The sequence below is a fragment of the Marinobacter flavimaris genome (assembly GCF_002933295.1).
In the GTDB taxonomy this organism is placed as follows: Bacteria; Pseudomonadota; Gammaproteobacteria; order Pseudomonadales; family Oleiphilaceae; genus Marinobacter; species Marinobacter flavimaris.
In genome coordinates, this window is sequence record NZ_PSSW01000011.1 from 111,754 (window position 1) to 164,477 (window position 52,724).

General features: G+C 56.9%; 50 protein-coding genes and 1 rRNA gene (1 of these 51 running past the window's edge). 39 read left to right on the forward strand and 12 right to left on the reverse strand.

The window, feature by feature from the left end:
* Positions 1–261 precede the first annotated feature (261 nt).
* The gene (locus MDHKLMBL_RS17710) at positions 262–630 is read left to right on the forward strand and encodes a PilZ domain-containing protein (protein WP_104271688.1); all 369 of its coding nucleotides are present in this window, start codon (positions 262–264) and stop codon (positions 628–630) included.
* Between the two features lie 46 nt (positions 631–676).
* Here the strand turns inward: MDHKLMBL_RS17710 and radA are convergent, their stop codons facing one another.
* Both radA and ettA read right to left on the reverse strand, forming a co-directional pair.
* On the reverse strand, positions 677–2,053 hold the full coding sequence (gene radA / locus MDHKLMBL_RS17715) for a DNA repair protein RadA (RefSeq protein WP_104271691.1): 1,377 nt from the start codon (positions 2,051–2,053) through the stop codon (positions 677–679).
* Positions 2,053–3,714, reverse strand: a complete 1,662-nt coding sequence (ettA, locus tag MDHKLMBL_RS17720) for an energy-dependent translational throttle protein EttA (protein WP_104271694.1) — start codon at positions 3,712–3,714, stop codon at positions 2,053–2,055. The genes radA and ettA overlap by 1 nt, the downstream gene beginning before the upstream one ends.
* Before the next feature lie 268 nt (positions 3,715–3,982).
* Between ettA and glyA the strand changes: the two genes are divergently transcribed.
* From glyA to MDHKLMBL_RS17760, 8 genes are all read left to right on the forward strand, one after another.
* Positions 3,983–5,236 carry a serine hydroxymethyltransferase gene (glyA, locus tag MDHKLMBL_RS17725; protein WP_104271697.1) on the forward strand — a complete coding sequence of 418 codons (1,254 nt, stop codon included), beginning with the start codon at positions 3,983–3,985 and terminating at the stop codon, positions 5,234–5,236.
* Positions 5,237–5,313: 77 nt separating this feature from the next.
* Positions 5,314–5,832: a transcriptional regulator NrdR gene (gene nrdR / locus MDHKLMBL_RS17730; RefSeq protein WP_008170769.1), complete on the forward strand. Its 519-nt coding sequence runs from the start codon at positions 5,314–5,316 to the stop codon at positions 5,830–5,832.
* On the forward strand, positions 5,829–6,944 hold the full coding sequence (gene ribD, locus MDHKLMBL_RS17735; protein WP_014576043.1) for a bifunctional diaminohydroxyphosphoribosylaminopyrimidine deaminase/5-amino-6-(5-phosphoribosylamino)uracil reductase RibD: 1,116 nt from the start codon (positions 5,829–5,831) through the stop codon (positions 6,942–6,944). The genes nrdR and ribD overlap by 4 nt, the downstream gene beginning before the upstream one ends.
* Before the next feature lie 64 nt (positions 6,945–7,008).
* Positions 7,009–8,124 (forward strand): bifunctional 3,4-dihydroxy-2-butanone-4-phosphate synthase/GTP cyclohydrolase II, encoded by a 1,116-nt coding sequence (gene ribBA / locus MDHKLMBL_RS17740; protein ID WP_104271700.1) that lies wholly within the window; start codon positions 7,009–7,011, stop codon positions 8,122–8,124.
* 47 nt (positions 8,125–8,171) lie between these two features.
* Complete coding sequence (ribH, locus tag MDHKLMBL_RS17745) at positions 8,172–8,648, forward strand: 6,7-dimethyl-8-ribityllumazine synthase (RefSeq protein WP_008170762.1); 477 nt, start codon at positions 8,172–8,174, stop codon at positions 8,646–8,648.
* Positions 8,648–9,124: a transcription antitermination factor NusB gene (gene nusB, locus MDHKLMBL_RS17750; RefSeq protein WP_008170760.1), complete on the forward strand. Its 477-nt coding sequence runs from the start codon at positions 8,648–8,650 to the stop codon at positions 9,122–9,124. Before ribH ends, nusB begins: the two co-directional genes overlap by 1 nt.
* 3 nt (positions 9,125–9,127) lie before the next feature.
* Positions 9,128–10,084: a thiamine-phosphate kinase gene (gene thiL, locus MDHKLMBL_RS17755; protein WP_104271704.1), complete on the forward strand. Its 957-nt coding sequence runs from the start codon at positions 9,128–9,130 to the stop codon at positions 10,082–10,084.
* Complete coding sequence (locus tag MDHKLMBL_RS17760) at positions 10,081–10,608, forward strand: phosphatidylglycerophosphatase A family protein (protein WP_104271706.1); 528 nt, start codon at positions 10,081–10,083, stop codon at positions 10,606–10,608. The genes thiL and MDHKLMBL_RS17760 overlap by 4 nt, the downstream gene beginning before the upstream one ends.
* A 17-nt stretch (positions 10,609–10,625) precedes the next feature.
* Here the strand turns inward: MDHKLMBL_RS17760 and MDHKLMBL_RS17765 are convergent, their stop codons facing one another.
* Positions 10,626–10,829 (reverse strand): DUF6316 family protein, encoded by a 204-nt coding sequence (locus MDHKLMBL_RS17765; protein WP_008170755.1) that lies wholly within the window; start codon positions 10,827–10,829, stop codon positions 10,626–10,628.
* A gap of 179 nt (positions 10,830–11,008) precedes the next feature.
* Here MDHKLMBL_RS17765 and MDHKLMBL_RS17770 point away from each other — a divergent pair, with 179 nt between their 5' ends.
* Positions 11,009–11,338: a DUF2057 family protein gene (locus MDHKLMBL_RS17770; RefSeq protein ID WP_241956266.1), complete on the forward strand. Its 330-nt coding sequence runs from the start codon at positions 11,009–11,011 to the stop codon at positions 11,336–11,338.
* 33 nt (positions 11,339–11,371) lie between these two features.
* Here MDHKLMBL_RS17770 and MDHKLMBL_RS17775 read toward each other — a convergent pair whose 3' ends face one another.
* Complete coding sequence (locus tag MDHKLMBL_RS17775) at positions 11,372–12,901, reverse strand: WS/DGAT/MGAT family O-acyltransferase (protein WP_104271708.1); 1,530 nt, start codon at positions 12,899–12,901, stop codon at positions 11,372–11,374.
* 116 nt (positions 12,902–13,017) lie between these two features.
* Complete coding sequence (locus MDHKLMBL_RS17780; protein WP_104271710.1) at positions 13,018–13,929, reverse strand: LysR family transcriptional regulator; 912 nt, start codon at positions 13,927–13,929, stop codon at positions 13,018–13,020.
* 115 nt (positions 13,930–14,044) lie between these two features.
* Between MDHKLMBL_RS17780 and MDHKLMBL_RS17785 the strand changes: the two genes are divergently transcribed.
* On the forward strand, positions 14,045–15,031 hold the full coding sequence (locus MDHKLMBL_RS17785; RefSeq protein WP_104271713.1) for a glutathione S-transferase family protein: 987 nt from the start codon (positions 14,045–14,047) through the stop codon (positions 15,029–15,031).
* On the opposite strand, the gene ispB is transcribed toward MDHKLMBL_RS17785, so the two are convergent.
* Positions 15,024–15,992: an octaprenyl diphosphate synthase gene (gene ispB / locus MDHKLMBL_RS17790; protein ID WP_104271716.1), complete on the reverse strand. Its 969-nt coding sequence runs from the start codon at positions 15,990–15,992 to the stop codon at positions 15,024–15,026. The two genes, MDHKLMBL_RS17785 and ispB, sit on opposite strands and share 8 nt — an antisense overlap.
* Before the next feature lie 243 nt (positions 15,993–16,235).
* Here ispB and rplU point away from each other — a divergent pair, with 243 nt between their 5' ends.
* The 4 genes from rplU (at position 16,236) to proB (ending at position 19,343) form a co-directional block, all read left to right on the forward strand.
* Positions 16,236–16,547 carry a 50S ribosomal protein L21 gene (rplU, locus tag MDHKLMBL_RS17795; protein WP_008170744.1) on the forward strand — a complete coding sequence of 104 codons (312 nt, stop codon included), beginning with the start codon at positions 16,236–16,238 and terminating at the stop codon, positions 16,545–16,547.
* Between the two features lie 36 nt (positions 16,548–16,583).
* Entirely contained in the window at positions 16,584–16,844 is a 261-nt protein-coding gene (gene rpmA, locus MDHKLMBL_RS17800) for a 50S ribosomal protein L27 (RefSeq protein ID WP_008170742.1), read from the forward strand.
* Positions 16,845–16,988: 144 nt separating this feature from the next.
* Complete coding sequence (cgtA, locus tag MDHKLMBL_RS17805) at positions 16,989–18,182, forward strand: Obg family GTPase CgtA (protein WP_104271718.1); 1,194 nt, start codon at positions 16,989–16,991, stop codon at positions 18,180–18,182.
* Positions 18,183–18,218: 36 nt separating this feature from the next.
* On the forward strand, positions 18,219–19,343 hold the full coding sequence (gene proB, locus MDHKLMBL_RS17810; RefSeq protein WP_014576055.1) for a glutamate 5-kinase: 1,125 nt from the start codon (positions 18,219–18,221) through the stop codon (positions 19,341–19,343).
* Positions 19,344–19,405: 62 nt separating this feature from the next.
* Here proB and rpsT read toward each other — a convergent pair whose 3' ends face one another.
* The gene (gene rpsT, locus MDHKLMBL_RS17815) at positions 19,406–19,675 is read right to left on the reverse strand and encodes a 30S ribosomal protein S20 (RefSeq protein ID WP_008170735.1); all 270 of its coding nucleotides are present in this window, start codon (positions 19,673–19,675) and stop codon (positions 19,406–19,408) included.
* Positions 19,676–19,936: 261 nt separating this feature from the next.
* On the opposite strand from rpsT, the gene murJ reads away from it, so the two are divergent.
* The 13 genes from murJ (at position 19,937) to MDHKLMBL_RS17880 (ending at position 34,201) form a co-directional block, all read left to right on the forward strand.
* Entirely contained in the window at positions 19,937–21,517 is a 1,581-nt protein-coding gene (gene murJ / locus MDHKLMBL_RS17820) for a murein biosynthesis integral membrane protein MurJ (RefSeq protein WP_104271720.1), read from the forward strand.
* Positions 21,518–21,598: 81 nt separating this feature from the next.
* A complete protein-coding gene (ribF, locus tag MDHKLMBL_RS17825; RefSeq protein WP_104271722.1) occupies positions 21,599–22,570 on the forward strand; it encodes a bifunctional riboflavin kinase/FAD synthetase in 972 nt (323 codons plus the stop codon).
* A gap of 74 nt (positions 22,571–22,644) precedes the next feature.
* Positions 22,645–25,464 (forward strand): isoleucine--tRNA ligase, encoded by a 2,820-nt coding sequence (gene ileS, locus MDHKLMBL_RS17830; protein ID WP_104271724.1) that lies wholly within the window; start codon positions 22,645–22,647, stop codon positions 25,462–25,464.
* Positions 25,464–25,988, forward strand: a complete 525-nt coding sequence (gene lspA, locus MDHKLMBL_RS17835; protein ID WP_104271726.1) for a signal peptidase II — start codon at positions 25,464–25,466, stop codon at positions 25,986–25,988. Before ileS ends, lspA begins: the two co-directional genes overlap by 1 nt.
* 5 nt (positions 25,989–25,993) lie before the next feature.
* Positions 25,994–26,446, forward strand: a complete 453-nt coding sequence (gene fkpB / locus MDHKLMBL_RS17840) for an FKBP-type peptidyl-prolyl cis-trans isomerase (RefSeq protein WP_104271728.1) — start codon at positions 25,994–25,996, stop codon at positions 26,444–26,446.
* Positions 26,447–26,464: 18 nt separating this feature from the next.
* Positions 26,465–27,418, forward strand: coding sequence for a 4-hydroxy-3-methylbut-2-enyl diphosphate reductase (gene ispH, locus MDHKLMBL_RS17845; protein WP_104271730.1), 954 nt, complete (start codon positions 26,465–26,467; stop codon positions 27,416–27,418).
* Between the two features lie 234 nt (positions 27,419–27,652).
* Complete coding sequence (locus tag MDHKLMBL_RS17850) at positions 27,653–28,258, forward strand: GspH/FimT family pseudopilin (RefSeq protein WP_104271732.1); 606 nt, start codon at positions 27,653–27,655, stop codon at positions 28,256–28,258.
* A gap of 14 nt (positions 28,259–28,272) precedes the next feature.
* Positions 28,273–28,821, forward strand: coding sequence for a type IV pilus modification protein PilV (gene pilV, locus MDHKLMBL_RS17855; RefSeq protein WP_104271735.1), 549 nt, complete (start codon positions 28,273–28,275; stop codon positions 28,819–28,821).
* An 8-nt stretch (positions 28,822–28,829) separates the two neighbouring features.
* On the forward strand, positions 28,830–29,930 hold the full coding sequence (locus MDHKLMBL_RS17860; RefSeq protein ID WP_104271740.1) for a PilW family protein: 1,101 nt from the start codon (positions 28,830–28,832) through the stop codon (positions 29,928–29,930).
* A gap of 20 nt (positions 29,931–29,950) precedes the next feature.
* A complete protein-coding gene (locus MDHKLMBL_RS17865; protein WP_104271743.1) occupies positions 29,951–30,439 on the forward strand; it encodes a PilX N-terminal domain-containing pilus assembly protein in 489 nt (162 codons plus the stop codon).
* Between the two features lie 28 nt (positions 30,440–30,467).
* The gene (locus MDHKLMBL_RS17870; protein ID WP_104271745.1) at positions 30,468–30,848 is read left to right on the forward strand and encodes a hypothetical protein; all 381 of its coding nucleotides are present in this window, start codon (positions 30,468–30,470) and stop codon (positions 30,846–30,848) included.
* Positions 30,845–33,745: a PilC/PilY family type IV pilus protein gene (locus tag MDHKLMBL_RS17875; protein WP_104271748.1), complete on the forward strand. Its 2,901-nt coding sequence runs from the start codon at positions 30,845–30,847 to the stop codon at positions 33,743–33,745. Before MDHKLMBL_RS17870 ends, MDHKLMBL_RS17875 begins: the two co-directional genes overlap by 4 nt.
* 3 nt (positions 33,746–33,748) lie before the next feature.
* Positions 33,749–34,201 (forward strand): type IV pilin protein, encoded by a 453-nt coding sequence (locus MDHKLMBL_RS17880; RefSeq protein ID WP_104271750.1) that lies wholly within the window; start codon positions 33,749–33,751, stop codon positions 34,199–34,201.
* Positions 34,202–34,254: 53 nt separating this feature from the next.
* Here the strand turns inward: MDHKLMBL_RS17880 and MDHKLMBL_RS17885 are convergent, their stop codons facing one another.
* The 3 genes from MDHKLMBL_RS17885 to MDHKLMBL_RS17895 form a co-directional block, all read right to left on the reverse strand.
* Entirely contained in the window at positions 34,255–34,815 is a 561-nt protein-coding gene (locus MDHKLMBL_RS17885) for a GspH/FimT family pseudopilin (RefSeq protein ID WP_104271753.1), read from the reverse strand.
* Between the two features lie 115 nt (positions 34,816–34,930).
* Positions 34,931–36,316, reverse strand: coding sequence for a sigma-54-dependent transcriptional regulator (locus MDHKLMBL_RS17890; protein ID WP_104271758.1), 1,386 nt, complete (start codon positions 36,314–36,316; stop codon positions 34,931–34,933).
* A 56-nt stretch (positions 36,317–36,372) separates the two neighbouring features.
* Complete coding sequence (locus tag MDHKLMBL_RS17895) at positions 36,373–38,028, reverse strand: sensor histidine kinase (protein WP_104271763.1); 1,656 nt, start codon at positions 38,026–38,028, stop codon at positions 36,373–36,375.
* A gap of 93 nt (positions 38,029–38,121) precedes the next feature.
* On the opposite strand from MDHKLMBL_RS17895, the gene MDHKLMBL_RS17900 reads away from it, so the two are divergent.
* Positions 38,122–39,792, forward strand: a complete 1,671-nt coding sequence (locus MDHKLMBL_RS17900) for an NAD+ synthase (RefSeq protein ID WP_104271768.1) — start codon at positions 38,122–38,124, stop codon at positions 39,790–39,792.
* A 52-nt stretch (positions 39,793–39,844) separates the two neighbouring features.
* Here the strand turns inward: MDHKLMBL_RS17900 and MDHKLMBL_RS17905 are convergent, their stop codons facing one another.
* The gene (locus MDHKLMBL_RS17905) at positions 39,845–40,678 is read right to left on the reverse strand and encodes an outer membrane protein assembly factor BamD (protein ID WP_041644956.1); all 834 of its coding nucleotides are present in this window, start codon (positions 40,676–40,678) and stop codon (positions 39,845–39,847) included.
* 134 nt (positions 40,679–40,812) lie between these two features.
* Here MDHKLMBL_RS17905 and rluD point away from each other — a divergent pair, with 134 nt between their 5' ends.
* From rluD to clpB, 3 genes are all read left to right on the forward strand, one after another.
* A complete protein-coding gene (gene rluD, locus MDHKLMBL_RS17910; RefSeq protein ID WP_104271773.1) occupies positions 40,813–41,790 on the forward strand; it encodes a 23S rRNA pseudouridine(1911/1915/1917) synthase RluD in 978 nt (325 codons plus the stop codon).
* Entirely contained in the window at positions 41,780–42,538 is a 759-nt protein-coding gene (gene pgeF / locus MDHKLMBL_RS17915; protein ID WP_104271776.1) for a peptidoglycan editing factor PgeF, read from the forward strand. Before rluD ends, pgeF begins: the two co-directional genes overlap by 11 nt.
* A gap of 320 nt (positions 42,539–42,858) precedes the next feature.
* Positions 42,859–45,435: an ATP-dependent chaperone ClpB gene (gene clpB, locus MDHKLMBL_RS17920; RefSeq protein WP_104271779.1), complete on the forward strand. Its 2,577-nt coding sequence runs from the start codon at positions 42,859–42,861 to the stop codon at positions 45,433–45,435.
* A gap of 51 nt (positions 45,436–45,486) precedes the next feature.
* On the opposite strand, the gene MDHKLMBL_RS17925 is transcribed toward clpB, so the two are convergent.
* Positions 45,487–45,948, reverse strand: coding sequence for a DUF4124 domain-containing protein (locus MDHKLMBL_RS17925; RefSeq protein WP_104271781.1), 462 nt, complete (start codon positions 45,946–45,948; stop codon positions 45,487–45,489).
* Positions 45,949–46,468: 520 nt separating this feature from the next.
* On the opposite strand from MDHKLMBL_RS17925, the gene MDHKLMBL_RS17930 reads away from it, so the two are divergent.
* From MDHKLMBL_RS17930 to MDHKLMBL_RS17960, 7 genes are all read left to right on the forward strand, one after another.
* The gene (locus tag MDHKLMBL_RS17930) at positions 46,469–48,187 is read left to right on the forward strand and encodes an acetolactate synthase 3 large subunit (RefSeq protein ID WP_008170695.1); all 1,719 of its coding nucleotides are present in this window, start codon (positions 46,469–46,471) and stop codon (positions 48,185–48,187) included.
* 2 nt (positions 48,188–48,189) lie between these two features.
* Complete coding sequence (ilvN, locus tag MDHKLMBL_RS17935; protein ID WP_008170692.1) at positions 48,190–48,681, forward strand: acetolactate synthase small subunit; 492 nt, start codon at positions 48,190–48,192, stop codon at positions 48,679–48,681.
* 64 nt (positions 48,682–48,745) lie between these two features.
* Positions 48,746–49,762, forward strand: coding sequence for a ketol-acid reductoisomerase (gene ilvC / locus MDHKLMBL_RS17940; RefSeq protein ID WP_008170689.1), 1,017 nt, complete (start codon positions 48,746–48,748; stop codon positions 49,760–49,762).
* A gap of 89 nt (positions 49,763–49,851) precedes the next feature.
* Complete coding sequence (gene pssA / locus MDHKLMBL_RS17945; RefSeq protein WP_041644958.1) at positions 49,852–50,670, forward strand: CDP-diacylglycerol--serine O-phosphatidyltransferase; 819 nt, start codon at positions 49,852–49,854, stop codon at positions 50,668–50,670.
* A 95-nt stretch (positions 50,671–50,765) separates the two neighbouring features.
* Complete coding sequence (gene msrP, locus MDHKLMBL_RS17950) at positions 50,766–51,740, forward strand: protein-methionine-sulfoxide reductase catalytic subunit MsrP (protein WP_053114538.1); 975 nt, start codon at positions 50,766–50,768, stop codon at positions 51,738–51,740.
* Positions 51,740–52,363 (forward strand): protein-methionine-sulfoxide reductase heme-binding subunit MsrQ, encoded by a 624-nt coding sequence (gene msrQ, locus MDHKLMBL_RS17955; RefSeq protein ID WP_008170683.1) that lies wholly within the window; start codon positions 51,740–51,742, stop codon positions 52,361–52,363. The genes msrP and msrQ overlap by 1 nt, the downstream gene beginning before the upstream one ends.
* A gap of 281 nt (positions 52,364–52,644) precedes the next feature.
* Positions 52,645–52,724, forward strand: a 16S ribosomal RNA gene (locus MDHKLMBL_RS17960); it runs 1,537 nt beyond the window's last position.

Genomic DNA, 52,724 nt, shown 5'->3' on the forward strand with positions numbered 1-52,724 from the left:
CGCTACGAGCACATCCCTGTGCGCTTGTCCTCGGCCATCCTTGGCCTCCGACATTTTTGGAAGGGCCCGCTCGGCGGCCTTGATCTGACTCTGGGTTAGGTCGCTATATATGTGATGAATGGGTAAGTCCCGTAGGTCGGATTAGGCGCGCAACGCGCGCCGTAATCCGACATCCGAGGCCCCCTTAAAAACTCCTCTGGATGCAATCTCCTGTCCGGTCTATAGTCAGGTAAAACAAGACCGGTAAACAGGAGTAACCCGTTGCCCACCAAGACCCCCGAAAAACGCCGGTTCCACCGGATCGAATTCGATGCGCCTTGCGAGCTCCATTGCCAGGAGTCCGTATGGACGACGGAGGTGCTGGATATTTCGCTGAAAGGTGTTCTGGTAAAGCGGCCGGAGGGGTGGCAGGTGCCGTTAAAACAGCCCTGTGAGGTGATTGTCCACCTGAACGACCATGAGGCGGGAATCGTCATGGCCGTGGAGCTTCGGCACGTGGAGCCGCACCGGTTGGGTTTCAAATGCCAGTACATTGACCTTGATAGTGCCACGCATCTTAAACGTCTGGTCGAATTGAACCTTGGTGATCAGGCCCTTTTGGAAAGAGAGTTTGCCCACCTGATTGATTAGTCGGCCCCTCCTGCCAACCACTCCGTGAGCTCAAAACCACGAGGGCCTAGAGCTCTTCGAGGGCAGTGAGCGCATCACTCAGTTTGGTCACCGGAATCACCTTCATGCCGTCGATGGCCTTCCTCGGGGCATTGGATTTTGGCACCAAGGCCCGGGTAAAGCCGTGCTTGGCGGCTTCATAGATGCGTTCTTGGCCGCTGGGCACCGGGCGGATTTCGCCAGAGAGGCCCACTTCGCCGAAAATCACCAGGTCCTGGGGCAGGGCGCGGTCGCGGAAGGAGGAGACGATGGCGGCCAGCAGGGCCAGGTCGGCGCTGGTTTCGTTGACCTTTACGCCGCCAACCACGTTCACGAACACGTCCTGATCGGACACGTGCATGCCGCCGTGGCGGTGCAATACAGCAAGGAGCATGGCCAGCCGGTTCTGATCAAGGCCAACCGCGACCCGTCTCGGGTAGCCGCCCTGAGCCATATCGACCAGAGCCTGGATTTCTACCAACATGGGGCGGGTACCTTCCCAGACCACCATCACCACGCTTCCCGGGGCCGCGTCTTCGCCGCGGTTCAGGAAGATCGCGCTGGGGTTCTTCACTTCCTTCAGGCCCTGCTCCAGCATGGCGAACACGCCCAGCTCATTCACCGCACCGAACCGGTTCTTGATGCCACGGAGCGTTCGATAACGACTGTCGCTGGAACCTTCCAGCAGGATCGAGCAGTCAATCATGTGTTCCAGGACTTTCGGGCCGGCCAGGCTGCCGTCTTTGGTGACATGGCCGACCAGGAACAGGATGGTGCCCGTCTGCTTGGCGAAACGGGTGAGGTAGGCGGCGCTTTCGCGTACCTGAGAGACACTGCCGGGGGCGGACTCGATATCTGCCATGTGCATCACCTGAATACTGTCTACCACCAGAATCCGGGGTTTTTCTGCCTCGGCGACCTGCATGACTCGTTCGACACTGGTTTCAGACAGCATCTTCAGGTCTTTGGTCGGAAGGCCGAGCCGTTTGGCGCGCATGGCCACCTGCTGGAGGGATTCCTCACCGGTGACGTACAAAGCGGGGACGCTGGCAGCCAGATGGCAGACGGCCTGGAGTAGAAGGGTGCTCTTGCCCGCGCCCGGGTGGCCGCCCATCAGAACAGCCGAGCCCTCGACGAGGCCTCCGCCCAGAACCCGATCAAACTCCTGCATGCCGGAGCTGATACGGGGCTGCTCTGCCAGGCTGACATCATCCAGGCTCTGGACCTCGGACAGGCTGCCGGCAAAGCCCGCAAAGCGGCCACCGCGGGCGCCTTTGCTGTTGCTGCTGACGCCGCGGACTTCGCTGATGGTGTTCCAGGCCTGGCAGGCCGTGCACTGGCCCTGCCATTTGGAATAGTCTGCACCGCATTCGGTGCAGACGTAGGCGGTTCTGGTTTTCGCCATCAGGCCAGCTTCTTGTACTTCATGCGCTGCGGCTGCATCGCAGAATCACCCTTGCGCTTCTTGAAGTCCTCGTCGTACTCGGTGAAGTTGCCTTCGAAGTACACCACTTCGCCATCATCTTCGAACGCCAGAATATGGCTCGCTACGCGGTCGAGGAACCAGCGATCGTGTGAGATCACCAGGGCAGAGCCCGGGAAGTTCAGCAGGGCTTCTTCCAGGGCCCGGAGGGTTTCCACGTCCAGATCGTTGGTCGGCTCATCCAGCAGCAGCACGTTGCCGCCCTGTTTCAGCAGCTTGGCCAGGTGCAGGCGGTTGCGCTCACCGCCGGACAGGTCGCCAACCCGCTTTTGCTGGTCGCTGCCCTTGAAGTTGAAGCGGCCAACGTAGGCCCGCGATGGCGTCTCGTAGTTGCCAACCTTGATGATGTCATTGCCGTCGGAGAGTTCCTCCCAGACGGTTTTGCTGCCGTCGAGGTCCCGCATCTGGTCCACGTAGGCCAGTTCCACGGTTTCGCCGACGGTAATGTCACCGGAGTCCGGCTTGTCGAAACCGGCAATCATCTTGAACAGGGTGGATTTACCGGCGCCGTTACCACCGATAATGCCCACGATGGCACCCGGCGGTACGCTGAAGGACACGCCTTCATACAGCAGGCGGTCACCGAAGGACTTGCTGATGCCGTCCACCTCGATCACCTTGTTGCCCAGCCGTGGTCCGGGCGGAATGTAGAGTTCGTTGGTTTCATTTCGCTTCTGGAATTCCTGGGAGCTCATCTCCTCAAAGCGGGCCAGACGGGCCTTGCTCTTGGACTGACGGCCCTTGGCGTTGCTGCGTACCCACTCCAGTTCCTGCTTGATGGCTTTCTGGTGAGAAGCCTCCTGCTTGGACTCCATCTCCAGGCGCTTTTCCTTGTTCTCCAGCCACTGGCTGTAGTTGCCTTCAAACGGAATGCCGTGGCCACGGTCCAGTTCCAGGATCCAGCCGGCGACGTTGTCGAGGAAGTAGCGGTCGTGGGTGATGGCGACCACGGTGCCTTCGTAGTCGTGCAGGAAGCGCTCGAGCCAGGCCACGGATTCGGCATCCAGGTGGTTGGTGGGCTCGTCCAGCAGCAGCATGTCCGGGCCGGACAGCAGCAGGCGGCAGAGGGCTACCCGGCGGCGCTCACCACCGGAAAGAACGCTGACTTTCTGATCCCAGGGCGGAAGACGCAGGGCGTCCGCGGCAACTTCCATCTTGCGCTCGATATCGTGGCCGTCAGTGGCCTGGATGTAGGCTTCCAGCTCGCCCTGCTTCTTGGCCAGGGCATCAAAATCCGCATCCGGTTCGGCGTAGGCGGCGTACACCTGGTCCAGTTCGGCCAGGGCGTCGTGGACGCTGGAAACCGCCTCGTCGACGATTTCCTTGACGGTTTTCTCTTCGTCCAGCTCCGGCTCCTGGGGCAGGTAGCCCACGTTGATGCCGGGCTGCGGGCGGGCTTCACCGATGTAATCCTGATCCACGCCCGCCATAATGCGGAGCAGGGTGGATTTACCGGCACCGTTGAGACCCAGAACGCCGATTTTGGCGCCAGGGAAGAAGCTCAGTGAAATGTCCTTCAGGATCTCGCGCTTGGGCGGGACCACCTTGCCCACGCGGTTCATGGTGTAAACGTATTGGGCCATGTTGGCGTACACCTCTTGATATAACAGGTTCGTGAATTCGGAAACTGACGGCTCGGGCTAATTGCTATTGATCCGGTAAGGTATCGAAACCTACCTTTGATAGCAATTGAGCAGAAACCGGAGTTGGCCGCATGCCGGTATCTGCGGACGGTATAAAGGATGATTTTTCACCCGTTTGTAAGATAGAATAGCGGCCCAATTTTTCAGGGAGCCTGCGGAGATCGCCAAAGCTCTCCGGGCCAGCCAAGCACACAGGGGCAGCGCATCCATGTTTAATCGTGAAATGAAAATCGCCGGCTTTGACGACGAACTCTGGAACGCCATGCAGGCGGAAGAGAAGCGTCAGGAAGCTCACATCGAGCTGATCGCGTCCGAGAACTACACCAGCCCCCGGGTGATGGAAGCCCAGGGCAGCGTGCTGACCAACAAGTACGCGGAAGGCTATCCGGGCAAGCGCTACTATGGCGGCTGCGAGTTCGTGGATATTGCCGAAGACCTGGCGATTGAGCGTGCCAAGGAGCTGTTTGGTGCTGCCTATGCCAACGTCCAGCCACATTCCGGCTCCCAGGCCAACTCCGCTGTCTTCATGGCCCTGCTCAAGCCCGGTGATACGGTTCTGGGCATGAGTCTCGCCCATGGTGGACACCTCACGCACGGCGCCAGTGTCAACTTCTCGGGCAAGATCTACAATGCCGTGCAGTACGGTATTAACACCGACACCGGCCTTCTCGACTACGATGAGATCGAATCGCTGGCTCTCGAGCATAAGCCAAAAATGATCATCGCCGGCTTCTCCGCTTACTCCCAGGAGCTGGATTTTGCCCGCTTCCGCGAGATTGCCGACAAGGTGGGTGCCTATCTGTTCGTTGATATGGCCCACGTAGCGGGTCTCGTAGCCGCCGGCGTTTACCCGGATCCAGTTCCCCATGCCCACGTTGTTGCAACCACGACTCACAAGACCCTTCGCGGTCCCCGTGGTGGTCTTATCCTGGCCTGCGATGACGCTGATCTGCAGAAGAAGCTGAACTCTGCGGTATTCCCGGGCGGCCAGGGTGGCCCGCTGATGCACGTGATTGCCGCGAAGGCGGTGTGCTTCAAGGAAGCCATGAGCGACGATTTCAAGACCTACCAGCAGCAGGTTGTGAAGAACGCCTCCGCCATGGCCCAGGTGTTTGTGGATCGTGGCTATGATGTAGTTTCCGGTGGCACCAGGAACCATCTGTTCCTGGTCAGCCTCATCAAACAGGACATTACCGGAAAAGATGCGGATGCGGCGCTGGGTCGTGCCCACATCACCGTTAACAAGAACGCGGTTCCCAATGATCCGCGGTCTCCGTTTGTCACCTCCGGTCTTCGCATTGGCACCCCGGCAATCACCACCCGTGGTTTCGGCGAGTCCGAGTGTCGCGACCTCGCTGGCTGGATCTGCGACATCCTCGATAACCTGGACGACGAGGCGGTCAACAGCCGGGTTCGTGAGCAGGTAAGTGCACTCTGCGCCCGTTTCCCTGTCTACGGCTAATCGTTTTATAGCTAGACTACAGGCATGACCTGCCGGGCCGACTTTTCGGCCCGGCTTCCTCTTCGGAGCTCCTGACTATGCATTGTCCCTTCTGTGGTGAAGCAGATACCAAGGTGATTGACTCCCGGCTGGTGGCCGAGGGTGATCAGGTGCGTCGCCGCAGGGAATGTCTGTCCTGTCGGGAGCGTTTTACCACCTTCGAATCTGCCGAGTTGGTGATGCCAAGGGTGGTCAAACAGGATGGTACCCGACAACCGTTTGATGAGGAAAAGCTGCGCGCCGGGCTGATGAAAGCGCTGGAAAAGCGCCCCGTGAGCATTGAACAGATTGATGCGGCTCTCAATCGGATCAAATACCGGTTGCGGGCGACCGGAGAGCGGGAAGTGAAGTCCATGCAGTTGGGTGAAGAGGTGATGACCGAATTGCGCCAGTTGGACAAGGTTGCCTATGTCCGCTTCGCCTCGGTATATCGCAGCTTTCAGGATATCAACGAATTCAAGGAAGAGATCGAGAGGTTGTCGGCCAGCAACGGTGAGGCAGCCGTGGATGTTGCCAAAGCGCTGGCGGATAACCACGCCCCGAAAGGCAAGGCATGATCGAGAACCGCGACAGGGCCATGATGGCGCGGGCTGTCCAGCTTGCGTGGCGCGGTCGGTACTCTACCCACCCTAATCCACGGGTTGGGTGTGTCATTGCCCGGGGAGATCTGGTTCTTGGTGAGGGGTGGCATGAGCGTGCCGGAGAAGCCCACGCCGAGACCCGTGCCCTGAGCCAGGCCGGTCCGGATGCCCGGGGTGCGACAGCGTATGTAACACTGGAGCCGTGCAGCCATTTTGGCCGGACGCCGCCCTGCGCCAGGGCGCTGATTGATGCTGGTGTTGCCCACGTCTACGCCGCAACCAAGGACCCGAACCCCTCGGTGTCTGGCCGTGGGCTGGACATGCTCAGGGAAGCTGGAATCCGGGTTACTGAAGGCCTGCTGGCGGAAGAAGCTGCCCGCCTGAATCCGGGCTTCATGAAACGCATGAACACCGGCCGACCCTGGGTGCGGCTCAAAATGGCGGCAAGTCTTGATGGCCGTACCGCCATGGCTTCCGGCGAGAGCCAGTGGATTACCGGTCCTGAGGCACGTCGGGATGTCCAGCGTCTTAGAGCGATCAGTGATGCCATTCTGACCGGTGTCGGAACCGTGCTCGCCGACGACCCCTCATTGACGGTCCGGCGCGAGGAACTGGGGGATATTGGTGACGCGACGGAGCCGTCCAGGCAGCCGCTTCGGGTGATTGCCGACCGCGATGCGCGCACACCGTCGTCTGCGAAGATCCTCCAGGGCGGTAACGTGCAGGTGTTCTGTGCGTCATCAACGCTGGCCACTGCGCCAGCCCAGGACCTCGCGGCCCTGGGCATCAGCCTTACCGGTGTCGCCTGGAAAGATAACGGGATCGACCTGGCCGAGCTGCTGGACTCGCTCGGCGAGCTCGGAATCAACGAGCTGCTGGTGGAGGCGGGACCCACTCTGGCCGGCACCTTTATTAACGAAAATCTGGTCGACGAACTCTGGCTCTATCAGGCGCCGGTTTTCCTCGGCAGCACGGGACGTCCGACCGCACATCTGCCGCTGGAGACCATGGCAGATAAAGTACAATGGAAGGTGCTGGACCGACGTCAGGTAGGTGAGGATCAGCGTCTGATCCTCACCCGCCGGTAATCCATAAACTCAGGTTGTTCCGGCAGCAATTATTTGCCGGAGCGCCGCAAGGGTGCAAAACCATATGGCACTGAACAGCATTGAAGACATCATTGAAGATATCCGTCAGGGCAAGATGGTCATACTGATGGATGACGAAGATCGCGAGAATGAGGGCGATCTCGTGATGGCTGCTGAGCATTGCACGGCCGAAGCCATCAATTTCATGGCTCGTTTTGGTCGTGGCCTGATCTGTATGCCGATGACCCGGGATCGCTGCGAGCAACTGGGTTTGCCGTTGATGGTCCAGCAGAACGCCTCCGGCTTCGGAACCAAGTTTACCCTCTCGATTGAGGCTGCCGTGGGTGTGACCACTGGCATCTCGGCGGCAGACCGTGCACGCACGGTGCAGGCAGCGGTAGCACGCAACGCAAAGGCCAGTGATCTGGTTCAGCCTGGCCATATTTTCCCGTTGATGTCTGATCCCGGCGGTGTTTTGAGCCGCGCGGGGCACACCGAAGCATCCTGTGACCTCGCCGCACTGGCAGGTTGCGAGCCGGCAGGCGTGATCTGCGAGATCATGAATGACGACGGCTCTATGGCCCGCCGCGAAGACCTGGAGCGATTCGCCGAAGAGCACGACCTGAAGATTGGCACCATTGCCGATCTGATCCACTACCGCACCATCAACGAGCGAACCGTTGAGTGTGTGGAAGAAAACGACCTCGACACCGAGTACGGCGTGTTCAAGCTTCGGACATACCGTGACAATATCCAGGGAGCCACCCATCTGGCGATGTTGATGGGAGACATTTCTCCCGATGAACCGGTCTATGTCCGGGTCCATATCACGGACACCCTTCGGGACCTCCTCGGTGCGCGCCGCAAGGATTCTCGCAGCTGGCCCCTGCATCACGCCCTTGAAAAGGTGGCAGAGGAAGGCCGGGGCGCGGTCGTCCTGCTGAACAGCGCCGAGGACAGCTATAACCTGGAAGACCGGATCCAGGAATTCTTTGATGAGGGTAAGGGCTCCTCCGGCAAGGGAAGCTCCGGCGTTTACTTCACGGTTGGTACCGGCTCCCAGATTCTCCGGGATATTGGTGTTGGAAAAATGCGCCTGCTGAGCCCGCCGATCAAATTTTCCGCCATTTCCGGTTTCGATCTGGAAGTGGTCGAATACGTTCCCTACACCCCCGAATGATAAACCCGGTCGTGGCCCCGATGCCGCGACACGTGAAGGAGCCATCGATGGCAGATATCAGAGTAATTGAAGGTGATTTTACCGAGTGCAGCGGGCGCTATGCGCTTGTAGTGGGCCGTTTTAACGGCTTTGTTGTGGAAAGCCTGGTCGAGGGCGCGCTGGATACCCTGCGCCGTCACGGTATTTCCGATGACGACGTCACCATCGTCCGCGTGCCGGGAGCCTATGAAATGCCCCTGGCCGTCAAGCGCGTTGCCGAAACCGGTGAGTACGATGCGATTATTGCCCTGGGTGCAGTTATCCGTGGCGGCACTCCGCATTTCGAGTATGTTGCCGGCGAGGCCTCCAGCGGCCTTGGCGCGGTCAGTCTTGATACCGACGTGCCGGTAACCTTCGGTGTGCTGACGGTGGATTCCATCGAACAGGCCATCGAGCGTTCCGGAACCAAGGCCGGTAACAAGGGTGCCGAAGCGGCAATCACCGCCCTTGAAATGGTCAGCCTGTTCAAGAAGCTGGGTGAGTAATGAGCGAAACTGAAGGTACATCACCGCAGCCGGCTCCGTCTGGCCAACCGAAAGCCGGTGATCGACGCCGTGCCAGGGCCCTCGCCATGCAGGGGCTCTATCAGCGCCATTTCAGCAAGACGGCGATTTCTGACATTGAAGCCGAGTTCATGGTCGACAACGACATGAGCAAGGTCGACCTGCTGTATTTCCGGGATCTGCTCCGTGGGGTACATCGCGAGCAGGGCGAACTGGACAAGCTGATTGAGCCGTTCCTGGATCGGCCTATAAAAGAGGTTGATCCCGTGGAACTGGCGATTGTCCGCCTGGGAGCCTATGAGCTCAAGCATCGGCTTGATGTGCCCTACAAGGTGGTCATTAACGAGGGCATTGAAATGGCCAAGCGCTTTGGTGGCACCGAGGGTCATAAATTTGTTAACAGCATTCTCGACAAGCTGAGCGGCCGACTCCGGCTTGCCGAGACCCGCGCTCGCTAGTCGATGGGCGAATTCGAGCTGATTCGCCGTTACTTTCTGCCGCTTGCCGGGCGGCAGGAATCCGGATCCCTGATCTTGGGCCCAGGTGACGATTGCGCGATTCAGCGTATTCCCGCAGGCCGGGACCTTGTCTTTTCTGTGGACGCCCTCGTGGAGGGTGTCCACTTTCCCCGAAACTACCGTCCCGATTATCTGGGCTGGCGGGCACTTGCCGCCGCTGCCAGCGATCTTGCTGCCATGGGTGCCGACCCGGAATGTTTCACGCTTGCACTGACGCTGCCAGCCGTGGATGAGCAGTGGCTTGAAGACTTCTCGATGGGATTGCGAAAGGCTAGCGAGGCGTTTGGTCTGGAGCTGGCCGGCGGGGATACCACCTCCGGGCCTCTCACCCTGAGCCTTCAGGTGCATGGCACTGTAGAGCAGGGAGCCGGGATTCGACGCTCCGGCGCCCGTCCCGGAGATCTGATTGCCGTGTCCGGAACCCTGGGGGATGCCGGCGCCGCTTTAGACTATCTTTCGGAGCCTGCCCCTTCCGCTGACATGCTTGCCGTGCTCGAACGCTATCACCATCCCTGGCCGAGACTGGATCTGGCAGGTGCTATACGCCAATATGCCACTGCGGCGGTTGATATCTCTGATGGCTTGCTGGCAGATCTCGGGCACATTCTTTCCGCATCAGGGGTCGGTGCCCAGATCGAGAGTGCCAGGATGCCTCTTTCGCCAGCGCTTGTTCGGCTAAAGGGTGAGAAGGCCCTGGACTGCGCACTGCGCTCCGGAGACGATTACGAACTGTGCGTGTGTTTCTCGCGAGAAAACTGGGAGCGTGCCCCGGAATCACTGAAGCGCCAACTCACCGTGATCGGCTTCGTTGACGCTGAGCCGGGCCTGTATCTCGACGGTGTCGATTGCGGTTTGGAAGCGGTGCCCGCCGGGTTTGACCATTTCAGGAGTGAACTATGAGTCAGGAAGGCGAGACCCCGGAACCGGAGGCGCCGGCAGTCATACTCCCGCCGGGATTCTTGCGTAACCCGGTGCATCTGCTCGCTTTTGGTTTTGGCAGCGGTGCAACGGCGAGGGCGCCCGGCACCTGGGGCAGCCTGGCCGCGATTCCGCTGTGGTATGTCTTCGCCTGGTTACCGCCCGTGGGCTACTGGCTGGTGGTACTGGCTGCTTTTATCGCAGGTATCTGGCTCTGCGGAAAGACCGCTGAAGACCTGAAGGTTCACGACCACGGCGGCATTGTCTGGGACGAATTCGTCGGGATGTGGATTGCCCTTGGCCTCTTCCCCGACACTATCTATGGGGTTCTGGGGGCGTTCGCTCTGTTCCGGCTTTTTGATATTGCAAAACCGTGGCCCATCAGTTGGCTGGACCAGCACCTGCCTGGCGGTTTGGGTATTATGGTTGACGATGTTATTGCCGGCGTCATGGCCCTGATCTGCCTGTGGGCAGTAGACGTGTGGCTTGTGCCCGTCATGGTTTAGACGGGCACGAAGGCCTGTCAGTGAAGCTGTTGTTCTTCCGGCAGCATACGGACCACGTGCAGAAAGCGCTTGAGGCCTGTTTCCGCCCGCTCCCGTGAAGCGAACGGGCCACTGTCAAACCCTTCCCGGGTGGTAAAGTACCATTTGCTCCCTACGCAGAAGAATCGACTACTGCGAAAGGGAACCGGCCCTTCTTCTCCGGTCCTGCGATGGGTGTCCATGGCGTCTCCTGTACTGCCCGCTTTTTGTTCTTGCTTCTCGGGCGCCGCGTTAATATCAGCCGATCTGTTTAAAATTAACCCAATTCGGGGCGAATTCAACATTTTTTTACAATTTTACGGGTTGGGTCTCAATCGGGATCTGCGTTGAAAAAGCCGGAGTGGGTCAGCGAAGCCCGCCGTTGTCTTGCACTCGTCAGAATGCTACCAAAGCGGCAGAAGCCGGTGAAACCTATCGTTTCGACTTTGATCAGCCGGAGTCTCGTCAGGAAGCCGAGCAGGAAATGCCGGAGTTCTCCGCTGCTATCGTTTCTTCTGCCGGAATGACCGTGGCAAGCTCAACCGTTTGGGATGGGAAAGAGCAAATGGCCGCTTCCCGCACGCCGATTCCGGCGTCTTCTTCCGACGGCACGCCGGTTAGCGGTGATAATGCGCTTGAACAGCTCAAAACCATCTGGGAAACAGCGAGTGATGAGGAGAAGAAGGCGTTTCTTCGTTGGGCGTTCGAATAACCTGGGACGTGCTTGAGCGTTTCCGGGGCCCGTTCAGGCCCGGAAACGTTTCAGGGCTTTCTTGAGAAGGCCCTCCATCGCGGTCATGGCATCATCTGCGAGGGTCTGTGTTGGGGAGGCTGCGGTGGGTTCTTTGGTTTCCTCTGTTCCGAGCCGTTCCATGGCCGCTTCAATGGCGTTGAGGCTTTCATCCACGTGAGCCTGCAATGACTCTCCGTGGGCCACCACATCGGGGCAGGTGGTGAAATTCAGTGTCAGCCTTCCCTCATAGCTCACCGCTACAATCACCAGTCCCATACTGTCGAACAGCGGCGCCGTATTGTATTGCTGAACCAGGCGTGCACCCTGCAGATACAGTGGAACCTGTGGTCCGGGAACGTTGGTGATTGGCAGATTGAATACCGGCTGGTAACGCTGGGCAATTTGCAATTCCGAATAAAGCCTCGCGGACAGCGCCAGCATGGTTGAAGGCAGCAGTTCCGTCAGCCGATCTGCAGCAATAGCCTCCCGGTAGGGCTCCGAAGCAACCGCGTTCCAGTGTATGCGCCGTATCCGCTGGGCGGGATTGGTTTCATCGGTCGCCAGATCCAGCAGCATGGCAGACATCTGGTTCCCGGTGGCTCGGCGCAGGCTGTTGGAACGAACCGAAATCGGTGTCATTGCCACCAGGGACTTGTCGGCATTGGCGCCCTCGCTGATCAGATAGCGCTTCAGGGCCTCGGCACAAAGGCCCAAAACCACATCGTTCAACGTTACGTCCCCGAGAAACGCCTTGATCGCCTTCAGGCGCGAAAGCTCCACGCTGGCGGCGACAATCTGCCGATTTGCCGTAATCTGCCGATTGAAAGGGCTGTTTGGGGCGGAAAACAGGGGCAGCGGGAGTGGCAGTTTGCGTAATTGCTTCTGGATCAGTCCCCGGGCTGTAGCCTCGGCTGCGTTGAACGCCAGAGAGGTGAACTGCAGTGGCGTGCGAATGATGTTCGCACCGGCCTGGAGCATGACCCGTTCTTCCGAGGGTTCTGGTCTGGGCTGCCAGGGTCGAGGTGGCGCAATCGGGCTGGGCTCGGGCGTATACTCCAGCAGTTTGCCAATAATCTCCTCACCACTGAATGCGTCGATGGCAGCGTGGTGCAATTTGACGATCAAGGCGAAGCCGTCACTGCCGGTGTCCTCCTCGTCCAGTTTGAAACCGTCTACGAAGGTGATGTGCCACAGCGGGCGGTCCCTTTTCAGAGGTTCTTCCAGAATCCGTGAGGCCAGCGTCATCAGGCTTGCCTTGCGGCCGTGTTCGCCCAGATTAACATAGGCAAGGTGGCGCTCGATGCTGAAATCGGGGTCATCAATCCAGTAGGGGCGGCCCAGGCGCAGGGGAATTTCTTTCAGGCGTTGCCGGAAAACCGGCACAACATGCAGGCGGCTTCGAAGGTAGGCGACAAAGGTGCTGAAGGCCAGCGGTTTCTCCCGTTCGGAAGCATCGAAGAGGTAGATGCCTCCGATGTGCATCGGTGTGGTTTCCGACTCGAGATACAGGAACGAGGCATCCAGTTCCGACAGTTGCCGCATCAGAGAGCTCCCTTCGGCGTTGGTTTCAGCTGCAGTATAAACGAAGTGCCCGCGCAAACGGTTGACTCATTTGCCTGGTATGACTTCGAGTTGGAGTCATACCATTTGCTTTATTTTCAGCCTGTTAGCCAGTCTGAAACGGCTCCCTCCGCGCTGAGTCGGTCCCAGAACCACATCAGGGCCTTGCCCTGGTCCTCGGCATGCCTGGCCAGGTGCAGTTTGATTGGCTGGCGAGATTCCTGAACTTCCTTGATGACCAGTTTGCCTTCCTTCAGTTCTGCGCTGATTCGTGCCCTTGGTAACCATCCCACGCCGAGGCCGGCTACCTGTATGGCGATCTTCTGGTCAATGTTGGCCACCGTCAGGGTTCGCTGGCGGTGGAATATGCCGGCGTGGCCCGGAGGCAGGGACCTTGATGTATCTGCAGCGACGGCTGCTGGATAACGTGAGATATCTTCCTCGGAAAGCGGGGCTTGGGCATCGGCCAGGGGGTGATCGGCGGCAACGGCGAATACGAATGTCATCTCGCCCAGGGATTGGGTTGTGTAGTTTCCCGCAGGCTTGCTGAAATTATCGGCGCCGATGATCAGATCCACGCGGCGGCTTTGCAGAGCATCCCAGGTTCCGGCAAAGACCTCTTCCACAATTTGTACATCTACCGGTACGCCGAGCTCATAGAATTCCTGGATTGCCGGAAACAGGCATTCCGCTGGCAGCAGTGAGTTGAACCCGATCCGCAACCGCGTTTCCCAGCCCTGGGCGACCTGGCGTGTGGTGTGCGCGAGGTTTTCTGCCGCCTCGAGCAGTGTGCGACCCTCTTCCAGAAGGTAGCGGCCGGCCGGTGTCAGTCGGGCGCGGTGACCGGTTCGGTCGTAAATGGCGACATTCAGGTCCTCTTCCAGCTTCTGCACGGTGTAACTGATGGCGGAGGGAACCCGGAACAGTTCGTTGGCGGCACCGGCGAAACTGCCTTTGCGGTCAATGGCATCAAGGACTTTGAGGGCGTCAATGGTGATGGCTGTATGCATGTTCGAATTATCTGAGGTTGTTGGCCAGAAATGCTTGTTTGAGAGCGTAGCAGGGTCCCCGGTATTCTGCCTGTATTGATTTCATCATGTTCAGGAATTTTAACGGGAGGGCTTTATGGGCCTGCTGATTGATGGCAAATGGCACGACAAGTGGTATGACACCGACAAGACCGGTGGCAAGTTTGAACGGGAAGCAGCGCGTTTCCGGAACTGGGTGACCGCCGATGGCTCGCCGGGGCCGGATGGCGAAGGCGGTTTCAAGGCGGAATCAGGGCGCTATCATCTCTATGTTTCAATGGCCTGCCCCTGGGCGCACCGGACGTTGATTTTCCGGAAGCTTAAAGGTCTGGAGAAGCACATTTCGGTGTCAGTGGTGCACCCTGACATGGTTGAAAACGGCTGGGAATTCCGGCCGGACAGCGAGCAGCACCGGGACCATCTCCATGGATTCCGCTTCATGCATCAGGTCTATACCAAGGCTGCCCCGGAATATTCTGGGCGGGTAACAGTGCCGACCTTGTGGGATAAAAAGAAAGAAACGATTGCGAGCAACGAGTCGGCCGAAATTATCCGGATGTTCAATTCGGCATTTGATGGCCTTGAGGGTGTTCGTACCGATCTGGATTTCTATCCCGGAGAGCTGCAAGAAGAGATTGATACTGTGAACGCCCGGGTTTACGACACGGTTAATAATGGCGTTTACAAAGCGGGCTTTGCCACTGCCCAGGATAAGTACGAGGAAGCCTACAATGCGCTGTTTGATTCTCTCTACTGGCTTGAGGAGCGGTTGTCTTCTCAACGGTATCTGGTCGGTGGCCGGCTGACCGAGGCTGACTGGCGGTTGTTCACCACGTTGATCCGGTTTGATGCAGTGTATTACAGCCACTTCAAGTGCAACCGCCAGCGGATCAGCGATTTCCCGGCGCTTTCAGCCTATGTTCGGGACCTCTACCAGGTGCCAGGCGTGGCGGAGACCGTGGATATTGGTCAGATCAAACGCCACTACTACGTAAGCCAGAGAACCATCAACCCGACTCAGATAGTACCGGTTGGTCCGGAGCTGGACTTTGACTCACCCCACGGGCGTGAGTCGCTTAGCTAACTCTTGCGACTGCGACCTCGGTCAGCAGTTCCATGGCTTCTTTATGGCCTGAGTCTGGCAGGGGTTGAAGGCAGGTCTGGGCCAGTTCCGCCTGCTCCCGCGCTTTTGCCATGGTGTATTCGATTGCGCCTGAGCGCTCAACAATATCGAGGATGCGGGGCAGATCGTCCAGGCCGCCCTTGCGGATGGCCTGACGGATCAACTGCCGTTCTTCCCCGGTGCCATGGCTCATGGCGTGGATCAGCGGCAGGGTGGTCTTGCCTTCAGCCAGATCGTCGCCCACGTTTTTGCCCATGGCTTCGGCGTCGCCGCGGTAATCCAGGACATCGTCCACCAGCTGGAAAGCCAGGCCCAGATGCTTGCCGTAGTCTTTCAGGCCCAGCTCCTGCTCTGCATTGGCGTTGGCAAGCAGTGCGCCGGTGTGGGAGGCGGCTTCGAACAGCATGGCAGTCTTGTTGTGGATGACCTTCATGTACTGCTCTTCGGTGAGGTCCGGGTTTTTCACGTTCATCAGTTGCATAACCTCGCCCTCGGCGATTACCGCCGTGGCGTGGGACAAAACGTCCATGATTCGCAGGCTTTTAAGCTCCACCATCATCTCGAAAGCACGGGCGTAGAGGAAATCACCTACCAGAACGCTGGGTGCGTTGCCCCAGCGGGCGTTGGCGGTGCTTCGGCCGCGGCGCATGTCCGAGGTGTCTACTACATCATCGTGCAGCAGGGTGGCGGTGTGCAGGAATTCGATCACGGCTGCGAGCTTGAGGTGGTCGTTTTCCTCGTAGCCGGCGGCCTGGCTGGAAAGCAGAACCAGTAGCGGTCTCAAGCGCTTGCCGCCGCTTTCAATGATGTACTGGGCGATTTTCTCCACCAGGGGAACATCTGAGGAAAGCCGCTGGATGATCAGATCATTAACGCGGCTGAAGTCGTCGGCCACGGTGTCGTAAATGCGCTGGGCTGTCATGCGGCTTGTGGATCCCTTGCTGGTGTTATCGTCGTTACGATCGTTGATATTAAAGGCAGGTCGCGGCAATGCTAGGTATTGCCGAAGGTAGTGTCAACTTGGCTTGTGTTGCGGTGCGTCTTTTCGTACAATCACGCGCCCAACTCATCCCAACCTGCGCTCCCTGCTATAGGGTCGCCAGAGCGCCTCCCTTAGAACCAGGTGGATAAGAGCAGGGATGGGTCAATCGTGGAGAACGAGTGAATGTACGCAGTTATTGTTAGCGGTGGCAAGCAGCACCGTGTAAAAGAAGGCGAAACCCTGAAGCTGGAAAAGCTGGAAGTTGAAACCGGTGGCAACGTTGAGTTTGATCGCGTTCTGCTGATCGCCGACGGCGACAAGGTTCAGGTAGGCGCGCCGGTAGTTGATGGTGCCAAAGTGACCGCAGAAGTGGTTAGCCACGGCCGTCACGACAAGGTTCAGATCATCAAGTTCCGTCGTCGTAAGCATCACATGAAGCGTCAGGGCCACCGTCAGTGGTTTACTGAAGTCAAGATCACGGGTATCAAGGGCTGAGGCTCTCGAATTACCCCTTAAATAAGGAGGCTGGTAATGGCTCATAAAAAGGCAGCAGGTAGTACCCGTAACGGTCGCGATTCCGAGTCGAAACGACTTGGTGTGAAGCGCTTTGGCGGCGAGACTGTATCTGCAGGCAGCATCATCATCCGTCAGCGTGGCACTCGTTTCCACGCTGGTAGCAATGTTGGCATTGGCAAGGACCACACCCTGTTTGCGAAAGCAGACGGCCAGGTGAAGTTCGAAACCAAAGGCCCGCAGAGCCGTAAGTTCGTGAGCATCGTTCCGGCTGCGTAAGCAGCGGCGATCCGGTTCTGTCGAACCTTGGGTGGCGCTGATATCCTGATATTATCAGGTGCTCAGAACCATCCGGAGCCCCGCAAAGCTTCCTAGAGGCTGCGGGGCTTTTTAGTTTATGCGCATGGCGCAAAGGGTTGATTCATGAAATTCGTAGACGAAGCCACCATCATTGTGGAAGCCGGCAAGGGCGGTCACGGCTGCCTGAGCTTCCGGCGAGAAAAATACGTTCCCAAGGGTGGCCCCGATGGCGGCGACGGGGGCGATGGTGGTTCCGTGTATCTGGAAGCCGAGGAGTCGCTGAACACGTTGATCGACTACCGGTTCCAGCGCAAACACAAGGCCCAGAATGGCGAGCCGGGCTCCGGCCGCAACTGTACCGGCAACAAAGGCGAGGACCTGGTTCTGCCGGTTCCGGTCGGCACCACGGTGGTCGATATGGATACCCACGAGGTCCTGGGGGATCTGACCCATGCCGGTCAGCGCCTGAAGGTTGCCCAGGCGGGTTTTCATGGTCTTGGTAATACCCGCTTCAAATCCTCGGTGAATCGCGCCCCGCGCCAGACTACCAAGGGTTCCGAGGGCGAGTTGCGTAACCTGAGGCTGGAGTTGAAGGTGCTGGCGGACGTGGGTTTGCTGGGCATGCCCAATGCCGGCAAGTCTACCTTTATCCGTTCGGTGTCGGCGGCTCGCCCGAAGGTTGCGGACTATCCGTTTACCACGCTGGTACCCAATCTTGGTGTTGTCAGTGTACAGGCGCACCAGAGTTTCGTGATTGCCGATATCCCGGGTCTGATTGAAGGTGCCGCCGAAGGTGCCGGCCTGGGTATCCGCTTCCTGAAGCATCTCGTGCGCACCCGTCTACTGCTGCACCTTGTGGATGTGGCACCGTACGATGGCTCATCGCCCGCCGATGCGGTTAGAGCAATCGAGCATGAGCTTGAGAAGTTCAGCGAAACTCTGGCCAACCGTCCGAGATGGCTCGTGCTGAACAAGGTCGACATGGTGGCCGAAGAAGATCGCGATGCTCATTGTCAGGCCATTGTCGATGAGCTCGGATGGGAAGGGCCGGTTTTCTGGATCTCTGCGCTCAGTGGCGAGGGCACCAAGACCCTGGCTCAGGCCGTTATGCGCTGGATCGAAGAGCAAGCTGAGGAAGAGGCCCAGAATCCGGAATTCGCGGAGCGGGAGGCCCAACGTCGCCGGCAGATGGACGACGAAGCTCGCGCCCGTATTGAAGCCGAGCGTCAGGCACGCCGCGCGGCCCGCGAAGAGGACGATGACGACGACTTTGACGATGATGATTACGATGTCGAAGTGGTCTACGCCCCGGAGTAAACCAAGGACTGATACCAGAGAGATCGCTCAAGCACCATGACTGAACGCCTACAGTTGCGCCAGGCCCGTCGCCTGGTTATCAAGATCGGAAGCGCTTTGCTGACCAACGATGGCCGTGGCCTGGATGTGGCGGCCCTGGGTTTGTGGGTGGATCAGATCGCCGAGCTTATTGAAGATGGCGTGGAGGTGGTTGTCGTTTCCTCTGGTTCCGTCGCCGAGGGAATGAGTCGTCTTGGCTGGACTGTCCGGCCAGAGCAGCTCCATGAGTTGCAGGCTGCTGCGGCGGTTGGTCAGATGGGTCTGGTGCAGACCTGGGAGGCCCAGTTCAAACGGCACGATATCCATACCGCCCAGATTCTGTTGACTCATGACGACCTCTCCGACCGCAAGCGCTATCTGAATGGCCGGGGAACCCTCAGGGCCCTGCTGAACCTGGGTGTCGTGCCCATTGTGAACGAAAACGACACTGTGGTTACCGACGAGATCCGGTTTGGCGATAACGACACCCTGGGCGCCCTGGTTGCCAATCTGATTGAGGCGGATGGCCTGATTATCCTCACTGACCAGCTGGGCCTCTTTGACAAGGATCCCAGGAAGCATTCGGATGCCTGTCTGGTGACCGAGCGCAGGGCCGGCGATCGCGAACTGGATGCCATGGCGGGTGGCGGCGCCGGTGTTCTCGGGCGCGGCGGCATGCAGACAAAGTTGCGTGCTGCGCGGCTTGCTGCCCGGTCCGGGGCTTTCACCGTCATTGTTGGTGGTCGCATTGAGGGCGTGATTGGTCGCCTGCGGCAGGGTGATGTAATCGGTACTCTGTTATTGCCGGAGCAAGGCCGGATTGCTGCCCGAAAGCAATGGCTCGCCAGCCACCTGCAGACCCGTGGCAGGCTGACTCTGGATGATGGTGCGGTGAAAGTGCTGTGCCTGGGTGGCCGCAGTCTTCTGCCGGTGGGTGTTAAAGGTGTGTCGGGGCAGTTTCGCCGTGGCGAGATGGTGTCCTGCTTCGACCAGAGTGGTCGTGAAATCGCCCGGGGGTTGGTTAATTACGACGCCGACGAAGCCAGGGCTATTGCCGGCCGCTCCAGTGACCGGATTACCGAGATCCTTGGCTATATGTCAGGCGAGGAGATGATCCACCGGGACAATCTGGTGATTGTGTGATAATCGCTCGTCCATAAAAAAACCGGCCAGATGGCCGGTTTTTTTTGCCTGAATCGAGCTGATTAGGCGCTCTTCAGGGCCTTGATCTTGGCGCTCAGGCGGCTCTTGCTACGAGCAACCTTGTTCTTCGCGAAGATGCCTTTGTTGACCATGCTGTCCAGAATCGGCTGAGCCTGCTGGAAAGCGGCCTGGGCTTCTTCGTAGTTGCCGGCTTCGATCTTGGATTGGATCTTTTTCACATAAGTACGAGCCATGGAACGCAGGCTTGCATTGTGCTTGCGGTTCTTCTCGTTCTGACGTGCGCGCTTCTTGGCTTGCGGGGAATTTGCCACCGTAAAACTCCTGAAAATCTCAAATTCGTTGCTGAATGATTCGTTACATCGCGGGCGCGCCAAAACCAGCGCGTCGAAATAAATGACGCGGAACTATGCCGCTCAAACCTTCAAATGTCAAGGCTAAAACCCATTTCATGCCCCGACACAGAAGGCCTGTGGTAAACTCGCGGCTCACTGAACGCGGGCTTGACCGGGAAGCAGGTAATTCCCGAAATACGAGCGCCAAAAGGATATCCAGAATGCCAAGCAAGGGCCTGCATGTCGTCGGAACCTGAATCAACGCCTGAACAGAAGCAATTACCCAAGCCGCCAGGACTGCTCAGATCGTCGGGGCTCGTCGGTATCATGACCATGCTGTCCCGGGTGCTGGGTCTGGTTCGGGATATGGTCATCGCTCGCTATTTCGGTGCCGGTGCCGGTGCCGATGCTTTTTTTGTGGCTTTCAAGATTCCGAATTTCCTGCGTCGGCTATTTGCAGAAGGCGCCTTCTCCCAGGCGTTCGTGCCGGTATTGTCCTCCTACCGGGAAAATCAGTCGCTCTCGGACGTTCAGCGGCTGGTCAATGCGGTGGCTGGCTCCCTCGGCTTGGTGCTGTTGGGCGTCACGCTGGTGGCCATTCTCGGGGCGCCGGTGCTGACGGCGGTCTTTGCCCCTGGTTTCCTGGATGATGAGGTGAAATTTGCGCTGACCAGCGATATGTTGCGCATCACCTTTCCGTACCTGTTGCTGATATCCCTGACGGCCTTCGCCGGCGGCATCCTCAACAGTTACGATCGCTTTGCGGTACCCGCGTTTACCCCGGTTCTTCTCAATCTGGCGATGATTGCGGCAGCCATCTGGTTGACGCCGCTGATGGATGAGCCGGTGATGGCTCTGGCCTGGGGTGTTTTCATTGCCGGGGCCCTGCAGTTGTTTTTCCAGTTGCCGTTTCTGATGCGATTGGGCTTGCTGCCACGGCCTCGTGTGGATTATCGCCACGAAGGTGTCAGCCGGATTCTCAAGCTGATGGCGCCTGCGCTGTTCGGGGTATCCGTCAGCCAGATCAATCTGCTGTTGGATACGGTTCTGGCGTCCTTTCTCCAGACCGGCAGCGTTTCCTGGTTGTATTACTCCGATCGACTCTCGGAATTGCCCCTCGGCGTGTTCGGGATAGCCATTGCGACGGTTATTCTCCCGAGCCTTTCCCGTAAACACGCAGCGGCGTCAGCGGACCAGTTCGCGGCCACTTTGGATTGGGCGGTTCGGGCGGTCCTGTTGATTGGTCTACCGGCTGCCCTGGCGCTTGCGCTGTTGGCCGAGCCGCTGATAGCCACCCTGTTCCACTATGGCGCCGTTACCGACCGGGATGTGGCCATGTCGGCCCAGAGCTTGCGAGCCTATTCCGCAGGGTTGCTGGCGTTCATGCTCATCAAGGTTCTGGCGCCGGGGTTTTTCGCAAGAGAAGACACCAAAACCCCGGTCAAGATCGGCATCATTGCCATGGTGGCAAACATGGTGTTCAACCTGATTCTCATTTTCTCGCTGGCCCACGCCGGTCTCGCGCTGGCTACCTCCATATCGGCCTGGTTGAATGGCTACCTTCTTTGGCGCGGACTGCGCAAGGAAGGGGCCTGGCAGAGCCAGCCCGGCTGGTCCCGTTTTCTGCTACAGCTGCTTTTTGCCAACGGTGCCCTGGCGGCTGTCATTGTCTGGCTCAACGCCCCGGTGTCGGTGTGGTTGGCAAACGGAGGCTATCAGCGTGCAGCGGACATGGCGATGCTGGTAGGGGCGGGCGTCGCCGTCTACTTTGTTGCACTGGCGCTGGCCGGGGTTCGGGTAAGACATTTCCGCCACAGGTAAGGTATAATCGCGCGTTTTCTCACCAGCGTTGCGGTAAAAGTGAGCGCTGAAAGCTAGCTGGCAATTGAAGGTTCGCATTGCATGCGTCTGATCCGGGGCCTGACCAACCTGAAAATGCTTTCCCGTCGGGAGGACTCACCGCTCGCCAACGGGTGTGTCGCCACCATCGGTAACTTCGACGGTGTGCACCTTGGGCACAAAACCATTATTGATCAGGTCAAAAGCAAGGCCAAGGCTCTGGGCGTGCCCTCGGTGGTGATGATTTTCGAGCCCCAACCCCGGGAGTTTTTTCAGGGCAGGGAGGCGCCGCCGAGGCTGATGGGGTTTCGTCAGAAGTTCGAGGCCCTGCTGGCGGAAGGCATCGATATTGTGCTGTGCCTGCGCTTCAACCAGGCGTTCCGTAGTTATTCGGCCATGGGCTTTATCGACGATGTTCTGATCCATGGATTGGCCGTTCGTCATCTGGTGGTCGGCGATGATTTCCGTTTTGGCTGTGATCGGGCGGGCGATTTCGCGCTTCTCGAGAAAGTTGGATACGACGCCGGATTTTCCGTCGAGAATACCCTGACAGTAACCGTCGACGGCGAGCGAGTAAGCAGCACACGTGTCAGGGATTTACTCACGGTGAATGGGCTCGAGAAAGCCGAATCGCTGCTGGGCCACCCCTACCGAATCCGGGGGAGGGTCGTGTATGGCCGCCAACTGGGGCGCCAGATTGGTGCGCCAACCGCGAATATTTTGTTACATCGGACACCCGCCCTGCGCGGTGTCTATGTGGTTGCCGCCACCCTGGACAATGGCGCCCGATTCGATGGTGTTGCCAATATTGGTGTACGTCCGACCGTTGACGGCAAGCGGCCCTCACTGGAAGTGCACCTGTTTGACTTTGCTGGCACGCTTTATGGCCAGCACCTCGAGGTTGTGTTCCGGCATGGCCTGCGGGACGAGGAAAAATTCGGTTCTGTGGATGAGCTGAAAGATCAGATTGCCCGGGATTTTGACCAGGCCCGAGCGTGCATTGCCGAAAACGGCTCTGTGAAAAGCGCGGATTGAAACGCCCGGCTGCGCCCCAATGAATAAATGACTGACTCAAACTGACCAAGACCAAAAGAGTACGCACACAAACCATGAGCGACTACAAGCACACCCTGAATCTGCCGGAAACCGCCTTCCCCATGCGCGGCAACCTGGCCAAGCGCGAGCCGGAAATGCTCAAGCGCTGGCAGGATCTCGACGTCTACGGCAACCTGCGCAAGCAGCGTGAAGGGCGGGAGAAGTTCATCCTTCATGATGGCCCTCCTTACGCCAACGGCAGCATTCACATTGGTCACGCGGTCAACAAGATTCTCAAGGACATGATCGTCAAGTCCCGCAGCTTTATGGGCTACGACGCGCCTTACGTGCCGGGCTGGGACTGTCATGGTCTGCCGATCGAGCACAAGGTGGAGCAGGAGATTGGCAAGGCCGGTGTGAAGGTGGATTACAAGACCTTCCGCCAGGCCTGTCGCGACTACGCCACCAAGCAGATCGCCGGTCAGAAGGCCGATTTTATCCGTTTGGGCGTCATGGGGGAGTGGGACAAGCCCTACCTGACCATGGATCCCAAGGTTGAGGCGGGTATTGTTCGCGCCCTGGGCAAGATCGTTGCCAAAGGGCATCTGGTGCGTGGTTACAAGCCGGTTTACTGGAGTGTGGTGGGTCAGTCCGCACTGGCAGAAGCCGAGGTTGAATACCAGGACAAGACCTCTACCCAGATCGATGTGCGTTTTACCGCGGTTGACCAGGAAAAAGCCCTGTCACTGTTCGGCACCGATAATGGCAATGGCGATGTGTCGGTGGTTATCTGGACCACCACGCCCTGGACCATTCCGGCTAACCAGGCCGTTTCCCTCAATGCCGATCTGGACTATGCATTGGTACAGACCGATGTTGGGCACGGCCCGGAGCGGATGATCCTGGCTGCCGACATGGTCGATGGCATCATGGCCCGCTGGCAAGTTGAGAGCTACGAAGTGCTGGCAACCTGTGCTGGCGCGGCTCTTGAGAATCTGGTTCTCCAGCACCCGATCTACGACAAGCAAGTCCCTGTTATCCTGGGCGACCATGTGTCCACGGACGCCGGTACCGGCGCTGTTCACACGGCTCCCGATCACGGCATGGAAGACTTTGAGGTAGGCAAGGCCTACAACATCGGCACCATCAACCTGGTTCAGGCGGATGGCACTTACACTTCGGCCGCCGGTGAGCTGGCCGGTATACACGTTTACAAGGCCGATGAGCCGGTTTGCAGCGCCCTCGAGCGCGAGGGCAAGCTGGTCCGCTCCGAGAAGTTCCGTCACAGCTATCCCCACTGCTGGCGTACCAAGACCCCGCTGATCTACCGGGCCACACCCCAGTGGTTTATCAGCATGGATAAGGAAAACCTGCGCGCTGATGCCCTTGAAGCGATCCAGGGTGTACGCTGGGTGCCATCCTGGGGTAAGAACCGTATCGAGGCCATGTTCAACCAGTCGCCGGACTGGTGCATCTCCCGTCAGAGGACCTGGGGCGTGCCCATCACCCTGTTTATCCACAAGGAAACCCAGGAGCTGCACCCGGACACCCAGAACCTGATTGAGCAGGTGGCCCAACAGATCGAAGAGGGTGGTATCGATGCCTGGTACGAACTGGACGCGTCGTCCCTGCTGGGTAGTGATGCCGAGCAGTACGAGAAGGTAACGGATACCCTGGATGTCTGGTTCGATTCCGGTGTGACCCACGAGTCAGTCCTGCGGGTTCGCGAGGAACTGGGGCAATTCCCGGCGGATATGTACCTCGAAGGCTCAGACCAGCACCGTGGCTGGTTCCAGTCGTCCCTGAAGACCTCCATCGCCATGAATGGCGTGGCGCCTTACAGGCAGGTTCTGACCCACGGCTTTACCGTCGATGGCAAGGGCCACAAGATGTCCAAATCCCTGGGCAACGTCATCGCGCCCCAGGAAGTCATGAACGAGCTGGGCGCCGACATCCTCCGCTTGTGGGTGGCCGCAACCGACTACAGCGGCGAAATGACCGTGTCCAAGGACATCCTGCGCCAGACCGCCGATGGTTACCGCCGGATCCGGAACACCTCCCGCTTCCTGCTGAGCAACCTGACCGGATTCGATCCGGAGCAGCACATGGTCGCGCCGGAAGACATGATCGCGCTGGATCGCTGGATGGTGGACCGTGCCCTGCAATTGCAGGAAGAGCTGCATGAGGACTATGGCAACTACGCCTTCCTTCGGATTTATCAGAAGGTGTACAACTTCTGTGAAGCCACCCTGGGCGGCTTCTATCTGGATATCATCAAGGATCGCCAGTACACCACCCAGGCCGACAGTCTGGCGCGTCGTTCCTGCCAGACGGCCCTGTACCATGTGGCCGAAGCGCTCGTTCGCTGGATTGCCCCAATTCTCAGCTTCACCGCTGATGAAATCTGGCAGCATCTGCCGGGTAAGCGCAGCGATACCGTATTCTATGAAACCTGGTACGAGGGCCTCACGCCACTGCCGGAAAACGCTGAGCTTGGCCGCGACTACTGGCGCGAGATGTACAGCGTGAAAGAGGCCGTCAACAAGTGCCTGGAGGAAGCCAGGGCACGGGGTGAAATCAAAGGCTCTTTGAGTGCCGAAGTCACCCTGTTCTGTGAAGGCGATCTGGCAGCTGATCTGAAGCATCTTGGTGAAGAGCTGCGCTTTGTTCTGATCACTTCAGAGGCCAGCGTTAGGCCAGTTTCAGAAGCCGGCGATGCGGAAATGACTTCCCACGAGGGGCTTCGGGTCAAGGTGGCACCGGCTGCCCATACCAAGTGTGAGCGTTGCTGGCACCACCGGGAAGACGTCGGCCGCAATGCCAAGTACGACGATCTTTGTGGTCGCTGTGTGACCAACGTGGAAGGGCCCGGCGAAGCCCGCGCCTACGCCTGATGGACGCGACCATGACGGAGCAGGTCACCGGGAGCAAACTGAAGTGGCTTTGGCTGGCGGTACTGGTGATCGTTCTGGATCTCGGCACCAAGGCCATGGCCACCGCTATGCTGACCTATGGCGACCCTGTGCCGGTCATGCCCATGTTCAACCTGACGCTGCTCCACAACACCGGCGCAGCGTTCAGCTTCCTGGCTGAAGCTGCCGGCTGGCAACGCTGGTTCTTTGTAACCCTGGCGCTGGTGGTCAGCGTGGTACTGATCTACTGGCTGAAAAACCTTCATCGCCATGAGACCTGGACCGCCATTGCCATCGTACTGATACTCGGCGGCGCCTTGGGCAACGTCTACGATCGGGTGGTGCACGGCTACGTGGTCGATTTCCTGCACTTTTACTGGCAGGACTGGCACTTTCCCGCCTTCAACCTGGCCGACACCGCGATCACCATCGGTGCCGCCATGATGATACTTGATATGTTCCGCAAACCCGCCGATTCGGACGGGGATGCGCAAAGGAGTGAGTAACTCTTATGAATGAACTGCCTGTCGACAAGGGTACCCGGGTAAAACTGCACTTCGCCCTGAAGTTCCCGGATGGCGAAGTGATTGACTCGACCTTTGACAAAGAGCCGGCTTCCCTGGAAATCGGCGATGACAATCTGCCGGAAAACTTTGAAGCCTATCTGATGGGCATGAAGGCGGGCGACAAGGACAGTTTCCAGGTGCCGCCGGAGAAGGCCTTTGGTCAGCACAACCCGAATAACGTGCAGACCTTCAAACGCCATGAATTCAGCCCCGACATGGTGCTGGAACCCGGCGTGATGATCTCCTTCGCCGATGCGCGCCAGAGCGAGTTACCCGGTGTTGTCAGCCGTGTAGAAGGTGACGAAGTGGAGGTGGATTTCAATCACCCCCTGGCAGGGCGTACACTGACGTTTGAAGTAGAAATCATTGATGTGGAGCCGGTCGGCCCGGCCCACTAACCAGAGCAGCAGGTTGATATGCAGATCCGACTCGCCAATCCCCGAGGTTTTTGTGCCGGCGTGGACCGCGCCATTGAAATTGTAAACCGGGCGCTGGACGTGTTCGGGGCGCCTATCTACGTTAGGCACGAGGTGGTCCACAATAAATTCGTGGTGGATAACCTGCGCAACCGTGGCGCCATTTTCGTGGACGAGCTGGACGAAGTTCCAGACGACAAGCTCGTTATCTTCAGCGCCCACGGCGTTTCCCAGGCGGTACAGAGCGAAGCCGCCCGCCGCGGCCTGAAAGTCTTCGACGCCACCTGTCCGCTGGTCACTAAAGTGCACCTGGAAGTCATGCGCTACAGTCGCGATGGCAGGGAATGCGTGCTGATCGGCCACCACGGCCATCCGGAAGTAGAAGGCACCATGGGGCAGTACGACCATAGCAATGGTGGCGAAATCTACCTCGTGGAAAACGAGGAAGACGTGGCGAAGCTGGAGGTTAAAGACCCCGGTAAGCTCTCCTACGTTACCCAGACCACCCTGTCCATGGACGATACCGCCCGGGTTATCGACGCCCTGCGCGCGAAATTCCCGGACATCCAGGGCCCTCGCAAGGACGATATCTGCTACGCCACCCAGAACCGCCAGGATGCCGTGAAGCAGTTAGCGGGCGATTGTGATTTGATGCTGGTTGTGGGTTCTCCGAACAGCTCCAACTCGAACCGCTTGCGTGAGCTTGCCGAGAGGATGGGCACGCCGGCCTATCTAATTGATGAGGCCTCACAGATCGATCCCGCCTGGCTGGAAGGAAAGACTTCGGTTGGGGTTACTGCAGGAGCTTCTGCCCCCGAGGTTCTGGTGAACGACGTTATTACCCGTTTGCGAGAGCTTGGCGGCAGCGTTCCGGAGGAAATTGCCGGGCGTGAGGAGAATATTGTGTTTTCTATGCCGCGGGAGTTGCGGATTGATGCGATTAATGTCGGGTGAGTGGTCTTGGTAAAGCTCATCGATTAACAGTAACCCCTAATCCTCGCAAGGCTCCCTTTAAAATTGAGCTCTGGCTCGGCCCTCCGTTTGAAAGCTACCTTCTTTGAGAAATGGATCACGCTGTAGTGATCCAGAATACCACTTATCAGGCAACTTTTGCCGTTTGTCGCGACGTGCTGGAGTGCCAGTCGCCATGTTCCTATTCTTTAGAATATCCAATGAAGGGGTTGAATTATGGCTGAGCTCCGACGCAACTCGGGCTTCACACTTCTTGAGCTCATCATCACGATAGTCATTCTTGCTATCGTGGCATCCTTTGCTGTCCCATCTTTTAGAGAGACTGTTCTCAACAATCGCCTTACGGCGCAGATCAACGAAATTTCCAGCCTTATCAGCTACGCACGAAGTGAAGCTTCTAAGCTTCAGGGTGGAGTTGTGACCGCCTGTGCCTCAACCGACAGTGCTTCCTGTAGCGGAAACGCCTCTTGGGAAACTGGCTGGATAATTTTCCGCGATATTGACGGGGACCGTTCCGTCGATGGCGGTGATGGTGATGAGGTGCTCAAAGTCGGCGGGGCGCTCTCTGGAGGTAACAGTTTCCGCATAGAAGGATTGACTAGCGATGGTGGAGGGTTTGTTCAATTTGCCAGCAACGGTTTTCCCATACCTTCCTCATCTGGCAGTAACGCGGGGACATTTATCGTTTGTGATGAGCGTGGTGCTTCAGAAGCCAGAGCAGTCGTTGTGAACGTCTCGGGCCAGACCCGTTTAGCTCGCGACACCGGAGGAACAGCTGGCGTTTTGAATGATCATAATGATTCGGATATTACTTGCCCGTGAGGATGGAAAGAAAAATGTCTAAACAACCGTCCAAACCAATGTTTTTAAGCTTGAGCTCTGGCGAGAGCAGGCAAAGTGGTTTCACTATGATTGAGATTCTAGTGACGCTTTTTATTCTAGCCATCGGATTGCTGGGACTTGCCGGTTTGCTCTTCGAAGGCATGCGAAACAATCAGGGTTCGTATTTGAGAACTCAAGCCAGCATCCTTGCTTACGATATGGCTGATCGTATGAGAGCCAACAGTGCTGAGGCTCAAGGTGGCAGTTATGGGGGCTTTTCCACCGCCACTATTCAGTCCACGACGCTCCCGGCTTGTACTGGGCAGACAGCAGGATGTACTCCCTCAGATCAGGTGACTGTTGATCAGGTTGAATGGACCCTTCAGGTTCAGGGCACGGGTGGTGACATGGCGATGCTTCCCGGTGGCGTGGGAACAATCGCACATGATGCAACTTCCGGAATCTACACTGTCACGATCCAGTGGGACGAGGCGAGCCGAGCTGGTGATGCAGGTGAAAGTATAGCGGGAGATAACTCTTACGCCGTGAGGTTTTCGTTGTGAGGTGCTCTATGAGAAAGACTAAAGGCGTCACAGGACTGTCGAAAAAACCGATGCGGCAGAAGGGGCTTTCTCTTGTAGAGCTGATCATCGCCCTGGCGCTCAGTGCAACACTGATACTGGGCGTATTTACGGTTTATATGGATTCGAACCAGACATCTCGTCTGGCAACTTCCCTGGCCAGAATTCAGGAGTCCGGCCGTATTGCGACGGATATTATGGCCCGGGATATGAGAATGGTCGGTTACCAGGGGTGTGCAGATCCCGATGATGTTGCCCTGAATGTAATCGCTGAGAATCCCCCGACCTCTGATTTCTTTTCCACTACATTGCGCGGATGGGAAGTTGACGACGCGAATTGGGCTAGTGGCACGGAGTTCGACGGCCATTCAATCGAGTCCAGGGCTTTGATTGGCAGTGATGTGCTCGCGGTGCAGCGGGGCGAGTCTGTTGAGGTTGAGATTACGGGCAACATGACTGCGGATAATGCCAATATCCAGGTTGGCGGCTCAGAAGTCGGTCTTTTCTCTCAGAATGATATCGTCCTGATTTCCGATTGCGAAGCGGCTGACCTCTTCCGCATATCCAGTCAACCGACCTCGAACACTTGGGCGCATGCGAATAACGTTAACACCGACAATCGTCTGAGCCAGGCTTACACCGAGTCAGCAAGGATTATGCGTTTTTCAGCCACAGTCTATTTTGTGGCAGACACCGGTCGCGATGATGCACAGGGCAACGATATCAGAGCGCTTTATCGGGGCACTAACAACCTACTTAATCAGGCAACGCCAGACTTCCAGGTGGACGAAATCGTTGAGGGTGTGGAAAGTCTCCAGATCGAGTATGGAGAGCTGCTCGCGACCAATAATATAAGGTACACGACTGCCGACAATGTCGGTGATATGGCGAACGTCGTGGCTATTCGTATTGGCTTGTTAATCAGCGACTCTGATGGCGCCCGGAACAGCGCAGACACGGCAACTTACGCTATGCCGGGGGAGCAGATTGTTGGAACGACGGGAGCGGGTGCTTCTGCTGTGACCCATCCTGAGGATCGGCGATTGCGACGTGCTTTTGTTTCAACCGTTATGTTACGCAACCGCGACTAAAACGAGCGAAGGGTAGTTTGATGACAAACAGAGCGAAGCAGTTCGAGAGTATCGACCGACAAGACGGCGCTGCTCTTATTGTGAGTCTCATTGTGTTGTTGGTGCTCACTCTGATTGGTGTGGCTGGAATGAATACTTCCGTCATGCAGGAGCGTATGGCTGTTAACTCGCAGAATGCGAATCGTGCCTTCCAGGCGGCTGAAAGTACTGTAAGTGCATTAACCAATCAACTTTACGCAAACGATTTAACCTTGCTGCGCGAGTCGATGCAGAACGCTAGCGAAGAGAGCAGCGTCGTTACGGTTACCACGCTGGACTCAGGGAACGGGATCACTGGTAGCTATCAGGCAAGGTTCCTCGGGGAAATCATTATAACGAGTGGCAGCTCAATGAATGCCGATGAAAGTTCAAACCAGCTGAAAGGCTATAGGTATGAGTTGATTGGCGAAGCAACGATGGCGAATACCGGCGCTGAGGCGCGTGTTTTCAAAGGCATTGAATATTACTGATTCCCGATTATTCGGGAGGGAGAGAGCGATGAAATCCTCGTTGGTGTCTTTGCTGCGGATTAGCGCAGCTCTATTTCTACTTGGCGTGGCCGCCGGGACGGCCAATGCCGAAACTGCTCGGTCGATGCTAGATGGTGATGTTTTCGCTGCAGAGGCAAATCACGTAGAGCTCGTTTCCAATGCATCGGGAGAAGTGGTTCAGGTGAGAGTCGAGGGCTGTGAGTCTTGTGTGAAGTCCAGCTACTTGCCAGCCAGGGATCTGGTGATTTCCCGGCAAGGAAAAGCGATTGATGTGCGTGGGGCCAGTGGCCTTGTTGGGAATTCCGCCACCTTGGTGATAGGAGTTGGCTCCGAATTGGTAGAGCAGGTGGACTTTTGGGTGCCGCGTGGCGATGGAGGTGATCAATGAAAAGTTTCAGTCGCGTTCTCACTACTGTACTTTCCGCAGCATATTTCTCCATGGCCGGTACAGCGGCATTGGGTGATGACACGGAGATCTTTTTCACCAATGCGCAACAGGTAGTCCAGCCAAACATCATGCTCATTCTGGATGCCTCGGGGAGTATGAGCACCCAGGATGTCGACGGGGACACACGCCTCAACGTAATGAAGCAGGCTGCCAAAGACCTCGTGAACAAGCTGAACGATGTGAACGTTGGGCTTATGATTTTCGGGGGCAACGAGGGCGCCTACTTCAAGGCTCCTGTGGCTGATATTGATACCCAGAGGTCTTCGTTGATCACCAAGATCGATGGTCTTTTCGCAGGCGGTAACACTCCGTTGTCCGAGAGCTTGTTTGAAACCATGCGTTACTATCAGGGCGAAGATGTTTTCATCCGAAGCACCGATGAAGATGGATCGCAACGAAGTGGTGTTGTCTCGTCAACAGATTCATCAATATTTGACAGCCCCGTTGAATACTCATGTCAGCCGAATTATGCACTGCTGTTGACAGACGGTGAGCCTACGTCCGACACAAACTGGCAGACTGACATTGAGGCCGAAGTAGGAAGCTGTACTGGTAACTGCCTTGATGAAATAGCGGAACACATGTGGACGGAAGACATGATCCCTGCCGCGAGCGATCCGAACGATAAATTTCCTGGGCAGCAGAAGGTGGCCACTTTTACAATCGGTTTTAAAACTGACCAGACGCTTCTCAGTGACGCAGCGACCAAAGGCGGAGGCCAATACCTGCTTGCCGACAACGCAAGCCAGTTGACGACCGCATTGCAGCAGGTGTTCGATGAAGTGAATGCGCGTTCGACGACCTATGTTGCTCCCGGCATCGCGGTAAATACATTTGACCGTCTGAACCATCTGAACATGCTGTATTACGCGCTTTTTCAATCCCAGAAAGGTGCTATCTGGAATGGGAATCTGAAGCGTTACAAGCTTGAGATCCGAAAGAACGCCTCGGGAGAGGCAGAAGCGGTCATCGTCGATGAAAATGGCAACCCGGCAATCGATCCGGCAACCGGATTTTTTAAAGATACGGCGCAAAGTTGGTGGAGCCCTACCGCCGATGGCCCCAATGTGAAGCTCGGAGGTGCGGCGTCTCAACTGCCGGATACGACCTCAAATCGCAATGTTTTCTCAAACCTTGACTCGAGAAAATCTCTTCTTTCCGACAACAGTAATGCTGTTGTATCGACCAATAGTAACCTGACGAAAGCGCTGTTTGGCGACGCTAATATGTCAGATGCTGAGTTCGCGAAGCTTGTTCAGTGGACGCGAGGTGTGGACGTCACGGATCAGGACGGCGATAACGACTTGACGGAAGCACGTAAATTGCTGGCAGATCCTCTCCACTCGGTGCCGCAACTGGTAATTTACGATGGAACCACTGCGACCAATCAGGACATCACGATCTATTATGGTGACAATCAAGGCTATATTCATGGTGTAGATGGAGAGACTGGCGAGAGCTATTTTTCTTTCATTCCCAAGGAGTTGTTGAAGAAGCAGCCGGCAATGATGAACAGCACCGAAAAATCCAGCAAGGAGTACGGTATGGATGGCACCGTAGTCAGCTGGGTACATGATGATAATTTTGATGGTGCAATCAAGGCGGCGGACAACGACTTTGCCTACATCTACTCGGGAATGCGTCGAGGTGGAAAGAGCTATTATGCACTGGATGTGACCAATCGTAACTCGCCGTCTTTGCTTTGGCAGATCACGGGAGGTGTTGCAAACACCAGCTTTGCGGAGATGGGGCAAACGTGGTCCAAGCCCGTCAAAACTAAGGTCAACATAAATAACAAGTTGTACGAGGTGCTGATCTTTGGTGGCGGATATGACGCAAACCAGGACTCTGTTACAACCCGGACGGCTGATAGTGTAGGGCGTGCGGTTTATATCGTTGACGCAGAGACTGGAACTCGACTCTGGTGGGCCGGGCCAACAGGGAGTGGTGCAGATCTGGAACTGCCCGAAATGAAATACAGTATACCGGCGTCGCCAAAGGTGTTAGACGTAAACGGCGATAAACTTGCTGACCAGATTTATGTTGGTGACATGGGAGGACAGATTTTCCGATTCGATCTGAGCAATACGGCAAAGCTAACAAGTTTTGCCACTGGTGGACGAATTGCTGATCTGGCAGATTCCACGGAAGCTGGCAATCGGCGTTTTTACCACAGTCCTGATTTGTTTGGGGTTAAAATCGGTGGTGCCCGCTATCTTGGGTTAATCATTGGTTCAGGCTATCAGGCACACCCTCTCGATACTGACATTAAAGACCGGATTTACATGTTGAAAATCCCGGCTGTGAGTTCTGCGCCTCTGGATCCGAATGATGCAACACAGACTCGTGTTCTCTATGAAACCGTCACTGAGTCGAACCTCTTCGATACGACGGATAATCTAATTCAACAGGGTACTGATACGCAGCGCACCACGGCTGCTCAGGATCTGGCGGCATCCAAGGGGTGGTATATCGATCTGAGCAGCAATCCTGGTGAAAAGGTATTGGCAGAGAGTGTAACCGCCAATAATGAGGTATTCATCACGACTTACGAACCTAAAGCGAGTTCCGATCCGTGTTTGCCGCCAACCGGGACATCAAGGCTTTATCACCTGTCCGTGCTTGATGGACGGGCCGTGCGTAACTATTACACGAGCGATGGCAAGCCCGCTGATGAGCTGACCCGCGAAGATAGGCCTGTGGAACTTGGGATTCCGCTCCCTTCAAGCCCTCAAAGGATGCGGGTTGATGATACCGACGTAATCTGTGTTGGTACGGATTGCCAGACCATCGATACAGTTCAGGGTGTTGTGGAAACTTATTGGTATGAGGATTGACGATTGAAACTCTATGATATTCGGCAACGAGGCTTCACGTTGATAGAGTTGCTTATAGTTGTCGTCATTGTAGGCGTCATCGCGGCCTTTGCTTACCCCAGTTACGTCGAGTACGGGGAGCGTACTCGACGCGCTGACGCTCAGGGAGCCTTGATGGAATTTGCAGCGGCGATGGAGCGCCATTATGCATCTCAAAACACTTATGAGGGAGCGGCAACCGGTGGCAGTGATACGGGAAGTCCTGGTATCTTTCCAGACGAAGCGCCACTCGAGAGCGGTAATAAGTTTTATGACTTAACTATCAGCGCCGCGACTGGCAGCTCTTATACACTGCGAGCCACTCCAAAGAGTGTCCAGGCTGGCAATGGTATTCTGGAACTGGATTCTACCGGAGCCAGACGCTGGGATGAGAGTGGTGATGGCAGTTTCGGCGCTGGAGAAAATGATTGGCAATGATTGGGATGGGAGGCCGCTATGGGGAATGTTACGACCTCCCAGTTTGTCGAGATCTAGCAATTAAGCTTTGATCCCCAAGCTAGCCGTATTATACCATCGCCATCTTCGTCGTGCTCGACTCGAAATCGCCCGGCTATGTTTACGGGCATATAGCTCATCATTCCATTCTTGGGGTCCTGGGGACAAAGTAACAGGCTTCCCATGGCACCATGCGTCATGCCCTTGCTGTTGAATTGAAAGTATCCGCGTCCAGCGGTACGTGATCTCATCCTGTAACTTCCCAGATCTACGGTGAGTTGTTTCAGTATCTGGCCGCCGTCAGGGGTTTTGTCATTGTCTGAATCCAAAAAAACCGATACAGGCAGTTGCCAATCGTCTAGGCACCGACCCTTTTCAGAAAGAGGGCATACGGTCACCAGTTTTTCACGGCTAGCGGCGGTCCATCGGGCGAAGGCGAAGAGGGTGTAATAGTTCTCGAGGATTACCCGGTGTCTGGTCTTGCTGATCCACCATCCCCATGCCTGGCTCGTAAAGCCGGCAGCGATGGCGAGAATGACAATGGTTATAACAAGTTCAAGCAGGCTAAAGCCTGCCTGATATTTCAGTTTGGGCATGCGAACGTTCCCTGTCCGTTAAGTTGCGAAATTCTCTGGCATCCTGCCGGAGTCAAAATCCTACTATAACCGAATCTGTCCCGCACTATATGCGAACCGTGCCAAAAAGAAGGTATTACTCCATACCCAATTTCTTTAACCGATACCGCAGCGCCCTAAAACTGATTCCCAATCGTTTCGCCGCCGCCGTCTTGTTCCACCGCGTTGCCTCAAGCGCCTTTTCTATGGCCTGGCGCTCAATGCTTTCAAGATAGCCTTCCAGGTCGATTTCACCATCAGGTACAGATATGCCTTCTTCGCCGGCCTCGCCTTCGGCAATGATCTGCGAGGCGGAGGCTGCATGTTGAACTCCATTCCCAAGGTGAAGATCCTCCGCGTCAATCTGATCGGCATCACATAGGGTAAAAGCCCGTTCCAAGACGTTTTCCAGTTCTCGGACATTGCCCGGAAAATCATAGCCTCGCAGTCTGTCCACGGCCGCTGGCGTCAACGAGGCAGGGTCACACTCATACTCTTTCGCAATCCGTTCAAGAATATGGTTCGAGAGCAGGGGAATATCATCTGGCCGGTCTCGCAAAGGCGGTACGGCCAGTTCGATCACGTTGATACGGTAGAATAGATCCTGGCGGAAACTGCCCTCCTGGACCAGGTCCGGTAGGTTCTTGTGGGTGGCGCTCAGTACCCGAATGTCGACGGGTACTTCCTTGGTATCCCCGACAGGCCGAACGGCTTTTTCCTGAATAGCCCGGAGCAGTTTTACCTGCATGGCGAGGGGCAGGTCAGCCACTTCATCGAGAAAGAGCGTGCCACCGTTTGCCGAACGGAAAAGGCCGTCTTTGTTCTCCACGGCACCGGTAAAGCTGCCTTTCTTGTGGCCGAAGAATTCGCTTTCCATTAACTCCGAGGGAATCGCACCGCAGTTAACCGCGATGAAGGGGCCTTCGCAACGGGGCCCCTGGAGGTGGATCATTCGGGCCACCAGCTCTTTACCACTGCCAGACTCGCCACTGATAAACACGGGTGCCTGGCTTCGGGCCAGTTTTCGGGTCTGGTTCCGGAGTTTTCGAATCTCTGGTGATTTGCCGAGTAGCAGGCCTGGCTCATCAGCGGCTTCCTCTTCCTCCGGCTTGGGTTCCGAGAGCTTGAGGGCACTATTGACCAGTTCCCTTAGTCGCGGGAGCTCGACTGGCTTGGACACAAAATCAAAAGCGCCGGCTTTGAGCGATTCAATCGCAGTATCCATATTGCCGTAGGCCGTAATTACAGCGACGGGCGTGGCCGGAGAGTGCTTTTGGATCCATTGGACCAGCTCGATGCCATTTCCGTCTGGCAGGTTCATGTCGGTCAGGCAGAGGTGTGGCGAGTGCTCCTCCAGCATTCGTTTGGCGCTAGTGACGTCGGGCGCCGTGAAGGTTTTTATCCCCATCCGGGTCAGGGTTATTTCAAGCAGTTCCCGGATGTCAGGTTCGTCATCAACGATCAGCGCTGTGTGTGTGGTCATCTTGTGTTGTCGGTTCCATGTCGATGTTCAAGCGCCCGATATCCGCCGGCGCCAGTTCAGATCATTCGCCCCGGGTGGGCAAATGTAATGCGAAAACAGCAGCCAGGTTTGTTGTCTTCTATCAGGGAAAGATGCGCTTGATTAGCCTCGCACAGTTCCCGGGCCAGATAAAGCCCGAGCCCGGTGCCCGTCTTGTCTGTGGTAAAAAAGGGTTCGAACACAGAATTTCTGTGGTCGGATGCAATGCCAGGGCCTTGGTCGCGGACATCAATATAGGTTCGCTCTCCGTCCTCAGTTGCCCCCGCGTGGATGCCGATCCTTCGTTGCCCCGACTGCTGCTCGCTGTAGCGTAACCCGTTGTCGCAAAGATTCACCATTACCTGTTCGATCTGGCTCTTGTCGAATCTCGCAGATGGCAGTTGGGGATCGATTTTAAGAATGATTTCGGCATCACTGCGGCCTTCATTCTGCGTTTGCAGAAAGTCTTCTTTGAACTCCTGTAGCCATGGAGCAACTTCGATCAGATCAGCGTTGGCAGCCCGACGCCTGGAAAGATCAAGTACGTTCTCGATAATGCCATTCACCCGCCGCGAATGGCGCCGGATGATCTCGAGCATTTGATGATCACCGGGGTCCAGATTAGGGGATTCCTCCATGAGCTGGGCCGCGTGGCTGATCGCCCCCAGCGGATTGCGGATTTCATGGGCAATGCCGGCCGTGAGTCGGCCCAGCGATGCCAGCTTCATTTGCTGGGCCTGCTGGGTGACTTTGCTCATGTCCTCAATAAACACGAGGATCTGGTCACCTCTTTCCTGATCCAGTTGGGTAAGGTTGGCCTGTAGAAGCGGAGAGGTGGGGGAGGGTTGGAACGGCTCAATACGCTGCGTCGGGTCCTTTAACCATGCATCCAGACCTCGTTTGAGGGGCTTGGGCAGGACAGTTGCGCGTTGGTTAATGGGTGAAGAGGTTTTAGGCGCGCCGTACAGAAGCTCTTCGGCGGCCGCATTTGCAACCCGGATCTGGCCAAAGCGGTCGAGTACCAGAATGCCGGTACGCATGCGCTGAATAATCTGCTGATTGATCTGTTCCAGTTCGACAATGCTACGCGCGCGGCTGCTGGCCAATGCCTCGCTTCGCATCATTCGCCGGGAGATGCTTTGAAGGACGAAAGCTGCGGCGAAGTACAGTATGCCTAGCGACCCCGCACGAACAATATCGTCGGCGGACTCTCCCAGAGCCAGAACTGCCCATCCTGAGATCCCAAGGGAGCAGATGGCCGCGAGAGCTGCATAGAAGGTGCCCATGCGGCTCGGTGTCAGGATGTTACCTGCTGCCACCGACACAATCACAAGGTTGGCAAGGCCATTGGTAATGCCAGTGCTGGCGAGCAACAGGCCATGCATGATCAGAATGTCCAGCAGGATTGAAAGCGTAATGTGGCGCTGGCTAGGGTGGAATCCAGCCACCAAAAGCAGCGCAATAAACGCATTGAGGCCGAGGTATGCGGACACTCCCGCCTGGTAGTAGTCCTGAAATCGAAAGCGCATGTCAAAGTTGACGGGATCCACGAATAGCAGTGCCACCAGCATCAGACTCACCACCAGTCGGTAGTGGTTGTAGATCCTGAACAGCTTGGCCTGTTGGATTCCGGATGGTGTCGAAGGGGCCGGGCCGAGCGCCTCGGCCGATCGTACTGGTGTATCTGCTGCCATGATTTACAGGAATCCGCTGTTGGTCGGAAGAAATCCACGCCTATGCGGGGTTATAATAGCCTTTTCATGGCAATGAGTTACAGGAGCCGATTTATGTCCGTGTCCGGAAACCAGGCAGCGTCCGGGGAGTCTCCAAGAAAATTGCGGGTGGTGATGGCCCAATTGGATTTTCTGGTAGGCGATATTCCTGGCAATACCGAGCTAGTTCTGGACGCAGCCCGCCGGGCATCGTCCGAGCATCAGGCGGACGTGGTGGTGTTCCCGGAGCTTTGCCTGACTGGCTATCCACCTGAAGATTTGCTCTTGCGGCCCAGCATGGAAGTTCGCGTTAGTGAGGCGCTGGAAAGGCTGCAGGCGGAAAGGCTGGATCCGGTGATCGTTATCGGTGCTCCCCTTCGCCATGGCGCGCTGCTATACAACGCGGCGGTGGTCATTGATGGAGGCGAAATTACCGGTCGGTACTTCAAGCGTTTCCCACCCAACTATCAGGTGTTCGACGAAAAGCGTTACTTCGCCGAGGGCCGGGATGTCCTGACTCTGGATATCCGGGGCGTTCCGGTGGGAATTACTGTGTGTGAGGATCTCTGGAAGGAGGGGCCGGTGGAGGACTGCGCCGCTGCAGGTGCCCGTCTTATTCTGAACCTCAATGCCTCGCCCTACGATATCGATAAACAGGCACGCAGGAAGGCGTTGCTTGAGCGGAAGTCCCGGGAGAATCTGGTCAGTATTGTTTATGTGAATCTGGTGGGCGGTCAGGACGAGCTGGTTTTTGACGGTGGCTCCATGGTGTTTGACCATTCCGGTGTGCTGACTGCAGAGGCCCCTCAGTTTGGTGAAGGATTATATCCGGTCGACTTTCTGTGCGAACACCACTGTCAGCCGGTATCCCAGGCGTTGCCGGAAGAGCCGACATTGGAGGCTAATGTCTACAGCGCCCTGGTGACCGGTGTACGGGATTACGTAAACAAGAACGGATTCAAATCGGTGGTTCTAGGGCTTTCAGGCGGTATCGACTCGGCAGTGACTCTGGCGGTTGCCGTCGATGCACTGGGCAAGGATCGGGTACGCGCGGTGATGATGCCGTTTCGCTACACCTCCAGCATGAGCCTTGAGGATGCCGAAGCGGAGGCCGTCGCCCTGGGCGTGCAGTACGACGTGTTCTCGATTGAGCCCATGTACGACGCCTTTATGGAAACTCTGGCCGGGCCTTTTGAGGGCACGACGCCGGATACAACCGAGGAAAACCTGCAGGCGCGACTGCGTGGCGTCTTATTGATGTCCCTATCCAACAAGTTCGGTTCCCTGGTCCTGACTACCGGGAACAAGAGCGAGATGGCGGTGGGCTATTCAACGCTCTATGGCGATATGGCGGGCGGCTTTGACGTTCTAAAGGATGTGCCTAAAACCCTGGTGTTCCGTCTGGCCAAATACCGCAACACGCTTTCGGAGGGCGAAGTGATCCCCGAGCGGGTGATCACCCGTCCACCCTCGGCAGAGCTGGCGCCGGATCAGAAAGACGAGGACAGCCTGCCCGGTTATGACGTGCTCGATCAGATCCTGAATCTTTATGTAGAGCGGGATTTCAGTGCCGATGCGATCGTTGCGGAAGGTTTCGAGCGAGTCGACGTTGAGCGGGTTATTCGCCTTGTAGATATCAACGAGTATAAACGCAGGCAGGCACCGATCGGCGTCCGTATTACGGAGCGCGGGTTTGGGAAAGACCGGCGCTATCCGATCACAAATGGCTGGAAAAGCGGGAAGTAGACGCGGGAGTTTGGGGTCAGATGGCATTACCACCTGGCCCCGATTTCAGACTTTATTCGTCGCCCATCAAACCAAAGGTTACGACGTTCGTCAGTGACCGGTTTTCGCCCTTCAGCAGGTCCACATCAAACTCGCCGTCGGCATTGAAGGCGTCACTCTCCGGAAAGTTGGTGCGCAGCATGGCAATGGCATCCTGCGACCCTTTTCTCAGTTCGAGGAAGCGGAAGGTTTCCGCGAGGATAATCAGGGCCTCTTCGGTGACCGTCGCTGTCGGGTAATTCTCGATGATGTATCTTGCCCGGTTGTTGGCTGCGACATAGGCCTGGCGTTTCACATAGTAGCGGGCCGCGTAGAGTTCCAGTTCGGCCATGCGATTGCGCACCGCGATCATTCGCTGGCGGGCATCCGCGACGTACTGGCTGTCCGGATAGCGGTTCAGCAGTTCAGAAAAATCGCGGAAAGACTGCAACTGCTCGCCCGGATCCCGAGCCGCGACATCAATCGGGAAATAGCGGGCCGCAAGGCCGATATCGAGGTTATAGGAGGCCAGGCCGCGCATGTAGAGTGCGTAGTCTGCATGATCGCTTTGCGGATTAAGACGCAGGAACCGGTCGGCGGCCGCACGGGAGCCTTCGAGGTCGAGGTTCTGGTAGCGGGCATAGATCAGGTCAAGTTGGGCCTGCTCTGCGTAGCGACCGAAGGGGTAATAGGTTTCCAGGGCGTCCAGGTTCTGCTCTGCCTCATTGAAGTTTCCAGAGGTCATGGCCTCGCGGGCGTTCTCGTAATAGGTCTTCTCCGGAAGCACTTCCTCCTGCTTGTTGGAGGCGCAGGCACTGACCAGAACAACCAGTGTGGAAAGTAGGAGCAAACGAAGACCTGATCTCATTCCGGAATCCCGTATAATGTCGATTGATTCAAGGGCAGTCATTGTAGCGGGGAAGTGACGCCATGTGCAGAGCAATGCCCCGCTGTTTCCAATAATCTGACCGAAACGTAACACACACAGGCCCTGGGGGCTTAATGTCATCTGAAAAACGAATCCTCGCCAACTTTGTTGTGCCGCCGGAATTGAGCGACAGGCGCCTGGATCAGGCCGCAGCAGAGCTGATGCCCGAACACTCCCGTTCCCGCCTGCAATCCTGGATCAAAAGCGGTGCGCTAACAGTAAATGGCGAGGTGCGAAAGCCTCGGGACAAGGTGATGCTGGACGATCGCCTGGCGCTGGATGCCGAGCCGGAAGCTCAGGTGAGCTGGCAGGCCGAGGAAATCTCGCTCGATATCGTCTATGAGGACGAGCACTTGCTGGTCATCAACAAGCCCGCGGGCCTGGTGGTGCACCCGGCCGCCGGCCATGCCGATGGAACCCTGGTCAATGCCCTGTTGAACTACGCCCCGGAGGTCGAGAATTTACCGAGGGCGGGCATCGTACATCGCCTCGACAAAGACACTTCGGGCATCATGGTCGTTGCTCGCAGCCTGATTGCGCATACGTCCCTGGTCGATCAGCTGCAAACCCGAACCATGGGTCGTGACTACGAGGCCGTCGTCGTTGGCACCCTCACCGGTGGCGCAACGGTTGATGCGCCCATCGGCCGGCATCCTCGGGAGCGCAAGAAAATGGCGGTCGTCGCCTCCGGCAAACCGGCGGTCACCCATTATCGCCTGGTGGAACGTTTTGCCGCCCACACTCACGTCCGCTGCAAACTGGAAAGCGGCCGAACCCATCAGATCCGGGTTCATATGGCCCATGTAAAACACCCGCTGGTCGGAGATCCGCTCTATGGAGGTCGGCTGAGACTGCCCAAGGGAACCACTGAGGAGCTTAGAGAGGCCCTCTCGGCGTTCAACCGTCAGGCCCTCCACGCCCGGCAATTGACCCTGGAACACCCGGAAACCGGTGAAATCCTGACCTGGGAGGTTCCCTTGCCTGAGGATATGGTTGCGTTGATTGAAGCTCTGCGCAAACACGCCCGGGAGCTGGAAACCCGTGACTATTGAAAGTGACGCCCTGAAACCAGACTGGCCTGCGCCCGACAGAGTGCGGGCGATCAGCACAACCCGCGCCGGTGGAGTCAGCGGTCGACCCTGGAACAGTCTTAACCTCGGTGTTCACGTCGAAGACGCTCCAGATCACGTGCAAGAGAATCGGCGAAGACTCGCCGAGTCCTTGAAGCTGGATAGCGCCCGTATTGGTTGGCTCAACCAGGTACACGGTACCGCGGTCGTTGAGCTAACCCCGAACAACGTCGGACAAACGGCCGAGGCTGACGCCAGCTACACCCGTCATCCGGGCATCGCCTGCGCCATCCTCACTGCTGACTGCCTGCCCGTTATCCTTGCCGATCGCGAAGGAACAGTTGTTGGCGCCGCCCACTGTGGCTGGCGAAGCCTGTGTGGCGGTGTTATCGAGAATCTGGTGAGCGAGATGGCCGTTGCGCCCGAAACTCTGCAAGCCTGGCTCGGCCCGGCCATCGGTCCGGACAGCTTCGAGGTCGGCCCGGAAGTGCGTGAAGCCTTCCTTGACCATGATCCCAAAGCGGTCCACGCCTTCACAGCCGAAGGTGCTCGGCCGGGTCATTTCATGGCAGATATCTATGCCCTTGCCACTTTGCGGCTAAATCATCTCGGTGTTTCCAACGTGACTGGCGGTGCCCTGTGTACCGTTCAGGATTCAGATCGGTTTTTTTCATACCGCAGGGATGTCCGGACCGGGCGGATGGCCACGCTGGTCTGGCTAACAAGTTAAATGTCCAGCTTGAATTGGCGGCGGCGAGGCGGTTACTGAAAAGTCCGGTGGCTGGTGCGAGGCTGCTTTCCAGAACTGTCTGCAGCATGGATGCTGCAGCCAAGCCTACAGGGATGTATTCACGGCGTGTTCTGGAAAGCAGCCTCGCGCCAGCCTTGCACCCAGCACCAAACTCAAACCTGACGGCCGTCAATTTTCTGACGAATACATCGCAGCCCCGCTTGAAGTCGCTCTACTTGCCCCTACATTAACTGTCAAAGCAATCGAATATCCGCCACCCAAGGCACCATGGTATTCGCAGAAATTTGGGGAAAGTACACATGAGAATCGACAAGCTGACCAGCAAGCTGCAGACCGCCCTCGCGGACGCACAGTCCATCGCGGTCGGAAAAGATCACAACTTTATTGAGCCGGTGCACCTGATGCAGGCACTGCTTGATCAGGAAGGCAGCGCGATCAAGCCGCTGCTCAAGCAGGCCGGCGCAGAGCCCGGACGCATTCGCCAGGCGATCGCCCGGGAAATCGAAAACCTGCCGGAAGTGCAGGGATCGGCCGGCGACGTCTCCATGTCCAATGACATGGGCCGGCTGTTCAACATTGCCGACAAGCTCGCCCAGAAGCGCAAAGACCAGTACATCTCCAGTGAGCTCATGTTGCTGGCCGCTCTGGAAGACCGGGGTACCCTTGGCCGGGTGCTCAGGGAGCAGGGCGTTGATAAAGCTGCCCTCGAAAAGGCCATTGATGACGTTCGCGGCGGCGAAGCCGTCAACGACGCCAGCGCCGAAGAAAACCGTCAGGCTCTGTCCAAATACACCATCGACCTTACCGAGCGAGCGGAGGCCGGCAAGTTGGACCCGGTGATCGGTCGCGATGATGAAATTCGCCGCACCATTCAGGTATTGCAGCGTCGCCGGAAGAACAACCCGGTCCTCATCGGTGAACCTGGCGTTGGTAAAACCGCCATCGTCGAAGGGTTGGCCCAGCGTATCGTCAACGGCGAGGTGCCCGATGGCCTCAAGGACAAGAAAGTCCTGTCACTCGATATGGGTGCCCTTATTGCCGGCGCCAAGTTCCGGGGTGAATTCGAAGAACGCCTGAAAGCTGTTCTGAACGAACTGTCCAAACAGGAAGGTCAGATCATCCTGTTCATCGACGAGATTCACACCATGGTCGGTGCCGGCAAGGCCGAAGGCTCCATGGATGCCGGTAATATGCTCAAGCCGGCCCTCGCCCGCGGTGAGCTGCATTGTGTCGGTGCGACCACCCTGGACGAATACCGTGAAAATATCGAGAAGGACGCGGCTCTTGAGCGTCGCTTCCAGAAAGTGCTGGTGAGCGAACCCAGTGAGGAAGATACCATCGCCATCCTGCGGGGCCTGAAAGAGCGTTATGAGGTTCACCACGGGGTTGAGGTGACAGATGGCGCCATCATTGCCGCCGCCAAGCTTTCTCATCGTTATATTGCCGACCGTCAGCTGCCGGACAAGGCCATTGATCTGGTAGACGAGGCAGCTTCCCAGATTCGTATGGAAATGGATTCCAAGCCTGAACCCCTGGATCGCCTTGAGCGTCGCCTGATTCAGCTAAAAATCGAGCGCGAGGCTCTGAAGAAAGAGACTGACCCGGCCTCGAAAAAGCGCTTGTCCGAGCTTTCCGACGTGATCACCGGTGTCGAGCGTGAATACGCCGATCTGGAAGAGGTCTGGAATACCGAAAAAGCCGCTCTGCATGGCTCCCAGAAGATCAAGAGCCGTCTGGAACAGGCCCGCATCGATCTGGAGAATGCCCGTCGTGCCGGTGATCTCGGTAAAATGTCCGAGCTCCAGTACGGGCAGATTCCTGAGCTGGAGCGTCAACTGGATATGGCCAGCCAGGCAGAGATGATGGAAATGAAGCTGCTTCGCAACCGGGTAACCGACGAGGAGATCGCCGAGATCGTCTCCAAGTGGACTGGCATCCCGGTGTCCAAGATGCTTGAAGGTGAGCGCGACAAACTGATGCGCATGGAGGAGGCGCTGCATGGGCGGGTCATTGGCCAGGATGAAGCCGTTGAAGCTGTGTCCAACGCGGTGCGTCGTTCACGTGCGGGCTTGTCCGATCCCAATCGCCCCAACGGTTCGTTCCTGTTCCTGGGCCCGACCGGCGTGGGTAAAACCGAGCTGTGCAAGGCCCTGGCGTCCTTCCTGTTCGATACCGAGGAAGCCATGGTTCGTATCGACATGTCCGAATTCATGGAGAAGCATTCCGTGGCTCGCCTGATCGGCGCGCCTCCGGGCTATGTCGGCTACGAGGAAGGTGGCTACCTGACCGAGGCGGTTCGTCGCAGGCCGTATTCCGTGTTGCTGCTGGATGAGGTGGAAAAAGCCCATCCGGATGTGTTCAATATCCTCCTGCAGGTGCTTGAGGATGGTCGTCTAACCGACGGGCAGGGCAGGACCGTCGACTTCCGGAACACGGTCATTGTCATGACCTCCAACCTCGGCTCGGACATCATCCAGCAGAAGGCCGGCGAGGAGAACTACGAGGATATGAAGAATGCGGTCATGGAAGTCGTCGGCACCCATTTCCGCCCCGAGTTCATCAACCGCGTGGATGAAGTGGTGGTGTTCCACCCGCTGGCGGAGAGTCAAATCCAGGGCATTGCCCGGATTCAGATCGAGTCTCTGAGCAAGCGCCTGAAAGAACAGGATATGAATCTGGAGCTGGATGACGCTGCGATGGAGTTGCTGGCCGAAGTCGGGTACGACCCGGTATATGGCGCGCGGCCTTTGAAGCGGGCTATTCAGCGAATGATCGAGAATCCGCTGGCCCAGCGTTTGCTACAGGGAGAGTTTGTGCCGGGGGATGTCATCAAGGGTACGGTGGAGGACCACCACCTGGCATTCGCCAAGGCTTGAGCTTGAAACCGGGGTCAGATGAAGGCTTTCATCTGACCCCTTTTTTTCTTCTTACTGTTCTTCTGGTCCGCAGTTCTCTTCCGCAATTCGCTCAAATTCTGCCCGTTTTTCGGCAATTTCCTCTGGGCTGAGGTAGCGTTGCTCGCCATTTTCTTCAATGCGGATTCGTGCGTTACGGTCAATCACGTCCAGGTTGGAGCGTGCGGTCGCGCAGTTCGCCTCCCGCTGTTTTCTGCGGGCCTCCTCAACTGCCGTTTCCTGGCGCTGTTCCGCCTGCTCGTTCTGCTGTTCCTGCATATTCTGCAGACGCTCCTGAGGGCTCTGCCGGTTGCCAGAAGCATCGGTAGAAGTGCCGGAACGCACATTGACCCGCTCGGCCTTCGAGCCCGTGGGTTGTCGGTCGCCAAAGTGGGTAACTCCGTTTTCATCGGTCCATTTATAGACAGAGGCGCTCGTGGCGACACCTGGTACAACGGCCAGCAATAAGGTCAGCGTCAGGATTTTTCTGTTCATGGCTCAACTCGCGTATGTTCACTGCTCCCGGGCAGGCAGACAACCTGGATAGACCGGGCCCGTTTTTTTAATTTCAATGTTGCCTATCATGCCATCGCTATTGCGGATTTTCTTCTGTCTGGTTCAAATCTTTGTATCGGATTTGTTCCAAGTATGGCAGACCTTCGGCCAGTATAGGCACAGAAACCTGCAGCGGCTATTGACAGGGAGTTTCGCGCTGTCAGAATTACCGATTGCCTGAAGACTGGGGTCAATACGGCAGGCAATCCCGAGCGAGTATCCCCCATCAATTACCACACTGAACGCGCCGCGCATCCGTCGCGGGATGGTTGTTGCTTACGTGCAACCCGTTGATTGGCCGTTCTCCGCAACCCTCAGGAGGGCGGCTGGCCAGGAGACAACCTCTTAACAAGGTGTGGAGGAGCAGCCGGTTCCGCTTTCAAAAGAAGCATGGACACCGTGAATCCAGGCAACCGGGAGCCTTCCCGGCTCATTCACTCGTAGAAGAGGGTAGAAAATCGTGGAGTTATTGTCTGGCGCCGATATGCTGATCCGGTCCCTTCAAGATGAAGGTATCGAATACATATACGGCTATCCGGGTGGTGCAGCCCTTCATATTTATGATGCGCTGTTCAGGCAGGACAAAGTCAAACACATTCTGGTAAGGCACGAGCAGGCGGCGGTCCACATGGCCGACGGTTATGCCCGCGCGACCGGAAAACCAGGTACCGTACTGGTGACCTCGGGTCCTGGAGCCACCAACACCATCACCGGCATTGCCACCGCATTCATGGATTCCATCCCGATGGTGGTTCTTTGCGGCCAGGTTGCGTCCACCCTCATCGGCGAGGACGCGTTCCAGGAAACCGATATGATGGGTGTCTCCCGTCCGGTGGTTAAGCACAATCTCAGTGTCCGTCATCCCGAGGAAATCCCGGAGATTATCCGCAAGGCGTATTACATTGCCGCGACCGGTCGCCCCGGTCCTGTGGTCGTGGACATTCCCAAGGATATGACCACGCCGAACGAGCGTTACGAGTACGCCTATCCCAAGAAGGTCAAACTGCGCTCCTACAACCCCGCTATTCGCGGCCATGCCGGTCAGATCAAGAAAGCGGTCGACATGATGCTGGCGGCGAAGCGCCCAATTATCTACGCAGGTGGTGGGGTTGTTCTGGGCAAGGCATCGGATCAGCTGACCGAGCTGGTACGGCTGCTGGGCTATCCGATCACCAATACCCTGATGGGCATTGGCTGTTACCCAGCCAGCGATAAACAGCACCTGGGCTGGCTTGGCATGCACGGCACCTACGAAGCCAACATGGCCATGCACCACTCGGACCTCATCCTCTGCGTGGGAGCCCGTTTTGATGATCGGGTGACCAACGCTACCGAGAAGTTCTGTCCGGGCGCGCGCATCATCCATATCGACATTGATCCAGCCTCGATTTCCAAGACCGTCGATGCCGATGTGCCCATCGTTGGCCCGGTTGACGCTGTGCTCAAGGAAATGCTGTCGCTGGTGAAGGAAGCCAAGGAAAAGCCGGACGCGGACGCAATCGCTTCCTGGTGGAAGCAGATCGACGAGTGGCGGGCATTCCATGGCATGCGCTATGAGACCAGCCCGGATGTGATCAAGCCCCAGGAAGTCATTGAAATGCTGTGTCGCTTGACCAACGGCGAGGCCTTCGTGACTTCCGATGTGGGTCAGCACCAGATGTTCGCGGCCCAGTACTACAAGTTCGATAAGCCCAACCGCTGGATCAATTCCGGTGGTCTCGGCACCATGGGCTTCGGCCTGCCGGCGGCCATGGGGGTAAAGCTGACCCATCCGGACGACGAAGTGCTGTGCATTACCGGTGAGGGCAGTATCCAGATGAACATCCAGGAGCTGTCGACCTGCAAGCAGTACAACCTGCCGGTTAAGATCATTAACCTGAATAACCAGGCTCTGGGTATGGTCAAGCAATGGCAGGACATGAACTACGAGTCCCGCCATGCCGAGTCCTACATGGAATCCCTGCCCGACTTCATCAAGCTGGCGGAAGCCTACGGCCACAAGGGTGTCCGGATTGAGAAGAAGGAGGATCTGGAGACCAAGCTGAAAGAAGTGCTGGCCATGAAAGACGAGCTGGTATTCGTGGATATCTACGTGGACCGTTTTGAGCACGTGTATCCGATGCAGGTTGCCCGAGGTTCCATGAAAGATATGTGGCTCAGCAAGACGGAGAGGGTCTGATCATGCGTCGAATCATTTCTGTTTTGCTTGAAAACGAACCTGGCGCCCTGTCGCGGGTGGTAGGTCTGTTTTCCCAGCGCAACTACAACATCGAAACACTCACCGTGGCGCCAACCGAGGACGAGACGTTGTCCCGTCTTACGGTGACCACCACGGGTTCTGACAAGGTGATCGAACAGATCACCAAACAACTGAACAAGCTGATTGAAGTCGTCAAGCTGGTGGATCTCACCGAAGGCGCCCATATCGAACGCGAACTGATGCTGGTCAAGCTGAAAGCCACGGGTTCCCAGCGTGCCGAGATCAAGCGTACGGTGGACATTTTCCGCGGCCAGATCGTGGATGTGACCAGCTCCGTTTACACGGTTCAGTTGGCAGGTGACAGCGAGAAGCTGGACGGCTTTATTCAGGCCGTTGGCACGTCGGGCGTACTGGAAGTGGTGCGCAGCGGTGTATCCGGTATCGCCCGGGGCGAGAAGGTGCTCAGCCTTTAACGATTTCAAACAGGGTTTGAACAATATGGCTCTTCGGGGCCATCACAAATAACAGAGGTTTCTCATGCAGGTTTACTACGATAAGGATTGCGATCTTTCCATCATCCAGGGCAAGAAAGTTGCCATCATTGGTTTCGGCTCCCAGGGCCACGCTCACGCGTGTAACCTGAAAGAGTCCGGTGTTGACGTGACCGTGGGCCTGCGCCCGGGTTCTTCTTCCATCGCCAAGGCGGAAGCCTATGGTCTGAAGACCAGCGACGTGCCGTCTGCCGTTGCCGCCGCCGACGTTGTCATGGTTCTGACTCCGGACGAATACCAGGCCCAGCTGTACAAGGCGGAAATCGAGCCGAATCTGCAGCAAGGCGCCACCCTGGCGTTCGCCCACGGCTTTGCCATCCACTACAACCAGATCGTTCCGCGTAAGGATCTGGACGTCATCATGATTGCTCCGAAGGCACCGGGCCACACCGTGCGCACCGAGTTCGCCAACGGTGGTGGTATTCCCGACCTGATCGCTATCTTCCAGGATTCCTCCGGCAACGCCAAGAATCTGGCTCTGTCCTACGCCAGCGGTATCGGTGGCGGCCGTACCGGCATCATCGAAACCACGTTCAAGGATGAGACCGAAACCGATCTGTTCGGTGAGCAGGCCGTTCTCTGCGGTGGTACCGTGGAGCTAGTTAAAGCGGCGTTCGAAACGCTCGTGGAAGGCGGTTATGAGCCGGAAATGGCGTACTTCGAGTGTCTGCACGAGCTAAAGTTGATCGTCGATCTGATGTACGAGGGCGGTATCGCCAACATGAACTACTCCATCTCCAACAACGCGGAGTATGGCGAGTATGTGACCGGTCCCGAAATCATCAACGAGCAGTCCCGTGAAGCGATGCGCAACGCGCTGAAGCGTATTCAGAGCGGCGAGTACGCCAAGATGTTTATCTCTGAAGGCGCTCTGAACTATCCGTCCATGACGGCGCGTCGTCGCCAGAACGCTGCCCACGAAATCGAAGTGGTTGGTGAAAAACTGCGCGGCATGATGCCCTGGATCTCCGCGAACAAGATCGTGGATAAGGACAAAAACTAAGCGGAATTCCGCCTGGTTTTGAAAAACGCGGCCCGGGTGGCCGCGTTTTTCGTATATACTCCGCCCAAACGCTTTCCGGAGTAATGGGAATGACTGAAGAAAGAAAATCCGCCGACGGCAAGCAGAACCCGGACTATGAAGTCGAGGCCGGGGAAGTGGTTGAAGAAGAGCTGGTAGGAGGTGCGCCCGTGCGCCGCAAGGGGATATATCTGCTTCCCAATGCGCTCACAACCGCTTCGCTGTTCTCAGGTTTCTACGCCATTGTTTCTGCCGCCAACGGCGTCTTTGACAATGCCGCCATCGCTATTTTTGTGTCGATGATTCTGGACGGTCTCGACGGCCGGGTTGCCCGGATGACCAATACCCAGAGTAAATTCGGTGAGGAGTACGACAGTCTGGCCGACATGGTGGCCTTCGGCGTCGCTCCCGGGCTGGTAGCCTTTTTCTGGTCACTGAACGCCTTCGACAAGGTTGGTTGGGCCATCACCTTTATCTACGTGGCTGGCGCCGCTTTGCGCCTGGCACGGTTCAATACCCAGATTGGCTCGGTCGATAAGAAGTTCTTTGTCGGCTTGCCGAGTCCGGCTGCGGCTGCCTGTGTCGCGGGCCTGGTCTGGTGTTTCCATCTTTTCGAACCGTCTACCTGGCTCACCTTGTTGACCATGTTTGTGGTCGGCGGTGCCGGTGTTTTGATGGTGAGCAATATTCTGTACCGCAGTTTCAAGGATCTGGACCTGCGTGGCCGTGTACCGTTTGCCGCCATTCTGCTTGTGGTGCTGGTTTTTGTAGTGATCGCGCTGGATCCTGCAACCGTATTGTTTACTGGATTTCTGATATACGCGTTGTCCGGCCCTGTTCGTGCGCTTTTCCGTGGCAAGCCACGGAAAGCTCCAGGCGCCGCTGACTGAGCACCCCTTCCGGGCCTCCTCAGTGAGGTCCGGGAATTTTCAATACAGTCTCCGGTCAACGCCTTTGCTGGCTGATGCCCCGACGGAGACTTTCCATGCTCATCAAGAAACGCCCTTCCTGGGCTTTGCCTCATTCTGAAGTTACGCCCGAGTCTGTTTACCTGAACCGACGTCAATTTATGTCCGGCACCCTGGCTGTGGCCGCTGGCCTTTCAGTGCCCGGTCTGTTGTCGGCAGCGAAGCTTCCTGTCCCGGGAGAAGCGCTGGATTTTGTTCCGATGCCCGGCTTTTCCACCGACGAGGAGAAAACCCCTTTTGAGGACGTAACCCGTTACAACAACTTTTACGAGTTCGGCACTGGAAAAGGGGATCCGGCGAAGTACGCCGATGAGATGACCGTTGATCCCTGGTCCGTGGTTGTTGAAGGCGCATGTGATCGGCCCGGTGCGTATGCGTTGGAAGATCTGCTGAAACCTCACGAGTATCAGGAACGGGTGTATCGGCTTCGTTGTGTCGAGGCCTGGTCGATGGTGATTCCCTGGATCGGGATCCCCTTGGCCGACATTCTCAAGCGGCTCGAACCGACTTCCAGGGCGAAGTACGTCTATTTCGAGACCCTCTATGATCCGGACCAGATGCGAGGTCAGCGCTCGCTGTTCAGCACCATCGACTGGCCTTATCAGGAAGGTCTTCGCATGGACGAGGCAATGAACGAGTTAAGCTTCCTGGCTGTTGGGCTCTACGGCAAGACCATGCCAAACCAGAATGGCGCGCCTATCCGGCTGGTCGTGCCCTGGAAGTACGGTTTCAAGAGCATCAAGTCGATCGTCAAGATTCGCTTTCAGGAGGAGCGCCCCAAGACTACCTGGGAAATGCTTGCGCCCCAGGAGTATGGCTTCTATGCCAACGTGAACCCTGAAGTTGACCATCCGAGGTGGAGCCAGAAGCGGGAGCGCAGGCTGCCCTCTGGCTTGCTCTCTCCCAACTACATGGAAACCGTCAAGTTCAATGGTTATGGAGAACAGGTTGCCGATCTGTACAAGGGCATGGATTTGAGCAAGTTCTATTGATGAATGAGAAGCGTGTGCTGAACCAACCGGGGTTTGTGCTGGCGTTTCGCCTGCTGGTAGCGCTGCTCGCCAGCGTTCCCCTGTTGGTGCTGATTGCCAGCATTGCCAGCCAGTCCCTCGGCCCGGATCCCGGGCAAGAAGTAACAGAGTCGCTGGGCATCGCGGCATTTCAGTTATTGATTGCTACCTTATGCATGACACCGCTCAAGCGTTGGACAGGGTGGGGAGCGTGGATCCGGGTTCGCCGGATGCTTGGTCTGTTTGCGTTCTTTTATGCGGTGTTGCATGTATTGGCGTTTCTGCAGTTTATTCTTGGCTGGAGCGATCTATGGGCCACGTTCACCAAGCGGCCATATATCCTGGCGGGGGCGGTGTCTTTCCTTATGCTTGTGCCACTGGCGTTAACCTCAACAAAGGGGATGATGAGGCGGATGGGCCGGCAATGGAAAGCCTTGCATAAGCTGGTGTACCCGATTGCGATAGCGGCATGGGTTCATTTCATCTGGCAGTCCCGCAGTGACGTTGGAGAAATGGTGGTGTACGGCCTGATAATCGCAGTTCTGCTGGCGCTTCGTTGGAAATGGAGCGGGAGTCGCGCGCTGATTCCGTTTGTCAGAGGCTGATTTTGAGTAAAAAGAATACGATCTGATCACTGACTGATCAGGCGGATACGTGGAAACCGATACCGCTATAAATTAATTCAAAAACCTCGTTGACAGTTTTCCTGACGCCTGTAGAATGCGCACCACTTCTGAGGGACAAGCCACTCACAGCGGTTTTCCGAGCAGAAGTAACCGTTTGAAAGTACTGAAGAAAATGAGTTTTAAAATTCTTCGGATTAACGGTTGACAAGGCGGCGTTACGATGTAGAATACGCGGCCTTGATTGAGCAACAGCTCAAACGCTCTTTAAAAAGTTGACCAAGTAATTCGTGTGGGCGCTGGCCGAGGTATTTCGGATATGAAATATCAGGACAGTGACTCG

Bases quoted from the DNA above. Each gene is read 5' to 3' on its own strand.
- MDHKLMBL_RS17785 (WP_104271713.1), top strand. From the start codon at position 14,045: ATGGGCCTGCTGATTGATGGCAAATGGCACGACAAGTGGTATGACACC.
- ispB (WP_104271716.1), bottom strand. From the start codon at position 15,992: ATGACAGCCCAGCGCATTTACGACACCGTGGCCGACGACTTCAGCCGC.
- thiL (WP_104271704.1), top strand. From the start codon at position 9,128: ATGGGCGAATTCGAGCTGATTCGCCGTTACTTTCTGCCGCTTGCCGGG.
- lspA (WP_104271726.1), top strand. From the start codon at position 25,464: ATGGACGCGACCATGACGGAGCAGGTCACCGGGAGCAAACTGAAGTGG.
- MDHKLMBL_RS17895 (WP_104271763.1), bottom strand. From the start codon at position 38,028: ATGGCAGCAGATACACCAGTACGATCGGCCGAGGCGCTCGGCCCGGCC.
- radA (WP_104271691.1), bottom strand. From the start codon at position 2,053: ATGGCGAAAACCAGAACCGCCTACGTCTGCACCGAATGCGGTGCAGAC.
- nusB (WP_008170760.1), top strand. From the start codon at position 8,648: ATGAGCGAAACTGAAGGTACATCACCGCAGCCGGCTCCGTCTGGCCAA.
- MDHKLMBL_RS17850 (WP_104271732.1), top strand. From the start codon at position 27,653: ATGGCTGAGCTCCGACGCAACTCGGGCTTCACACTTCTTGAGCTCATC.
- ileS (WP_104271724.1), top strand. From the start codon at position 22,645: ATGAGCGACTACAAGCACACCCTGAATCTGCCGGAAACCGCCTTCCCC.
- rpmA (WP_008170742.1), top strand. From the start codon at position 16,584: ATGGCTCATAAAAAGGCAGCAGGTAGTACCCGTAACGGTCGCGATTCC.
- ribD (WP_014576043.1), top strand. From the start codon at position 5,829: ATGATCGAGAACCGCGACAGGGCCATGATGGCGCGGGCTGTCCAGCTT.
- pssA (WP_041644958.1), top strand. From the start codon at position 49,852: ATGACTGAAGAAAGAAAATCCGCCGACGGCAAGCAGAACCCGGACTAT.
- proB (WP_014576055.1), top strand. From the start codon at position 18,219: ATGACTGAACGCCTACAGTTGCGCCAGGCCCGTCGCCTGGTTATCAAG.
- MDHKLMBL_RS17875 (WP_104271748.1), top strand. From the start codon at position 30,845: ATGAAAAGTTTCAGTCGCGTTCTCACTACTGTACTTTCCGCAGCATAT.
- msrP (WP_053114538.1), top strand. From the start codon at position 50,766: ATGCTCATCAAGAAACGCCCTTCCTGGGCTTTGCCTCATTCTGAAGTT.
- nrdR (WP_008170769.1), top strand. From the start codon at position 5,314: ATGCATTGTCCCTTCTGTGGTGAAGCAGATACCAAGGTGATTGACTCC.
- MDHKLMBL_RS17925 (WP_104271781.1), bottom strand. From the start codon at position 45,948: ATGAACAGAAAAATCCTGACGCTGACCTTATTGCTGGCCGTTGTACCA.
- ispH (WP_104271730.1), top strand. From the start codon at position 26,465: ATGCAGATCCGACTCGCCAATCCCCGAGGTTTTTGTGCCGGCGTGGAC.
- MDHKLMBL_RS17775 (WP_104271708.1), bottom strand. From the start codon at position 12,901: ATGCGGCAACTGTCGGAACTGGATGCCTCGTTCCTGTATCTCGAGTCG.
- cgtA (WP_104271718.1), top strand. From the start codon at position 16,989: ATGAAATTCGTAGACGAAGCCACCATCATTGTGGAAGCCGGCAAGGGC.
- msrQ (WP_008170683.1), top strand. From the start codon at position 51,740: ATGAATGAGAAGCGTGTGCTGAACCAACCGGGGTTTGTGCTGGCGTTT.
- MDHKLMBL_RS17780 (WP_104271710.1), bottom strand. From the start codon at position 13,929: ATGCATACAGCCATCACCATTGACGCCCTCAAAGTCCTTGATGCCATT.
- ribBA (WP_104271700.1), top strand. From the start codon at position 7,009: ATGGCACTGAACAGCATTGAAGACATCATTGAAGATATCCGTCAGGGC.
- ribH (WP_008170762.1), top strand. From the start codon at position 8,172: ATGGCAGATATCAGAGTAATTGAAGGTGATTTTACCGAGTGCAGCGGG.
- MDHKLMBL_RS17765 (WP_008170755.1), bottom strand. From the start codon at position 10,829: ATGGACACCCATCGCAGGACCGGAGAAGAAGGGCCGGTTCCCTTTCGC.
- ribF (WP_104271722.1), top strand. From the start codon at position 21,599: ATGCGTCTGATCCGGGGCCTGACCAACCTGAAAATGCTTTCCCGTCGG.
- ilvC (WP_008170689.1), top strand. From the start codon at position 48,746: ATGCAGGTTTACTACGATAAGGATTGCGATCTTTCCATCATCCAGGGC.
- MDHKLMBL_RS17890 (WP_104271758.1), bottom strand. From the start codon at position 36,316: ATGACCACACACACAGCGCTGATCGTTGATGACGAACCTGACATCCGG.
- MDHKLMBL_RS17885 (WP_104271753.1), bottom strand. From the start codon at position 34,815: ATGCCCAAACTGAAATATCAGGCAGGCTTTAGCCTGCTTGAACTTGTT.
- MDHKLMBL_RS17905 (WP_041644956.1), bottom strand. From the start codon at position 40,678: ATGAGATCAGGTCTTCGTTTGCTCCTACTTTCCACACTGGTTGTTCTG.
- murJ (WP_104271720.1), top strand. From the start codon at position 19,937: ATGTCGTCGGAACCTGAATCAACGCCTGAACAGAAGCAATTACCCAAG.
- MDHKLMBL_RS17900 (WP_104271768.1), top strand. From the start codon at position 38,122: ATGTCCGTGTCCGGAAACCAGGCAGCGTCCGGGGAGTCTCCAAGAAAA.
- ettA (WP_104271694.1), bottom strand. From the start codon at position 3,714: ATGGCCCAATACGTTTACACCATGAACCGCGTGGGCAAGGTGGTCCCG.
- pilV (WP_104271735.1), top strand. From the start codon at position 28,273: ATGTCTAAACAACCGTCCAAACCAATGTTTTTAAGCTTGAGCTCTGGC.
- clpB (WP_104271779.1), top strand. From the start codon at position 42,859: ATGAGAATCGACAAGCTGACCAGCAAGCTGCAGACCGCCCTCGCGGAC.
- MDHKLMBL_RS17865 (WP_104271743.1), top strand. From the start codon at position 29,951: ATGACAAACAGAGCGAAGCAGTTCGAGAGTATCGACCGACAAGACGGC.
- MDHKLMBL_RS17870 (WP_104271745.1), top strand. From the start codon at position 30,468: ATGAAATCCTCGTTGGTGTCTTTGCTGCGGATTAGCGCAGCTCTATTT.
- glyA (WP_104271697.1), top strand. From the start codon at position 3,983: ATGTTTAATCGTGAAATGAAAATCGCCGGCTTTGACGACGAACTCTGG.
- rplU (WP_008170744.1), top strand. From the start codon at position 16,236: ATGTACGCAGTTATTGTTAGCGGTGGCAAGCAGCACCGTGTAAAAGAA.
- MDHKLMBL_RS17760 (WP_104271706.1), top strand. From the start codon at position 10,081: ATGAGTCAGGAAGGCGAGACCCCGGAACCGGAGGCGCCGGCAGTCATA.
- fkpB (WP_104271728.1), top strand. From the start codon at position 25,994: ATGAATGAACTGCCTGTCGACAAGGGTACCCGGGTAAAACTGCACTTC.
- MDHKLMBL_RS17860 (WP_104271740.1), top strand. From the start codon at position 28,830: ATGAGAAAGACTAAAGGCGTCACAGGACTGTCGAAAAAACCGATGCGG.
- ilvN (WP_008170692.1), top strand. From the start codon at position 48,190: ATGCGTCGAATCATTTCTGTTTTGCTTGAAAACGAACCTGGCGCCCTG.
- rluD (WP_104271773.1), top strand. From the start codon at position 40,813: ATGTCATCTGAAAAACGAATCCTCGCCAACTTTGTTGTGCCGCCGGAA.